General features: G+C 42.7%; 42 protein-coding genes, 1 tRNA gene and 2 pseudogenes. 17 read left to right on the top strand and 28 right to left on the bottom strand.

Annotated features, from left to right (window positions below; translation table 11 throughout):
- A pseudogene (locus LC605_RS08585) lies at positions 1-637 on the top strand (PBS lyase); the annotation flags it as partial.
- A gap of 467 nt (positions 638-1104) precedes the next feature.
- Here LC605_RS08585 and LC605_RS08580 read toward each other — a convergent pair.
- Together LC605_RS08580 and LC605_RS08575 are read right to left on the bottom strand one after the other, a co-directional pair.
- Positions 1105-2709, bottom strand: coding sequence for a 2-isopropylmalate synthase (locus LC605_RS08580; protein WP_229547143.1), 1605 nt, complete (start codon positions 2707-2709; stop codon positions 1105-1107).
- A 95-nt stretch (positions 2710-2804) separates the two neighbouring features.
- Positions 2805-3326, bottom strand: a complete 522-nt coding sequence (locus LC605_RS08575) for an NYN domain-containing protein (RefSeq protein ID WP_041565194.1) — start codon at positions 3324-3326, stop codon at positions 2805-2807.
- A 1484-nt stretch (positions 3327-4810) separates the two neighbouring features.
- Here LC605_RS08575 and LC605_RS08570 point away from each other — a divergent pair.
- Together LC605_RS08570 and LC605_RS08565 are read left to right on the top strand one after the other, a co-directional pair.
- Positions 4811-7144: a CHASE2 domain-containing serine/threonine-protein kinase gene (locus LC605_RS08570; RefSeq protein WP_229547142.1), complete on the top strand. Its 2334-nt coding sequence runs from the start codon at positions 4811-4813 to the stop codon at positions 7142-7144.
- A gap of 49 nt (positions 7145-7193) precedes the next feature.
- Positions 7194-7916, top strand: a pseudogene (locus LC605_RS08565) (IS630 family transposase); the annotation flags it as partial.
- A 266-nt stretch (positions 7917-8182) separates the two neighbouring features.
- Here the strand turns inward: LC605_RS08565 and LC605_RS08560 are convergent.
- Positions 8183-8518, bottom strand: a complete 336-nt coding sequence (locus tag LC605_RS08560) for a hypothetical protein (protein ID WP_229547141.1) — start codon at positions 8516-8518, stop codon at positions 8183-8185.
- A 71-nt stretch (positions 8519-8589) separates the two neighbouring features.
- Between LC605_RS08560 and LC605_RS08555 the strand changes: the two genes are divergently transcribed.
- Positions 8590-8787 (top strand): hypothetical protein, encoded by a 198-nt coding sequence (locus LC605_RS08555; RefSeq protein WP_229547140.1) that lies wholly within the window; start codon positions 8590-8592, stop codon positions 8785-8787.
- A 244-nt stretch (positions 8788-9031) separates the two neighbouring features.
- Here LC605_RS08555 and LC605_RS08550 read toward each other — a convergent pair whose 3' ends face one another.
- The gene (locus LC605_RS08550) at positions 9032-9277 is read right to left on the bottom strand and encodes a DUF2442 domain-containing protein (RefSeq protein WP_229547139.1); all 246 of its coding nucleotides are present in this window, start codon (positions 9275-9277) and stop codon (positions 9032-9034) included.
- Positions 9270-9527: a DUF4160 domain-containing protein gene (locus LC605_RS08545; RefSeq protein ID WP_229547138.1), complete on the bottom strand. Its 258-nt coding sequence runs from the start codon at positions 9525-9527 to the stop codon at positions 9270-9272. Before LC605_RS08545 ends, LC605_RS08550 begins: the two co-directional genes overlap by 8 nt.
- Before the next feature lie 133 nt (positions 9528-9660).
- Between LC605_RS08545 and LC605_RS08540 the strand changes: the two genes are divergently transcribed.
- Positions 9661-10014, top strand: a complete 354-nt coding sequence (locus LC605_RS08540; RefSeq protein WP_229547137.1) for a hypothetical protein — start codon at positions 9661-9663, stop codon at positions 10012-10014.
- 53 nt (positions 10015-10067) lie between these two features.
- On the opposite strand, the gene LC605_RS08535 is transcribed toward LC605_RS08540, so the two are convergent.
- The 7 genes from LC605_RS08535 to LC605_RS08505 all read right to left on the bottom strand — a co-directional run bounded on the left by LC605_RS08535 (position 10068) and on the right by LC605_RS08505 (position 20674).
- Positions 10068-10799 carry a hypothetical protein gene (locus tag LC605_RS08535; RefSeq protein WP_229547136.1) on the bottom strand — a complete coding sequence of 244 codons (732 nt, stop codon included), beginning with the start codon at positions 10797-10799 and terminating at the stop codon, positions 10068-10070.
- Between the two features lie 182 nt (positions 10800-10981).
- Complete coding sequence (locus LC605_RS08530; protein WP_229547135.1) at positions 10982-11758, bottom strand: hypothetical protein; 777 nt, start codon at positions 11756-11758, stop codon at positions 10982-10984.
- Positions 11759-11881: 123 nt separating this feature from the next.
- Entirely contained in the window at positions 11882-13507 is a 1626-nt protein-coding gene (locus LC605_RS08525) for a tetratricopeptide repeat protein (RefSeq protein ID WP_229547134.1), read from the bottom strand.
- A complete protein-coding gene (locus LC605_RS08520) occupies positions 13447-14289 on the bottom strand; it encodes an RNA polymerase sigma factor (protein ID WP_229547133.1) in 843 nt (280 codons plus the stop codon). Before LC605_RS08520 ends, LC605_RS08525 begins: the two co-directional genes overlap by 61 nt.
- Before the next feature lie 1095 nt (positions 14290-15384).
- A complete protein-coding gene (locus tag LC605_RS08515) occupies positions 15385-17664 on the bottom strand; it encodes a response regulator (protein ID WP_229547132.1) in 2280 nt (759 codons plus the stop codon).
- Positions 17665-17669: 5 nt separating this feature from the next.
- Complete coding sequence (locus tag LC605_RS08510; protein WP_229547144.1) at positions 17670-18116, bottom strand: response regulator; 447 nt, start codon at positions 18114-18116, stop codon at positions 17670-17672.
- A complete protein-coding gene (locus LC605_RS08505; protein ID WP_229547131.1) occupies positions 18113-20674 on the bottom strand; it encodes a GAF domain-containing protein in 2562 nt (853 codons plus the stop codon). The genes LC605_RS08510 and LC605_RS08505 overlap by 4 nt, the downstream gene beginning before the upstream one ends.
- A gap of 1717 nt (positions 20675-22391) precedes the next feature.
- Here LC605_RS08505 and LC605_RS08500 point away from each other — a divergent pair.
- The 7 genes from LC605_RS08500 to LC605_RS08470 all read left to right on the top strand — a co-directional run bounded on the left by LC605_RS08500 (position 22392) and on the right by LC605_RS08470 (position 35177).
- The gene (locus LC605_RS08500; protein ID WP_229547130.1) at positions 22392-25118 is read left to right on the top strand and encodes an ELWxxDGT repeat protein; all 2727 of its coding nucleotides are present in this window, start codon (positions 22392-22394) and stop codon (positions 25116-25118) included.
- A gap of 275 nt (positions 25119-25393) precedes the next feature.
- Positions 25394-25981, top strand: coding sequence for a hypothetical protein (locus LC605_RS08495; RefSeq protein WP_229547129.1), 588 nt, complete (start codon positions 25394-25396; stop codon positions 25979-25981).
- Positions 25982-25985: 4 nt separating this feature from the next.
- Positions 25986-26636 carry a hypothetical protein gene (locus tag LC605_RS08490; RefSeq protein WP_229547128.1) on the top strand — a complete coding sequence of 217 codons (651 nt, stop codon included), beginning with the start codon at positions 25986-25988 and terminating at the stop codon, positions 26634-26636.
- Between the two features lie 38 nt (positions 26637-26674).
- A complete protein-coding gene (locus LC605_RS08485) occupies positions 26675-27592 on the top strand; it encodes a molecular chaperone (protein WP_229547127.1) in 918 nt (305 codons plus the stop codon).
- An 818-nt stretch (positions 27593-28410) separates the two neighbouring features.
- Positions 28411-31419 (top strand): carboxypeptidase regulatory-like domain-containing protein, encoded by a 3009-nt coding sequence (locus tag LC605_RS08480; RefSeq protein ID WP_229547126.1) that lies wholly within the window; start codon positions 28411-28413, stop codon positions 31417-31419.
- A gap of 198 nt (positions 31420-31617) precedes the next feature.
- Positions 31618-33804, top strand: coding sequence for a polyphosphate kinase 1 (ppk1, locus tag LC605_RS08475; protein ID WP_229547125.1), 2187 nt, complete (start codon positions 31618-31620; stop codon positions 33802-33804).
- 956 nt (positions 33805-34760) lie between these two features.
- Positions 34761-35177, top strand: a complete 417-nt coding sequence (locus LC605_RS08470) for a response regulator transcription factor (RefSeq protein ID WP_229547124.1) — start codon at positions 34761-34763, stop codon at positions 35175-35177.
- Positions 35178-35305: 128 nt separating this feature from the next.
- On the opposite strand, the gene LC605_RS08465 is transcribed toward LC605_RS08470, so the two are convergent.
- Complete coding sequence (locus tag LC605_RS08465; RefSeq protein ID WP_229547123.1) at positions 35306-35479, bottom strand: hypothetical protein; 174 nt, start codon at positions 35477-35479, stop codon at positions 35306-35308.
- Between the two features lie 731 nt (positions 35480-36210).
- The gene (locus LC605_RS08460; RefSeq protein ID WP_229547122.1) at positions 36211-36504 is read right to left on the bottom strand and encodes a DUF3493 domain-containing protein; all 294 of its coding nucleotides are present in this window, start codon (positions 36502-36504) and stop codon (positions 36211-36213) included.
- Between the two features lie 33 nt (positions 36505-36537).
- On the opposite strand from LC605_RS08460, the gene LC605_RS08455 reads away from it, so the two are divergent.
- Positions 36538-36609 (top strand) — tRNA-Thr (locus LC605_RS08455).
- Positions 36610-36903: 294 nt separating this feature from the next.
- Here the strand turns inward: LC605_RS08455 and LC605_RS32860 are convergent.
- The 3 genes from LC605_RS32860 to LC605_RS08445 form a co-directional block, all read right to left on the bottom strand.
- Complete coding sequence (locus LC605_RS32860; protein ID WP_267868471.1) at positions 36904-37029, bottom strand: hypothetical protein; 126 nt, start codon at positions 37027-37029, stop codon at positions 36904-36906.
- A 129-nt stretch (positions 37030-37158) separates the two neighbouring features.
- On the bottom strand, positions 37159-38205 hold the full coding sequence (locus LC605_RS08450) for an SGNH/GDSL hydrolase family protein (protein WP_229547121.1): 1047 nt from the start codon (positions 38203-38205) through the stop codon (positions 37159-37161).
- Positions 38206-38716: 511 nt separating this feature from the next.
- The gene (locus tag LC605_RS08445; RefSeq protein ID WP_229547120.1) at positions 38717-40123 is read right to left on the bottom strand and encodes an S-layer homology domain-containing protein; all 1407 of its coding nucleotides are present in this window, start codon (positions 40121-40123) and stop codon (positions 38717-38719) included.
- 959 nt (positions 40124-41082) lie between these two features.
- On the opposite strand from LC605_RS08445, the gene LC605_RS08440 reads away from it, so the two are divergent.
- Positions 41083-41346, top strand: coding sequence for a hypothetical protein (locus LC605_RS08440; protein ID WP_229547119.1), 264 nt, complete (start codon positions 41083-41085; stop codon positions 41344-41346).
- A 360-nt stretch (positions 41347-41706) separates the two neighbouring features.
- A complete protein-coding gene (locus LC605_RS08435) occupies positions 41707-42912 on the top strand; it encodes a histidine kinase (RefSeq protein ID WP_229547118.1) in 1206 nt (401 codons plus the stop codon).
- A gap of 93 nt (positions 42913-43005) precedes the next feature.
- Here LC605_RS08435 and LC605_RS08430 read toward each other — a convergent pair whose 3' ends face one another.
- Together LC605_RS08430 and LC605_RS08425 are read right to left on the bottom strand one after the other, a co-directional pair.
- Positions 43006-44031, bottom strand: coding sequence for a PleD family two-component system response regulator (locus LC605_RS08430; RefSeq protein ID WP_229547117.1), 1026 nt, complete (start codon positions 44029-44031; stop codon positions 43006-43008).
- Positions 44019-44219, bottom strand: coding sequence for a hypothetical protein (locus LC605_RS08425; RefSeq protein WP_229547116.1), 201 nt, complete (start codon positions 44217-44219; stop codon positions 44019-44021). Before LC605_RS08425 ends, LC605_RS08430 begins: the two co-directional genes overlap by 13 nt.
- Before the next feature lie 359 nt (positions 44220-44578).
- Between LC605_RS08425 and LC605_RS08420 the strand changes: the two genes are divergently transcribed.
- Positions 44579-44839: a chlororespiratory reduction protein 7 gene (locus LC605_RS08420; protein WP_229547115.1), complete on the top strand. Its 261-nt coding sequence runs from the start codon at positions 44579-44581 to the stop codon at positions 44837-44839.
- A gap of 442 nt (positions 44840-45281) precedes the next feature.
- On the opposite strand, the gene LC605_RS08415 is transcribed toward LC605_RS08420, so the two are convergent.
- The 3 genes from LC605_RS08415 to LC605_RS08405 all read right to left on the bottom strand — a co-directional run bounded on the left by LC605_RS08415 (position 45282) and on the right by LC605_RS08405 (position 49076).
- Positions 45282-45902, bottom strand: coding sequence for a hypothetical protein (locus LC605_RS08415; RefSeq protein ID WP_229547114.1), 621 nt, complete (start codon positions 45900-45902; stop codon positions 45282-45284).
- Positions 45903-46355: 453 nt separating this feature from the next.
- Complete coding sequence (locus LC605_RS08410; protein ID WP_229547113.1) at positions 46356-46940, bottom strand: DUF2854 domain-containing protein; 585 nt, start codon at positions 46938-46940, stop codon at positions 46356-46358.
- A 441-nt stretch (positions 46941-47381) separates the two neighbouring features.
- Positions 47382-49076, bottom strand: coding sequence for a DUF1565 domain-containing protein (locus LC605_RS08405; protein ID WP_229547112.1), 1695 nt, complete (start codon positions 49074-49076; stop codon positions 47382-47384).
- Between the two features lie 287 nt (positions 49077-49363).
- On the opposite strand from LC605_RS08405, the gene LC605_RS08400 reads away from it, so the two are divergent.
- A complete protein-coding gene (locus tag LC605_RS08400) occupies positions 49364-49540 on the top strand; it encodes a hypothetical protein (RefSeq protein WP_229547111.1) in 177 nt (58 codons plus the stop codon).
- A 104-nt stretch (positions 49541-49644) separates the two neighbouring features.
- Here LC605_RS08400 and LC605_RS08395 read toward each other — a convergent pair whose 3' ends face one another.
- The 6 genes from LC605_RS08395 to rimP all read right to left on the bottom strand — a co-directional run bounded on the left by LC605_RS08395 (position 49645) and on the right by rimP (position 57131).
- Positions 49645-49842 (bottom strand): hypothetical protein, encoded by a 198-nt coding sequence (locus tag LC605_RS08395; RefSeq protein WP_229547110.1) that lies wholly within the window; start codon positions 49840-49842, stop codon positions 49645-49647.
- Between the two features lie 249 nt (positions 49843-50091).
- Positions 50092-50712, bottom strand: coding sequence for a low-complexity tail membrane protein (locus LC605_RS08390; protein WP_229547109.1), 621 nt, complete (start codon positions 50710-50712; stop codon positions 50092-50094).
- Between the two features lie 102 nt (positions 50713-50814).
- The gene (gene infB, locus LC605_RS08385; protein ID WP_229547108.1) at positions 50815-53967 is read right to left on the bottom strand and encodes a translation initiation factor IF-2; all 3153 of its coding nucleotides are present in this window, start codon (positions 53965-53967) and stop codon (positions 50815-50817) included.
- A 710-nt stretch (positions 53968-54677) separates the two neighbouring features.
- Positions 54678-54947 carry a YlxR family protein gene (locus tag LC605_RS08380; RefSeq protein ID WP_229547107.1) on the bottom strand — a complete coding sequence of 90 codons (270 nt, stop codon included), beginning with the start codon at positions 54945-54947 and terminating at the stop codon, positions 54678-54680.
- Positions 54948-55095: 148 nt separating this feature from the next.
- Positions 55096-56373, bottom strand: a complete 1278-nt coding sequence (nusA, locus tag LC605_RS08375; protein ID WP_229547106.1) for a transcription termination factor NusA — start codon at positions 56371-56373, stop codon at positions 55096-55098.
- A 296-nt stretch (positions 56374-56669) separates the two neighbouring features.
- The gene (rimP, locus tag LC605_RS08370) at positions 56670-57131 is read right to left on the bottom strand and encodes a ribosome maturation factor RimP (RefSeq protein WP_229547105.1); all 462 of its coding nucleotides are present in this window, start codon (positions 57129-57131) and stop codon (positions 56670-56672) included.
- Between the last annotated feature and the right edge of the window lie 502 nt (positions 57132-57633).

The following is a 57633-nucleotide window of genomic DNA, read 5'->3' as shown; positions in this document are numbered from 1 at the left end:
CTTGCTGGCTAAACTATATGCTGAACAGTTAATCGCCAGTAAAGACGTTGCATCTAATATTTCTGCCCTACCAGAGAATATTCCTAATTTGATGCTGGGTTATATCAATGAACTCAATCGTGATGTTACAGACAATCAATTTGATGACCGCACTGTTCATCAAATTGCCAAAACCATTGCTTGGGAATGCTTGCAGCAAAGTTATCAACCAGGAACCGCCAAGCGTGTCGATGCTATTGCTGCATTAGCAGCTTTGGGTATTGATGACCCCGAAGCACATCTCGATTATCTGGAAAAACGCCTGCACCTGATTCAAACTATTGGTTCTGCCAAAGACAGAATCCGTTTTTGTCTTGACCCTTTAGCTGAGTATCTTGCAGGTTGGTATTTAATCGAATTGTATGGCAATAACGATGGTAAATGGCGATCGCATTTTTTCAAAAAGGCAGACGATTTAGTTAAAACAGGCGCACCAGATGCCATCAAAGGTTTGTTGTTGGCAGTGCGAGATTGCTACTTATCTGAGGTTCAAGGTAGCAAAGAAACGGACTTTGTACCCCAGAAGTTGGGCAAACTGGCTGGGTTTACATCTTCAGTCAATACATCAGCTACTACTGTGCAGACAGTAATACCATGAACGGCATTTTTCAACCGGAACCCCACCCCGCAAAAGCTGCGCTTTAGCTCCCCTCCCGAAGAGCGGGGAGGGGTTGGGGGTGGGGTTCTTTTAGCTCAATTAAGAAGATTCGTAGGTTGGGTTGAACGTAGTGAAACCCAACAAAGAGAAATAGGACTTACGCAAAATAATGAAAAAACGAACCGCATAGACGCGGAGCGGCTTCCCGCAGGGTAGGGCGCAAACGCGAGTGCGTCTCGTAAGAGTTGGACACAAAGGAATAAGAGTTTCAGAGAGTTATTGCGTAAGTCCTAAGAAAGAAAATGTTGGGTTTTGTTCCTCAACCCAACCTACCCCTCGTGACAATTTCCATATGATTTCCAACAAATTTTCAGAACGAACGCTTAACTCCTCCCCAAAGTTGGGAAGGAGTTTTTTAGTATCAGCTAAAAACAGATACGGTGCTTTTACTATGGGTGAGTTGACTCTCAGACTTTCTGTGCAGTTACTTCCTCTGGCTTTTGTTGAGTTTGCAAAGATGCGTACAACCTATTTAACGCATTTACATAAGCTTGCGCGGATGCCACGATGATATCTGTGTTCGCTGCATGACCAGAAAACACTTTAGATTCATAACGTAAACGAATCGTCACTTCTCCAATAGCATCAATACCGGCTGTTACTGACTGCACAGAAAACTCAATCAACTGATTGGGCACATTCACCACCCGGTTGATGGCTTTATAAACTGCATCTACTGGCCCCGTACCGATCGCCGCATCGGTTAATTCTTCACCGTCTGGGGTACGCAAGGTAACTGTAGCAGTAGGACGGGCGTTACTACCACAGGAAACTTGCACCAATTCTACTCGGAACAAATCGGGTGCTTGTTGGATTTCATCGTTAACGATCGCTTCCAAATCCCAATCAGAAATTTCTTTCTTTTTATCTGCTACTTCTTTGAATCTGACGAATGCTTTATTTAATTCTGTATCCGACAGTTCAAAGCCCAATTCTTTCAACCGAGTCCGGAAAGCATTTCTACCGGAATGTTTGCCCAAAACTATTTGATTGTCTGTTAAGCCAATCAATTGGGCATCCATAATTTCATAAGTGAGTTTGTTTTTTAACACCCCATCTTGGTGAATCCCAGACTCATGGGCAAAGGCGTTGGCCCCCACGATCGCTTTATTTGGTTGGACTAACATTCCCGTCAAATTAGAAACTAAGCGTGAGGTTTTGTAAATTTGTCGGGTGTCGATATTTGTCAGAGATTCTTGAGATTCTTCTGGTCTTCCCAAATAAGGGTTAAAATACTGCCGCCGCACGTGCAACGCCATTACCAATTCTTCTAGGGATGCATTTCCAGCGCGTTCGCCAATGCCATTGATGGTACATTCTAGTTGCCGTGCGCCATTTTTGACGGCTTCTAAGAAGTTAGCAACTGCCAAGCCTAAATCATTATGACCGTGAACGGAAATAATCGCTTGGTCGATGTTGGGAACATTGTCGATAATGCCCTTAATTATCGCTCCAAACTCGCTAGGGGTTGTGTAACCCACAGTATCAGGAATGTTAACTGTTGTTGCACCAGCTGCGATCGCTCGCTCTAACACTTGGTACAGAAATTCTGGATCCGTACGGGCCGCATCCATCGGCGAAAATTCTACATCTGTCATGAAGGACTTGGCATAAGCTACCATTTCTTCGGCGATCGCTAACACTTCTGCCCGTGACTTCCGCAACTGATATTCTAAATGAATATCAGAAGTCGAAATAAATGTGTGAATTCTACCCTTAACTGCTGGTTTTAAGGCTTCAGCCGCCGCTTCAATATCTGCTTTAATGGCTCTTGCCAAACTACAAACTACCGGCCCATTTTCTGTGCCGACAATTTCAGCAATCTTCTTGACTGCTTCAAAATCTCCCGGACTAGCAAAGGCAAAGCCTGCCTCAATTACATCTACACCCAAACGGGCTAATTGCTTGGCGATAACTAGCTTTTCGTCTATATTTAAAGTCGCTCCCGGACATTGCTCTCCATCTCGCAATGTCGTATCAAAAATGATGATTCGATCTGTTTTGTTTGTCATCTGCCGTTTGTTGTTTAATGTTTACTTATGGCGTAATATATCTTCAACCTTAGTTTTTCTTTTACTCTTACCTTTGTAAATAATTGCTAAGGCTACTAACCTTCGGTTTTTTCTATTTGATCTCTGATATCATTTAAATCTATATATCTATCAGTAGCATTCCGTAGCTCTCTCGCGATCATTCCTTCTGTTGATACTACCGTAATATGTGTATTTTTGGATCGTAATAGCTCGATTGCTCTTTCAAAATCTCCATCGCCACTGAATAATACTACTCGGTCATACTGGTCTACTGTATTAAACATATCTACAACAATTTCAATATCTAAATTCGCTTTCTGCGAGTAACGACCGGAGGTATCATCATAATATTCTTTAAGAATTTTAGTTCTAACTGTATATCCTAGACTAATTAGAGCATCTCTAAAACCTCGCTGATCTTGTGGGTCTTTTAAGCCAGTGTACCAGAAGGCATTAATTAATGTTGTTTCTGATTGCTCATGTTTGAAATATTCTAAGACTCGTCGTGGGTCAAAAAACCAGCCATTTTTTTGTTGAGCATAGAACATATTGTTTCCATCTACAAAAATAGACAGACGATTCATTGGAGAACCCATACAAATTTACACCTAATAATATAAATGAATTTAGATGGAACAATAGATTATAGCAATTTTCAAATGCCTTGTTTGCTAATATCTATAAAGCAACTCTTCATCTATAGCTTTTATCCTACCTCTTTCAATGCATAAAAATGGCTGCAACATTGGAGTAGAGATACTGGGTGCTAAACCTTATTCACCTCCAGCACTGCAAGAGCCGCTCTGTGATCAAAATCTACCAATAAAATTGACTGAGTAACAGCATTCATAGCTGTATAACACTAAAGTTTACTCCTAAAGAGGTATAGCATAGGCTTAAGAGGATGTTTGAAAAGTCCTCTTCTTGGTAGCAAAACGTTCTAGATCCCCCTAAATCCCCCGGAAAATTGGGGGACTTTAATTCTTCCCCCTTTTTAAGGGGGGTTAGGGGGGATCTAAAAGTGCCTAAAATCAGAGCTAACCACTTTTCAAACATCCTCTAAGGCAGGATATGAGTTAATGCCTATCTATAAGTTTTGCTGTGAGTATAAGGATACCCTTTGTGGGAAGTACCAATATTGCACCAGAGACAGAAGACGGACTTGGGACAGCCTCCAGTAAAGCACCTCGTTAATAGCGTACTTATTGGTTAGGTTAAGGGACTTGCAAAAAATAAATTATCTCAAATTGCTTGTATATTTATAAGGTATCTAAGTCTTGCGCCCCTACGATAGGATGTTTTTTTAACTGGAAGTCCCTCAACTAAAATCTCGCCACAACCAAATGTACAGGTAGAATATAGCAGTCCTAAATCATTTTAGGACTTACGCAATAACTCTCTGAAACTCCTATTTCTTGGCGTACTTGGCGTACTTGGCGGTTCGTTTTTTCATGATTTTGCGTAAGTCCTATCATTTGTGAAAATTTCAAATTATTGCGACCCCCATCTAAACCTCCGGGGTACTCCCGCCACATTGGTACTCCAATTGTGAGAGTTGTCACGTACTCCCCCCGATGCCTTGGGGGGGCCAGGGTGGTTTCATACAAACAGAGAAAAACTGAAACTAGCTTTCAAAGCCTCTCGACCCTTGTCTGACGACAGGCTGACGCCAACGGGGAGAGGTTTGGAGAGGGGTCAAAATCTATGGTTCTACATGAAAAATCAAGACTTATGTATTTTTCTTTTTTCGTATGAAACCACCCTGCCCGATGCCTTGGGGGGGGGACAGCATTAGCCAGGGGGGTGAATTTTCTTACAACTACTGCAAAAATTGCTATATATCAGGCTCTGATTTGTGAGACAATTACTACTTATAACTCACTCAACACAAAAAAATAAGTTAGGTGGTGCTTTAGTATGAATCTCTTGGGGCTAGCTCTGCCAATAAAAGTTTGTTGAGGAATCAAAGATACTTTACAAATGTATAAGATCGTCATTTAAGTCTTATTTCAAGGTGCTTACACTAAAACGTGGTCTGAATAAATAAAAGTGTGGGAATTAAATAAATCAGTAAGACGACATGGCAGAAGAACCTACATCTACTTTAACTAAAAACTATCTCTCCACTGCCAATAGACTGTCAAGTAAACCGACAAAAGTAACTTCGACAGGATCAGCTCGTCAATCCAAGTGGATGCTTCGCTTAGGTCATCTGCTTGCTGGCGCTTCGGCAATCGGGGCAGCACTGCTGAGTGCTTCTGGTGGGGAATTAGTTCAATTGCTCGAAAATCAGGCACTTTCTAGCTTTTTTCAACTGCGTGGGCCGATTGTGCCTCCAGAAGAAATTGTCATTTTAGCAATAGATGATCAGTCAATATCAGTTCCCAAAGAGTACTATAAAACAGATCCGAAACAGTATGCCTACCTAAAAACACTGAAATCTTTTCCTTATCAACGTGCTGCATACGCACAAGTAATTACAAAATTAATCCAAGCAGGTGCCCGCTCGGTAGCTATTGGCGTTGTTTTTGATACTCCAAGTGCTTATGGAGTTACGGACGATCGCCAACTTCAAGCAGTCTTGCAAAAATATGGTAGCAAAGTTACCTTAGCAGCCACCTACGAAAATTCAGAGACGCATCAAGGGTCTTTTATGCAACTGGCAGACCCACAATCGATGTTTCGTAGCGGGTCAGTGTCCATTGGCTCAGTTAATTTCCCTGTGGAGGTGGATGGTAAAATTCATCGATTGGCAAGTGAGTTTTCTAACTTGTTAAGTGAAGATGGTTCCATCGAGAAGCCACCGTCTTTTGATGAAGCAACACTGAGGGCAGCACAAGTAAATTATCCCCCACCAAAGGGCGATCGCATTTATTTTTGGGGGCCTGCGGGTACATTTGAGCAAATACCCTTTTGGCACATACTCGAACCGGAAAATTGGAACACCTATTTGCACCAGGGAAAGGTCTTTAAAGACAAGATAGTGCTGATTGGTTCAACATATAAGTTACACAATGATTATCATCCAGTAGCTGCTAGCAAAACCACTGAACCGATGTCGGGCGTGGAAATTCACGCCAATGCGATCGCCACTTTGATGACAGGTAAAGCCATCGCCCCAGGAATTACCAATCCACCATTGCAGGGTTTGTTTGTGCTAATTCTAGTTGGCAATGCAGCCTTAATAATTAGCAGACGCAAGCGTAGTATCAATAGATTTCTCTATAGCCTCGCCTTATCTGGCACTTGGGTAGGAATTAGCTATGGGTTATTTATCTATGGTCAGTTGATTTTTCCCACTACTATACCAATGATTGCGATCGCTTTGACCGGACTTTGCTACCTGGGAACCTCATTAGTCAGAGAAAGCATCATCAAACGCCAATTATTAGACATTTTTCGCAAGTATAAAACTTCCCCCGTTGTTCAAGAGATTTTCAGCCAACAAGATGGCTTGGAAGACCTAATCCAGCAACGAGATTTAGCCTTATCAGGAAAAATCTTGGCTCAACGCTACAAAATTGTCAAAGTTCTCGGTTTTGGTGGATTTAGCGAAACCTACATAGCCGAAGATACTCAACGTCCTGGTAGTCCGCGATGTGTTGTCAAACAATTAAAACCAGCCAACACTAAACCAGAAGGATTGCAACTTGCCAGACGTTTATTTAACTCAGAGGCGCAAACGCTACAAAAATTGGGAACACACGACCAAATTCCTCAACTTTTAGCGTATTTTGAAGAAGATGAAGAATTTTATTTAGTGCAAGAACAGATAATTGGTCATCCTTTAAATCAGGAACTCCCAGTAGGCAGAGCAATTGAAGAAATTGCAGTGATCAAAATTGTCAAGGACTTATTGCAAACATTAACATTTGTCCATAAAAACAACGTGATTCACCGGGATATTAAACCCAGTAATATCATCCGGCGACATTCAGACGGGAAACTAGTATTGATTGACTTTGGAGCCGTCAAAGAAGTCAGCACAAAACAGCTTGATCATCAAGAGCAAATCCCCTTCACCATTGGCATTGGTACTCAGGGTTACGCACCAAGCGAGCAATGTTTTGGGCGTCCACACTACAGTAGCGATATCTATGCAGTCGGCATGGTTGGGATTAAAGCCTTGACTGGTGTACCACCCCGTGAGCTAGATAGAAATGCTGATGGGGAAGTAAAATGGAGCGATCGGGCGCAAGTGAGCCACTCCCTAGCTAAGATTCTCAGTAAAATGGTATTGGATGACTTCAAACAACGATATCAGTCTGCATCAGAGGCGCTTGAGGATCTTCAAGCCTTTGATCATATTGTAAATTTCCAAAGCAGATATCTCATGCCACAAGATGACTTATTAATGAATACTTTAGACGAATTAGGCGCTCCCACAAAATCTTGCTCACGAGAACAAGATTGATAATTCAAATTACGAATTACGAACTTGTACTGAACGACAACTGTAACAGTCGATTTAAATCAAAGCAGAGTTCTCAATTGAAGAGATTACAGGTATAAAACGCAGTCCAACTCAAGTGAGAATATTCTTAAAGTCAATAGGAATGCAGCGATTGAAAGTAGGCTTCATACCTGGTAAAGCAGACCTAGAGGTTCAAGATAACTTTAAAAAAGAACTTCTACCCAGGCTAGACGAGGCGAAACAAGGTAAGAGATCTGTTTTCTTTGTTGATGCTTCTCACTTTGTGATGGGAGCATTTCTGGGGTGGGTTTGGTGTTTTCAACGAATATTTATTAAATCACCTTCCGGTCGAAAAAGATTTAATGTTCTGGGAGCATTAAATGCTATCACTCACAAAATTATTACTGTGACAAATGACACTTATATTAATTCTGAAAGTATTTGCGAACTTCTATATAAACTAGCAGTGCTAAAATTGAGTATACCTATAACTATAGTTTGTGATAATGCCAAATACCAAAAATGTAAATTAGTGCAAAATTTGGCAAATACTTTAGGAATAGAATTATTATATCTACCTGATTATTCTCCGAATTTTAATCTGATAGAACGATTATGGAAATTAGTCAAAAAGCATTGCTTATACTCCAAGTATTATCCAGATTTCCCCTCATTTAAAACAAGCATTTATAATTTCCTAGAAACAGCTAATCAAACACATTCAAAAGAAATGAAATCCTTACTTAACGTGAGTTCGACAAGTCTTATTTGACCTCTCCCCCAACCCCTCTCCGACACGGAGAGGGGAGCAAAAAGCTGAATTTTTCGTTGCTCCTCCCTTTCCGTTTCCCAGAGGGAGGCTGGGAGGGAGAGGTTCATCGAACTCACGTTTACTTACTCTCCATTTTCAGACTTTTGATAAAACTCAGATTACTACCGTTTAAAGTAATGAAACCTAACCCCCAGCCCCTTCCCTTGTAGGGAAGGGGAGAAAATCAAAGCCTCTATCATAGTAGGGGAGAGGAATGGAAGTGAAGTCTATTTGTGGTTCAAATACATGAAAACTACTGTAAAAGCCCTCAATTCCTGACATCCCTCACAAGCCGCTTCCCACGATCGCTTACTAGCCCCAACATCCCCCAGTACTTGGTAACTCTCCCCCAGCCAAACCAACCCAGGTACTGATTGCAGATAACCCCCTGCTGGTGAAATATGCCATCCTTTCTCCAACGCCTCCACCGCTTCTTGATGTTTACCAGCTAAGGCTAAAACCCGTCTATGACGAAACCAAGCATTAGCTAACTGGGGCTGTAGTTTTGTCCCCTGTTCCGAAACCTGACACCCTCGTTCAAACTCTTTAAAGTGTTCTACCAAAACCCGTCCCGCGATCGCCCCTCTCCCAACAAGAAAGCGATCACTCTCCCCAATCTCCTATAAAAAAAGCGATGTCTACGACGGGCTATTCGGCGTCGCCCTTCTCCCTACACAAAAGCGATCACACTCCCGACAAAAAAGCGATCGCCATCTTCCGACAAAAAGGTGATCGCACTTCTCCCTACACAAAAGCGATCACACTCCCGACAAAAAAGCGATCGCCATCTTCCGACAAAAAAGCGATCGCTTCTAGAATTTGTTCGTGTTGACTGGTTGAATACATGATAATAAGTATATGTTTTTGTAGTTTAGCGAATAAGAGTGCGATCGCCTAGGATGAGCTACACCTATGCACTCCTCCAAATCAAAAGCGATGTCTACGACGGGCTATGACGCTCGTTGCGCGGCATCGTCTCCCTTTGGGAGAAGACTCGCTTTGCGCGTCGCTTACGGCGTCGCCCTTCTCTCTACAAAATGTGCGATCTGCTTGCAGCAGCGCTTTGCTATCGCACTTTAGGCTGTCTTGGCGATCTCTGCTAGTTTGATTAGTCCTTGAGTTGTCAAATCTTCGTCAATGGCGTACCAATGAATACCATAACCAGATGGAGAAATCCGATACATTTTCCGCTCGATATCTGTGGCTTGAGCAAGTCGCTTAGATGCTTGGACAATTGGGATTTGATAAGTTTTACCATCTACTGATAGAGTCATCAACTCTCCATTAAAGTCAATGTTTGATACACTGCATTGCTTATCCATTTTGTTGATTCCTAAATGTTTGCCATTCATCTACTATTTCATCAAAGTTTTGCAAGATGATCTTCTTGACTTCTCGCGTACCTCGTGATGACATTCCATAGGAATAAGCCTGACGAATTTCGTATAGATCGATGTCTAGCCAATATTTACATTCACTGTCTCCTTTCTGCACATGAATATGAATCGGCTCATTTCCTTCGTCTGAATAAAAGAAAAATCGCCATCCCCTTATATATAGAACTGTTGGCATTTGCTTTCATTGCACTGTATTTTAACATATTGTCTCAATACTAAAATTAGTGTAACTAAGCGATCGCACTAAAGCCAGCGTTTTTGCGATCACACTGTGTGGAAATTTTTCAATCACTGGTGTAGCGCATATTTTGTCAGCGATCGCCTATGATGAGCTACACCTATGCACTCCTCCAAATAAGAGTGTGATCGCACTTCTCCCTACACAAAAGCGATCGCCCTTCTCCCTACACAAAAGCGATCGCCTTTCTCCCTACAAAAAGGCGATCGCCCTTCTCCCTACACAAAAGCGATCGCCCTTCTCCCTACACAAAAGCGATCGCCTTTCTCCCTACAAAAAAGCGATCGCCTTTCTCCCTACACAAAAGCGATCGCCCATCTCCCCACAAAAAAGCGATCGCCCTTATAAATCCCCAAAACGATCACCTTTCCCACATTCCCCCAAACGATCGCCTACCCGCATTTGGGAGGCAATCGCCCTGTAGCCGGGTATCTGAATCTTAATTTCGGGAGATGTCTAATTGATATTATACGCTCCTCAGCTTTGAGGCTGGATAGGCGGAGTAGAAGCTTTCTTGATCCAATCCGTTACATTGACAAACCCTAATGGCAAAAATTGTGCCCCATTATCTTCAAAGTAATATGCTCCGCTGATCGTCACTGTGGCAATAGTAATATTTCCTGAAAGCTTATAAGTGGGATTGAGTCTATTGATAGTACTCGTATTTCGACGACAGAAATAGGAAATAATAAAATTAGATTGCGTAAATAACAATAACAAATTCCCTCCTGTAGCTTGTAAATTCTGGGTAATGATATGTAGTGTTTTGGGAGTATCTTCAAAGTCCCCATCCAACCATTCCTTAAGACCGTATTCATCGTTTTGTCTTGATGTGGGAACATTAGCAATTAAATAAACCCCAGACAATAAAGAGTGAACAGAATTATATTCTGTTTTACTATCAGATATACCGCTACTATATCCTCTGATGAAAGGAGCGCCATTGTACGAGTTCAAGTAATTTTGAAAATTATTTGGCGAAGTTATATCCCATTCTGCCGTTCTTTGGAGAAAGCTTGCAATGGTAGACATAACATTGGCTGGGCTGTGTACAAAGTTGTGAAGAAAAGTTTGATATTCAGGATTTCCTTGGGGAGGAACGGGGGGCTGAAGTTCTTTAGTTTGCTCCAACACAATTGATTTGTCAGTCCCGATGAGGCTAGTAATGACCAGAAACTTGCTGTCAGGATTTGAAAGTGTGTGTACCATGTTTTTTTGCTCCAGGTATATGCTAAAAAAGGTCTCAATACTGCTCGGTTAAGGAAAGAAAGTAGGCTCAAACCCTTGAAATATCGTTGTCTATAATGCCTAAAAGAGGCTTAACCGAGCAGTATTGAAAAAGGTCTGACATTTGAACATCAGACCATGATAATATAAGTCAACAACTCAGATTAAGAAAGACATAATGCCCTGGATCCATCGCTCTTTGTTGGGGTTTTCATATTGTTAAGCCAATCTTCCGTACTCGTTTTCTTTTGCTGATCAAAAATTGGTTTAATGTCATTCCAAGAAGCTTGAGATAGTTGATATACAGCTCTTAATAGATAGTAGGAAGACTCAAAAGTGATGACTCCTTTATTGTTCGTGGTATAGATTTCAAACACACTGCTGTACAAGTGGAATTCCACTCCGCTAGGGTTGGTCTGCAATAAGTTTTGTGCAAAATTGGAAAGTCTTTGCTGTTGATTAGACCAAGAAAGTGCTGCGTTCACCAAATTTGTTACCGAATCCTCAACTTGTTTTTTATCATTGTCTGCAATACCGACAAAAGCACCTACGAAAGAGTTAACTAATACACTGGCATCAGTGCTTCTTTGATGGACCTCTGTAGTGCTTGCATTGATTAGACTCAAAAAAGGTGCATCTGCGATATTTTGTGTAAATTGGAGAAAATGCTGCTTGTTGCCAGTGCCTTGTGGATCTAGAGGATTATAGTTGGCACGGGTTCTGGAGAGATCGGCAATAGTCTGCATTCCCTCAAAAATACTTCCTGGTGCCGGTCCTGGAGTAGCAGCATCGTCTGCTTTTTTAACATAATCCCCAACCCCCAATGCATTCGCGGGTGCCATAACCTGTGCAGCCCCGACAGACTGAACACTCATACCTGGAATAAATGGTTGCTTCATGAATTCCAACCATTCTTTTGGTGTGACTTTGCTTCCTTGCATAATTTTCCTTTAATTAATTTCTTTGTGTTCAGGGTTTTTCTCCCCACATTCTTTAGACGTTCCCCAACCCCAATTTCGGAATTTTTCGACTTACAGGCAAATTTCCTCTCCAAAAATCCGCCCTCAACTCTCAGAGCCCTTCCGCTTCTTACCTTTTAGCCGTTGCAAAGTCTTCTCAACTTCCCCACGAGCCGGATACAACAACTCCTGACTCAAAGCACTTTCATAAGCCTTTATCGCCCCCAACCTATCCCCCAACCCCACCAAGGCTCTCCCTAACCAGTAATCAGCCGCAGCCGGGTTAAAAGCCCTCAATTCCTGACTTCCCTCGCAAGCGGCTTCCCACGATCGCTTACTAGCCCCAACATCCCCCAGTACTTGGTAACTCTCCCCCAGCCAAACCAACCCAGGTACTGATTGCAGATAACCCCCTGCTGGTGAAATATGCCATCCTTTTTCCAACGCCTCCACCGCTTCTTGATGTTTACCAGCTAAGGCTAAAACCCGTCTATGACGAAACCAAGCATTAGCTAACTGGGGCTGTAGTTTTGTCCCCTGTTCCGAAACCTGACACCCTCGTTCAATCTCCTGAAAGCATTCCACTAAGACTCGTCCCGCAGTAGCCCAAACACTCCAACGTTCAGGAAACCGCTTCAACATCTCTTCCACTATGGAAGCAAGACCTCTTACTCCCCTCTCCTGCGAGGAGAGGGGTAGGGGGAGAGGTTCAAGCGGTAAAACCTCACACAACCCCCGACAAATTTCACAATCATCGGGATACAGATGATAAGCTTTCTCCATCATCTCAGCCGCCTTCTGATATTCCCCCGTGTCAAACAAGCACCGTCCATAGTAATACCAACCATAAGGATGATGTGGGTGTTCTGCGGTAAACTCTGCTAACACCTCCACACCTTGCGCCCAATCCCCACGGAGAATGTGATAATATGCCAGCGATTTGTGAGCCTCAGCCCCATGAGGAGCCTGTCGCAATGCAAAGGTAATCAAACTTTTAGTCAGCTTCCCCTCTTTACCAGATACCAATCTCATCTGACAACGCTGATCAATTTGTCGTTGCAGTACCCGCAAATCATGTCCAGCTAAGGCTATAACCCTGTTCAACCGCTCTCTACCTGCTTGAATATCCCCCACCGCCATCAATGCGTCATAGCTGTGAATCAACGCCACAACATCATCTGGGTTGATTGACAAAACCTGCTCCAAGGCACTAAGAGTACCAAAAGGATTTTCTGCCTTCTGATGCACCTGTGCCAAAGCCAGCCAGTGAACTACTTTGTCAGGTTCTAAAGCAGCTGCTAAATTAAAAGCGATAATTGCCTTCTGACTCTTACCTCTGCAAACTGCAATCAATCCATTTATATGATTCTGAGTCCCTTCATTGTGAGACAACAATAAGGCTTTTTCATATATTTCTATAGCCTCTTGTTCTAGTCCCATCAGCTGCAAAATTTTCCCCAGTTGCAGCCGCACATCAATTAATTGAGGTTGTCGTGAAATCACTTGACGATATTCTGCAACTGCTTGTTGCCAGTTTCCCATCTCGTAAAGCAAATCAGCCAGTTCTAATCTTTTTTTCCATCCTTGGGGATATTTCTGAATATACTTACTTAACGTGACGAGTTTCTGTTGTTGTCTAGCTGGTTTTTCTTCTACAACCAAGTGAGCATTCATCTCCAGCCCAGAGAATTGGGTGAACTGTACCAAGAAAGTGGCAAGGTTTCCAGACATATTACGGTTACTTTATAGTTAATTTGTTCGTGCTTGTTTTTTGTTGGTATTGGTGATTCCCAATGACAAATCACTGCACCACACTGGGCTTTCGATGCCCTGAGATCGTCGAAGGGTCGAAGTGTTTCATCAGATTGAAACTCTTCCACTATCGGAATTACCTTTTTTAAGGATGATGAGAGGGAATTTAGAGAAGTATTATCTTCCCCTGCAAGATACTTCTTTAACTGCTTTTGCAGAATCCTTCGCGCCTCTTGAATTCGTTTGCGAACGTTATTTTCAGAGAGGGCGAGTTGTTTGGCGACATCTTGATAGGATTTATCTTGGCAGCAGTGTAAAATAAAAGGATGGCGCAGTCTGTCAGCTAATGATTCAATTTGGTGGCAGAGATATGCTTGCATCTCCAAATTCAAAATATTGGATTCAGGAAAATCTCCCCTAGAAGCAAATGCTGGATAATCTGCAAATTTAATATCATCAATGTTTTCAATTCTTCTGGCTTCTCGTTTGCGTTTTCGATGCACATCCATGCAGAAGTTATAAATAAGTCGAGTTAACCACGCTTTAGGATATGTAATTTTATCTGCATATTTTGTCCATTCATTCCAGGCTTTGAGCATTGCCTGATTTAGTGCATCTTCGGCATCATGAGAATTACCTAGCATCCAGTTTAGGCAACATTTGTAAAAATCATCTTGTTCTGATTCCCATAATTGCCAAAAATCTCGACAATTATTTGGAGATGGAGCTTTGAATTGGCTTGTTGTTAGCAATGCATTCATGATTCTTGTCCTTGATTAGTAGAACAAAATTTCTTGTTATGGGTTGGCTTGTATCTCTGACTTACTATTAGATATCTGGTGAAATTAAGTATGCGTTACCCAGAACCCTTGTAGAGACGTAGCAGTGCTACGTCTCTACATTTTTTTTTCACCAGATGTCTATTGATTATTTAAAACCCATACCAACAGTTTCCCCAGTAACGCACCATATCTCCAGGTGCGTTACGCGCTGCTTTAACGCACCCTACAATTTATAGCGGTTCTCAATTGCATGGAATACAGACCTAACCCCCAGCCCCTTCCCTTCTAGCGTTGGGGAGTAAGATTCAAAGCCTCTCTCCTCTTAGGAGAGAGGTTTGGAGAGAGGTCAAAACTGTACTCCACCCAAGCGAGAACCGCTATAAGGTTTACTTTCTAAATGGTCTCTTACGCAAGTGTCACAAAAAATAAAAGCTTTTAGTTTGTAGTAAGGGCTACCCTACGGGAACGCTCCGCGAACAGCCCTGATTTTAAGGACTAAAGTCCTCTCTTCTCTTCTTAGGCTGCACTTCGACTACGCTCAGTGACCACGCCAACGAGACGCACTCGCGAACACTACAAACTCCAAATAATATGCCAGTTGCGTAAGTCCTGTGATCTACTGATATTGTGTATCCCACATTCCGCACCCAAGGGTGTCACACACCATAATCACTGAAATTTTTCTTGTTTTTTAGCTAGAAATTATGCTTTCAAAGCATTCTTTATTAGCTATATTTCCTTCTAAAAAACAGTAAGAACGGATTGTGACAATTGAGAGTGCGGAATGTCGGTTTACCTTTTCCCAAAACCCGATTCTGAGTTAAAAGTGCTTAACTGAGAAGTATTGCATCCCAAACACCTTTCTCTTGGCGAATAAAGTTATCTCTACCGTCACTGCTAAAATCAAAAGGCATTAATTTTCCCCTTTTTGACGAGAAGATTCAATTTCGTTTTTTCTCAGCAATTATTGCAATTATTCTTTGCAAGGATGAAATCAACCCTCAAAGAATATACCTTTGGGCGTGTATCTGCTGCTTAATAAGCTTATGATTAAAAATGGAAAATGACAATATTTTACGATAATACCTTTTGTAAAGAAAGCAATAATTCGTTGACAGTATAGGGCTTCGACAAAAATGTATTGACACCAATAGCAGCTACTGCACTGAGCTTGTTGTCAGACATAAGTCCACTGCTGGCAATAATTCTGACTTGGGGGTTGATTTTTCGCAAAGTACGGATGGCAGTTAAACCATCCAGCGAGGGCAGCATCATATCCATTAGTACAGCACTAATTTTGTCCCTATTTTTAGCGTATAGCGCGATCGCCTCAATGCCATCACTAGCAATTAGGGTTTTATAGTTGTGAGTTTCTAGCGATGTTCTCGCAATCTCTTGAATGGCAGTTTCATCGTCCACAACCAAAATCAATTCTCCATGTCCTGTCTGTGATGGCAAATCTTCTGGGCTGAATGTTTCCATTCCCTCCACTGCTGGTAAGTAAACCTTAAAGCTAGTGCCACTTCCCGGTTCGCTATACACGTTGACAAAACCTCTGTGGCTTTTAATTATTCCCAGTACGGTAGAAAGTCCTAAACCAGTGCCTTGTCCCACGTCTTTTGTGGTAAAGAATGGCTCGAAAATTCTATCTAAAATTTCTCTAGGAATCCCAATTCCACTATCGCTGACAGTAATCACTGTGTAAGGCCCCTCTTTGGCTTCCAGGTTCATACGGGCATAATTTTCGTCAATCAATAGATTTTCCGCAGACATACTCAAAGTACCGCCATTGGGCATAGCATCACGGGCGTTAACGCAGAGATTCATCAGCACTTGATGTAGTTGGGTGCTATCTCCAGAAACCATCCACAAATCCTTCGGTACATCAGTGCTGATTTCTATAGATTTGGGAAATGTCTCTTTCAGAATCTTGGCAACTTCCACAATCAAATGCTTGGGTTGCAAAGTGATGCGCTTTCCTTCCACACCCCGCGCAAAGGACAGCACTTGTTTGACTAAATCAGCGCCCCGTCTAGCGTTGATTTCTAGAATCTCTAGTAGATGACGAGTTCGCTCATCTGCATCGGGAAATTTGAGCGGTAGCAGTTGCGCTCCTGCCAAAATCGGTGTCAGGATATTGTTGAGGTCGTGAGCAATGCCACTAGCTAAAGTGCCAATACTTTCCAGCCGTTGAGCGCGAAACAATTGGGCTTCTAGAAGTTTTTTCTCAGTAATATCTGTGTCAACGGTGAGAATCGATTTGGGTTTCCCTTGTTCGTCGTACACCAGACTCCAGCGACTAGCAACGAGGATTTCCTTGCCCTGCTTGGTAAGTTTAGTTAATTCACCCTGCCACTTACCTTTACTAATAGCTTGCAATAGAGCCGCTTCGATTTCTGGTGAAGGTTCGTCAAACAAAAGCTCAGTAGCATTTTTGCCCCAAGCTTCTGTGGCTCGCCAGCCGTAAAGTGTTTCTGCTCCTTTGTTCCAGAAGATAATTTGATTCTTTAAATCTCGCACACAAATGGCATCTGTGGTGACATCTAGTAATGCTGCTTGTTCACGGATTTTTTCTTCTGCCAATTTGCGATCGCGCAGCGCTGCTTGCTGTTCGCTAATATCTATACTGGCGCAAGTCACGCCGATAACTTCTTGTGACTCATTTCGCAATGGTTCGACAGTTAAATCGTAATATCGAGTCGTATGTTTTATTGTAATTGATACTTGCTTTCGCGTTCCTATGCCGGTGGTTAGCACCCCATGTTTAATAGTGATTAGACGTTGAGCATCTTCAACTGGGATAATATTCAAGTCTTGTTTCCCCAACATTTCCTCAACTGTCAATCCATAGGGGGGATTGTAAACCCAGGTGTAACGTAACTCCCTATCTTGGTTGTAGACGAAGATGGGAGAGTTTTTCAGAGCAACCCGAAATCGTTCTTCACTCTGGCGCAGTGCGTTGTCTGCTCGTTGACGTTCGATGGCATAACGCATTGAACGCACCAGCAAGTCACCAGTTACTTGCCCTTTCACTAAATAATCCTGCGCTCCTTGCTGCATTGCCCTAATTGCCAGGGTTTCATCGTCTATACCTGTCAGCACAATTATCGGAGTTGCTTTTGACTGTTGGTGAGCGATGACAAAGGTTTCTAGTCCCTGGCTATCTGGTAGCGAGAGGTCTAACAGAACTACATCAAAAACTTCCTTTGCTAGGTAGTTGAGTGCTTCATCAAGCCGCTCAACGGGAATCAAATCAACTACAATTGTAGTAACTTCCTTTAAAAACTCATGTAATAAAAAGACATCACCAGGGTTATCTTCTACTAGCAAGACTTTAATATTTTTACCTGCCATTTCCACTACTCCGGTGGCAGTTTTACGATCGCAAACCAAAAACTTTCTATTGATTGTACAATTTTAACGAACTGATCGAAATCTACTGGCTTAGTTATATAACAGTTGGCAGCAAGGTTATAAGCTTTGAGAATGTCTTCTTCAGCTTGGGAAGTCGTCAAAACTACTACAGGAATTCGTTTGAGGTTTTCATCTCCTTTAATTTCTGCTAATACCTCTCGTCCATCTTTTCTCGGCAGGTTCAAATCCAGCAAGACAATATCTGGATGGGCTGCATTGACATATTTTTCCTGTTTTCGCAAGAATGCCATTGCCTCTACACCATCTTCGACTACACTCAAGTGAATCGAGATTCTGCTATCTTCTAGGGCGATGCGTGTGAGTTGGGCATCACCAGGATTGTCCTCTACCAACAAAACCTGAATAGACATAATTGCTGTGATGGTTTTCACCATTGCTTGAGAGCTCTATCTGGAATTGTGAAGTAGAAAGTCGAGCCTTGACCCAGTTTTGACTCAACCCAGATCCTGCCGCCGTGGCGTTCTATAATTTTCTTACAAATTGCCAGACCAATTCCAGTACCTGGATACTTGCCTCTACCGTGCAAGCGCTGAAAAATTATAAATATGCGTTCAGCGTATTGGGATTCCAAACCAATACCATTATCGCGCACCCAGAACAACCATTCATCTGCCGACGGGATAAAATTTAAACTTTCTCCATCTAGATTTGTATCTCCCTTTACTACCCCAATGTGAATTCGTGGCTGCTGATCACGGCAAAATTTGATCGCGTTGGCAATCAGGTTTTGAAATACTTGTGTTAATTGGGTAGCATCAGCCATCACTTCAGGTAGAGAATCATGAGTGACAACTGCTTGACTATCTGCGATCGCAATTTGCAGATTAGCGATCGCCTGTTCTAAGACAATACTACAATTAACTTGCATAAAGGGCTGTCCCCTGCTGCTGACGCGAGAATAGTTCAACAAATCGTTAATTAAGGTCTGCATCCGGGAGGCCCCATCTACTGCATAGGTGATAAACTGATCGGCATTGGCATCCAGTTGATTTTTGTATCTTTGCTCTAATAGTTGTAAATAACTAGTTACCATCCGCAACGGCTCTTGCAAGTCATGGGAAGCAACATAGGCAAACTGTTCCAATTCTGCATTGGAACGGGCAAGTTCCTGACTTTGCTGAGTTTGTTTTTCTAATAGTTGCGCTTGAGATAAAGCAATTCCAATTTGATTACCTAGTTGCTGTAACAACTCCGTCTCAAAGTTATTCCACCTTCGAGGTGCAGCACACTGATGAGCCAGCAACAAGCCCCAAATGCCATCTCTGACAAGAATCGGCACTACGAGATTAGCCCTGACAGCAAATTGTCCAAGAAATTCTCGATGACAAGGTTGGATATGAGCAACTTCAATGTCTTCAATGGCACTAACTCTTCCCTGACGATATCTTTCTATGTATTCTTCTTTAAAGCAGGGGTCAAAAATATTTCTTCCCAGAATTACGGCCCAACCAGGTAGCACCGCCTCTTGCACCACTGTTCCCGAACCATCAGGACGCAGTTGAAAAATCAAAACTCGGTCAGCTTGTAGTAGTTTTTGTACCTCTGTGACTGTGGTTTGAAGGATTTCGTCTATTTGTAAAGATTCTCGAATTTTCAGGGTAATTTCGGCAAATAGTTGCGATCGCATATTTTGCCGCTTTAATTCTTCTTCTGCTCCTTTGCGATCTGTGATATCAGTATAAGAACCCACCATCCGCGCCATATCACCCAATGCGTCCCAAAGTGCCTGTCCTCGATCTAGAATCCATTTATACCTACCATCTTGACACTGGACTCGATATTCACAAACGTAAAACGGTGTTTTCCTGGCAAAGTGGTCTTGGAAAGCTTCAAGTACGCAATCTCGATCATCGGGATGGATTAGTTTTCTCCATTCATCCCAATGCTTGCAAACTTCGTGGTCTTTATAGCCGAGCATTTCCTTCCATCGAGTTGAGAAGAACACTTCATTAGTTTTAAGGTTCCAGTCCCAAATACCATCATTATTACCATGTAATGCTAATTGCCAACGTTGTTCACTTTCTCGTAGTGCTTCTGCTATTCGCCGCCGTTCAGTAACATCTTGGAAATAAATAGACAAGCCGTCTTTTGCAGGATAAGCATAGATATGAAGCCAGCAGTTTAGTTGCGGATAAAACTCCTCAAATTCCACACACACCTGTTCTAAGATTGCTCTGTGATACTCACGATGGAATGTTGTGCCGATAATTTCTGGAAACACTTCCCAGATGTTTTTACCCAAAAGCTCATTCTGAGTTTTTTGCAACAGCCGTTCTGCTTGACCATTAATATAAGTAAATTGCCACTTTTTATCTAAGGCAAAAAACCCATTAGTGATGCTTTCCAGAAGATTAGTAATGCGGATTTTGGCAGCTTCAGATTGGGCGCGGGCTGCTTCCTCATATGCCATTATTTTATCGGTAATTTGAGATACCTCAGTCACATGATATCTGAGTTCTAATTGGTCGATTACCAGACGACTCAGAGCCACAAGCGCCTCCACTTGTTTTTGGCTCAATTCCCGTGGAACTTGGTCAATTACACACAGAGTTCCTAACATATCTCCCCTGGGAGTAATTAAGGGTACACCTGCATAAAACCGGATGTACGGATAGCCAGTCACTACCGGATTATTTGCCAACTTTTCATCAGCTAAAGTATCAGGAACTACCACAACGCTACGCTGCTCTTGACATAGATAAAATAACCCAACACTCCGGGGCATTTCTGATATATCTAAACCTACTTTTGCCTTAAACCATTGACGATTTTCATCAATGAAATTTACCAAAGATATGGGAGTACCGCAAATAAAAGCCGCTAACTGAGCAAGATTGTCGTAGGCTTCTTCGGGTTCCGTGTCAAGAATTTGATACTGGCGTAGAGCTTTTAACCTCATCGCTTCTATATCAATATGTGTAGCTTTCATTAACTTTTATTAATAGCTCTAAATATGATATTCAGTCAACAGCGTGGCTATTTCAATATAGCTTAACGTTTTTTAATAATTGTTAGTCCTTTCGCTTCCTCTGACTGTTTAGCAAAGCCTGTTAAAGTATTATTCTCTGCGAACCTACCCTACGGGAAGGCGAAGCGCCTATGCGCTTCCCTTTGCGCCCCTACCCTGCGGGAAGGCGAAGCGCCTATGCGTTTAAATTTCAACCCTCAATTCACCACGATTTTATGCTGCATCTGTACTTAGGCCGCAAAGTTATTGCGATCGCACTGATGAAAGAGGACTAAACTCCTCTCTTCTCTTCTTAACATGAGTTCGACTACGCTCAGTGACCACGCCAACGAGACGCACTCACCAACACTACAAACTCAAAATAATATGCCAGTTGCGTAAGTCCTATAAAAATCTCTTAAGCTAAACCACACCCAATACTGCTCGGTTAAACTTAAAAATCATTCTGGCGTAGGTTGGGTTGAGGAACGAAACCCAACATTTTCTTTCTTTTTGTTGGGTAACACTAAAGTTCAACCCAACCTACAAATCTTCTACAAATCTTTTTAACCGAGCAGTATTGAAACCACACCTAGTTTGCATATTCAAAATTAATATAACTCTTGTGGCAATACTGCGTAGGTTTTTAATATTTGTAGGTTGGGTTGAGCAATGCGTTACCCAACAAACCCCGCTCTTCGGTTGGGTTTCGTTCCTCAACCCAACCTACACGTTTTTTATTTTTTTGCCAAAACCTACGCAGTATTAACTCTTGTGGGGTGGGCAACATCAGCACCCTAATTATGCAACTTAAATGTGGAACAGCTTATCTGTTGGCTGACACGCCCGCCCTGAAATAAATTTCTTTGGCTTTTAGCTAAAGTCCACTTCAGTAGACTAAAAACTTTTCCGATTATTTAGTCATCTTTTAGATGACTTGAGCTATGAGCAAGGAACTTCAGTTCCTTGCGGGACATAACTTTCAGGTTAACTTGACACCAATGCGCCCCGCTACGCTAACGCAATTATTACCCCATAACTAAAATTGGTTGCCCTATTTACTGAAAAAAAATGATCAATCTACATGACGAAATGTACATTCAGCGAATGAACACAATATCGAAATCGCAGAATTAGGCAATACTTTAAAATTCAAATTTCCATCTGAAAATTTTACGTAAATTTACTGTAGCACTATATTTTATGTAAAAGTTAGAGTTTACCTGAAATAAATTCTAACGGAGGTATTTGAGAGAACAATAAAAAGCTACTACAAATAAATAGCCTGTAATTACTTAATGCAATTTTTTCTAAAGCTGTCATCCAATTATCACCTTGCTCCAATGATTAGAGTCTTAGTACAACATTTCATTAATTCGTAGCGAATTCTCTGCGAACCTTTGCGCTTCCCTTTGCGCCCCTTTGCGTTTAAATTTCAACCCTCAATTGGCCACGATTTTAAGCAAAGCTGTACTTAGAGCAATTTACGATTAAAAAACAATACGCTTGAGTGAAGCATTTCTTCCTTCTCTTTGCGTCCAACTCTTACGAGACGCACTCGCGTTGGCGTCAGCCTAAGAAGAGAAGGCGATTCGTTAAAAAAATTAACTTTGACAAAGAGTTTTAGGCTTAACCCAAGGGTATTGCACTACAAGTAATTTGCAGCCATTATAAGCATCGGAGTTTTAGAAAAAATACTATGGCAACAACATATACAGGATTTCCAGATCCAGGAGGTAGCAGAAGTACAGCTTTAGATACTACATCTGCACTCTATATAGGTGGTTCACTCAGCAACAACTCCAGTATTTTTCAGGACTCTGTTACTAGTAGTGATCCTACCGACTTTTACAAAATCCGCATTGGTGCTAGCAGCAGCGACCCCGCTAGCGCCGTGACGCTGAGATTGAATAACTTAACTGGTAACGCAAGTCTAATACTGTATGACGAAAGCGGTACTACTCTCCAAACTGCCAATTCTAGCGGTACAACACCAGAATTACTCACTCGCAGCCTGAATCCAGGTTTATACTATGTCCGTGTCGGTTCAGTGAGTGGTGCAAGCACTAATTACAACCTCAGCCTCTCAGCTAATCCAATTAACATTAATAAAGCCGGTGACGACTCCCAGGCGCAAGCATTCAACATTGGTTCTCTAACTAGTAACTATATTACCACTGATTATGTTGGCAATAGAGGTGTCATCCTTGATAACGATGATTACTACAAATTTGACGTAGTAAATAGTGGGGCGTTCAGCTTGAACCTCAATGGTTTAGGAGGTGATGCCAATGTGGAATTACAGAATAACTCTGGAACAATTATCCAAACTTCCACTCAAACTGATACTAATTCAGAATCAATTAGTCGCAGCCTTGCTAGCGGTACATACTACATTCGAGTCTATCCTGGTTCCACAAGTGCGACAAACTACACTTTGAATCTTAACTTTGCTGCCGACCCAGTAGACAATGCAGGGAACACCCTGGCGACGGCTCGCAATATTAATACCTTAAGCTCTACGGCTTCAACCTTCACAGACTATATAAATAGCATTGATAGTAACGACTATTACCGTTTTGATTTAACGTCGATCGCTCTAGTTGGTCTGACATTAACACCTCAAACAGCAGATGCCAACGTCCAACTGCTCCACAGCAACGGCACAGCGATCGCGACTTCTAGCCAGACTGGTATTACTCCAGACATTATTCGCCACAGCTTGAATGCAGGCTCATACTATATCCGAGTATACCCGGCTTCTGGTGCAGCAACTAACTACGATCTGAGTGTTTCCTCTACTCCTATTGCCCCTGATATAGCGCCAAACACGAGAGGTACAGCTAAAAATATTGGCACTCTAGATGGTTCCCAGAACTTTAGCGATTTTATTGGCAATATCGACACAGACGATTATTACCGTTTCAATCTGCTTTATAAGAGTCAGTTAACCGTCTCTCTTCTTGGCCTATCTGATAATCCTCGTGTGGATTTACTCAACAGCACCGGAACTACCCTCCAAAGCTTTAATCTCTCAGAAAATACACCAGAATTTACCTTTGTCACTAATAACCTTGTAGCGGGTACTTATTACGTTCGGATTAACTCTCTTGGTGCTAACACTTTTTACAACCTAAGTCTGTTAAGCGATCGTCAAATTGAGAAGTTTGAAATCTTCCCAGGCTCAAGTAGTTCTAACCCGAATAATCTCACGGCGCTAGGTAGCACCTTGTACTTTACTGCCAACGATGGCAACGGCGTCCAACTGTGGAAGAGTGACGGCAGCCTAGCAAGTACAACCAAGCTCACCAACATTAACCCCGGCAGTTTTAACCCAGACAAACTCACGATTTTTGGCAGCAAGTTACTCTTGAGCGCTGATGATGGTACTAACGGTAGAGAACTTTGGGTTTACGATGGTACGACAGCCAATAGAGTGAGCAATATCAATCCTGGACTTGGTAGTTCAGACCCCAACAATCTCACTGTAGTTGGTAATAAAACATTCTTCACTGCAAATGACGGTACTAACGGCAATGAACTTTGGGCTTACGATGGCACGACAGTTAGTTTGGTCAAAGATATCTACTCAGGTTCCAAAAGTTCCAGTCCCAGCAATCTCATCGCATTTAACAACAAACTGTATTTCACCGCCAGTGACTCAGTTAACGGTGTTGAACTATGGTCAAGCGACGGTACCGCAGTTGGAACCACCCTTGTCAAGGACATCAGACCTGGTGCATTGGGTTCAGATCCTGCCACACTTACTGCAATTGGTAGCACTCTCTACTTCACTACCAATGATGGTACTAAGGGTCTTGAACTATGGAAGAGTGATGGCAGCAATGCAGGAACAACTATTGTCAAAGATATTACCTCTGGTACAGGTGGTTTTGGGCCAACCGAACTTAGAGGTTTAGGTAATACTTTATATTTCGTCACAGATAGCAATGGTGACTTCAAGCAAGAACTGTGGAAGAGCAATGGCACTGATGCAGGAACTGTGAGGGTCAAAAATGACCTGACAAAAGCCCCGAATATTAGTTTTGGCCCACTGTATCTAACTGCTGTCGGTAGCACTCTCTACTTCACAACCTATGACAGCACAACAGGACTAGAACTGTGGAAGAGTAACGGCACCGATGCAGGTACAGTTCTAGTCAACGATATCTGGGAAGGCCCAGATCCAAACAACAGTTTTCCTAGTAGTCTCGTTAATTTTGGTAATACCCTCTATTTTGTAGCTTCTGAGTCTGCAAACGATAGAGAAGTGTGGAGTAGTGACGGCACAGATGTAGGTACAAGAAGGGTGAGCGATATTAACTCAACAGGCAATGCCAACCCTACCCATCTGACTGTCGTTGGTACACAACTATTCTTCACAGCCACCAACGGGACGGATGGAACAGAATTGTGGGTTTTATGAAAAGGAGGTGATGTTTATAACCAAGTCATAAAGTAAGAATTTCCCTTTGCTCAATTCCATATCAATGTCTCAAACAACTTTCCGAAGCCTGGAAAATCACTTAGGACTTACGCAATAACTCTCTGAAACTCTTATTCCTTTGTGTCCTCTGCGCCCTTTGCGGTTCGTTTTTTCATTATTTTGCGTAAGTCCTATCACTCCTAAATAGTGAAGCCAATTGGGAAGTTCAAAACTAACTAAATTCACATAAATATACTGAGGAGCGAATTTGAATCATGAAAAATAACATCCTAGCCATTATCGTTGCTGCTGGTACCGCCGTTGTCGGTAGTTCTTTGTTCTCAGCACCAGCCCACGCCCAGCTCACTACTAACCAAAACGTGGCTGTTCAAATTACTGTGCCAGAAGTACTTTATTTGCGGACTTTCCAAACAGTTGATTTAGCTATTACTGAAGCTGACTTAGCAGGAGGTACGGCAGTAACTACAGCTGGAATTGGAACAAACTTCAACGCGCCTCCTACCACGACCGGTGCTACTTCTATCAATCGAACTAGTCCATTTACTGGTTTAACAGGCGGTAGTATCACAAAAACCGTAGATGAATTATATGCTGTTTGGTCTAACAACCCCGATAACGGTATTGTTGTCACCTTGACTGCTCCTGGTGCTACCAATCTTCTTACAGGTGCAAATGGTGGTAGTGCAACCATTGCCGCCATCAATGGTGATTACACAGGTGCAGCACCTGGTTTAAGTACACCTTACGTTGGTGGTGCAGATCTAGACTTGAACTTGAGTGGTGCTACGAAGGCTGGTGCGTACACCGGAGGTGTCGTAAATGTTAGCGTAACAGCTCCATAGTTCCATGATTACTGGTGTAGGCATCTTGTTTGCTGCCATTACTAGGCAAGCAGGATGCCAACCAGATAATGCCATTTTCGTGGTTAAAGACAGTTACAGCCAAATGGTTAGCAATCAGACAATTTATTTTCAGTCTTGCTTAGGTATGTTACTGGCACTTCTGACTTGGCCACAGTCACAAGTTGTAGCCCAATCTCTAAATTTGCCAGAGCCAACACAAATCTATCAGATATCAACCCCTCAACAACTGACCATTCCTCCCCAACAGTTAGGGGAAATTTTACCTGCTCCCGTTAGTCAGACAGTGAGGAATGAGCAAGACCTACTAGCTCCTCCCCAGTTTCATACGGTAATTACCCGCGAGTTACCAGAGCTTTGGCAGATGCGCGTTCCTATAGACAAAGTGGGTTCTCTCTATGCCACTTATGAACTGAGAGCAGAAAATGGACAAAATAATGGGTTTAGTAGCAATTACCGTTCTGACCAAACAATGCCGGTTGTTGTGGAACCGTTACCCATTATCGAGATATCTCGTGATGAGAATACCAACACAGCTTTAGTTCAGGGGGGTGTGCGGTTGCAATTCGATCTCGCTAATGTCGGAATTGCAGGTGGCTATGGGGGTGTAATAACGGTCACGGTAAACCAACATTAGTAGTAAATAATACTTACCTAAAAATGGTATGTAAAGATATGTTTCGCAGAGCCACACATTTAGCCTTAAGTTTAATAGGGGCATTTTCCCTGGGGATATCAAGCGCCACAGCTTTGAATATTGGTGTCAGCCCAAACCGAATTGAACTAGAAATTAGCCGCAAAACTCGCACTCAAGCGATTCGCGTACTCAACCCATCTTCTGAGCCGATTGAACTCAAAGCTTATGTGCGGACTTGGAAGATGAATGAAAACAATAAATTGGTAGAAATGCCTTCCACTGAAGAATCATTAGATCAGTGGACTGTTTTCACTCCCTCTCAATTTACCGTTCCCCCTCGCAGCGCCCAGACTATACGTTTTGCTATTCGTCCCAAAGTTCAACCTAAACCAGGTGAATACCGTGCTGTACTATATTTTGAAGAAATTCCTTCTGCCAGCCAGAAATCCCAGGGTGTGCGTTCTGTAGGACGCTTAGGGGTTGTTATCTATGGCTATGTAGGAGACATCAAGCGAGTTGGTGTACTCAATTCAGTTACTGTAGCTCCTCAATCCAATGGTGTAACAGCCCTATTTGATATTTCTAGCCAAGGTAATGGTTATGTCCGCCTAAAAGGTCAATATGCCATTTGGCCTGCTGCTAAATACCCAGGAGCTGCGGCTACAAAACCTATAGGTGACTTGGAAAAACCAGGAAAAAAGCTCCCAGATAATTTATTAGCAGCGGGAAGTTTACCACTAGCGCCCGTACTACCTAATACTCGTCATCAACTCGAATTACCTATTACCCAAACATTAGAACCGGGTAAATACGTATTAGATATTAACGGCGAATTGAACGGAGTAAAAATCGATCAAGGTATTCCCTTTACTGTTCCAAAAGCTACTACTAGTGCCTCAAATCAAACTAGGTCTTCTGGTTCTCGAAATTTGAGAAATCGTCTTCGTAGTAAATAGTTTTTGCTTAATTAAAAGCCGAAATAATCAGGCAGAGTTGATTTTATACTGCGCCTGAATTTATTAGAGGATGTTTGAAAAGTAGTTAGCTGTATCTTTGCACTTATCGATCCCCCCTAACCCAATACGGTTCAGTTAAGGATAATTGTAGGTTGGGTTGAACTTTAGTGTTACCCAACAAACCCCGCTCTTCGGTTGGGTTTCGTTCCTCAACCCAACCTACGCAATACAAGGTTTTTGACGCTAACTAAACCGTATTGCCCCCTAACCCCCCTTAAAAAGGGGGGAACCGGAATTAAAGCCCCCCTTTTTAAGGGGGGATCAATAACGTTTTGCTACCGACGAAAGGACTTTTCAAACATCCTATTAGAGGTGGACTCAATAAGGTTTTGTTAAGAATATTTGTAGGTTGGGTTGAAGGTTGTGAAACCCAAGAAACCTTGCAATATATTGGGTTTTTTTCTTCAACACAACCTACATATTTTCATTTTTTGGGCTTAACCGAACCCTATTGGAGGCAATACTGCACGCTTTGTGAATATTCGTAGGTTGGGTTGACGCAATGGGAAACCCAACAAACCCATGAAAATGTTGGGTTTCGTTCCTCAACCCAACCTACACATTTCTATTTTTTATGCAAAACCTACGCAGTATTGCTATTGGAGGTGGACTTCCCTAGGGAACGCTACGCGAATGCTTGTGTAGTAGGGAATTATATTCGCCCAATACTTTCAAAACATCCTCATTGCTTTTTTGATTATCAATCTTTGCTGAATTATCTTCCCACTTTCAATATAGTTTTTGTGATTAGCTAAGATATGTTGCATCTAGTTTTACCACCTACGCCACCTGTAGCTTCTATTACTTTAACACAGCAAAAAAATGTTTTTGATAAACGTTTAAATAAGAAAAAAATGAGTTTATCAAGACAAGATAAACACATGATACCCGCCTCTACAAAAGATTTTATTTCTACAACGCTAAAAGTAAAAATTTTAGATTATACAGTTGATAAGATCCAGTCTCACCATTCAACAGCAACCATTACTATTGCTACCAAAGCTCAAGAATATGTAACTAAATTTTCGACTAATCAAACTATTAAAATAGCTTTACCAGTTTCATCAAAAATTCCTCATTCGGCAATTAAGCTGATTGCAAATACTCCCACAGAAGCAAAAAATGGCAACGAAAATCCTACCAATACTACAGATAGCACTCCCAAAGTGACAAATACAAAGTCTACTAATGATATTAACCCAGTAGATAAACTGAGGAATACTTCCACACCTGTAGAGACAGGAACAAGTACTATTACTCAAAATATCAAGGCAACAAATGGAAAATTTTTGGTCGGGGTGATTATCAACAATAGAGAAGTTGGTAGTTTAGATATTCGTATGGATGCTAATACTATTTTAGTTCCCCTCCAAGAATTTGCAGAAATCGCTAGTTTCAGTGTTGAAAATATTGAAGGTAAAACACAAATAAAAACTCCTCTGGGAGTTGTTAATTTAGAAACAAGTAACCTGAAGCAAATTGAGGGAATAACATATATTAGTCAGACATTGCTGAAAGAAAAATTATCTACTTTGATAGAGTTTGATGCTGCTAATTTAACTTTGAGTATTAATTTGCCCTGGCGACGTGATAGTGGGAACTCTCCACAGCCAGTATCTGAATTACAACCTGAAGTTATACCTCCTAGCAGCGCCTTTTCCAATTTAAGGCAAGAATTACAAATTACCAACGATTCTAGAGACACACGGGTACGTAGTTCTACTCTTTTAGGGGGACGACTAGCAGGAGGCAGTTGGCGGGTACGTTTGAATAATACTTTTGTCAATCAACCTGATGTTTCTGAATACTTTTTTTATAAACGTACCAATCAATTTCGCTATCAAATCGGTAGGCAACAAGTTGGTTTGCATCCTTTACTGAACGGGATGAATTTGACGGGAGTACAACTTGGTTATAGTAATTTAGCTGCCGATAGGTTTTCACAACAGTACGGTGCATCTGAACTTTTACCCAGACGAGGTAGACCTTTACAAACATTTCAAGGTCAAGTACCACCAGCAAGTTTTGTGCAGCTAAGAGTAGGGGGAATTGTATTTGCACAACAACAGGTTGGACTCAATGGTAGATATGAGCTTATTGATGTAAATTTACCTACTGGTAACACCAATGAAATTGAACTGTTGGTCTACGATCGCAATAATCTTAGTATACCTATTGAAATTCGCTCTTTAAATATCAATGTTTCTGATTTGTTGCTTCCAGCAGGTGGCAATGTGCAGCTAAGTGGGTTGGGATTAAGTGGCAATTTAGCACAGGATTCCTTATTTGGAGATTACGGTTCCGAATCAGGTAAGCTGGTTGGATTTTATCAATTGCGCCAAGGATTTTCAGATAATCTAACTTTTGAAGGTTCTGTGCAAGCTGTTCCGGGTACTGTACAAACACAAGCAGGCTTCATTTGGCGACTGGCAAATCCACTTGTTCTCGCTAGTAGTATCGGTACATCACGTGGTCAACTTGGTTATACAACCGATTTCAGCCTAAATTTGGGTCGGTTAGAAGTTATCGGGAATTCGCAATTGTTTCCTAATGGATATAACTCAACTAGTCAATTGCGCGATCGCTTCAACCATAGCCTGGAAGCAAAATATCGTTTCAGTAATAATTTTTCCTTGGGATTTATTGCCCGTAATCGCCAAGACGAATATACAGGCACTAGTTATATTTCACCTACTTTTTCTCTAATTCCTTTTAAGAGCTTATCTTTATGGGGTAGACCCGATTTGGATGGGCGATATTTATTTACTGCTTTCTATTACCCAAATAGCTCAACTAGACTTAGTTTAAATACTTTTGGTAATGTATACACTTCAGATTTGACCTATAATTTGAACCGACAATATCAGTTATCTTTCGGTAGCGAATTTGGTGGCGATTTAGCAGATCGTTACTCTACGACCCTAAATTATAATTCTCCGAACCCCAACGGCTTGAATTGGAGAGTAGGACTTGCTTACAGTGATGGCGATGTCGGGCCAGTTGTTGGTGCTAGTATGCAGGTGCTACCAGGCTTATTTGCCAGGGTGGAATATCAAAGCATTCCTTCCAGAAGTAGAAACCTTTTGGGTGGATTTGGAGACGATCGCCTGACTGTTTTACTAGTGTCAGATTTATCTTTTGCCGGAGGTAGTGTTATTCCAGCTAGGTCTTCTGGTTTGGGACAAGAAAAAGGTGCGATCGGTGGGCAAATTGTAGTCGAAGGAGGAAAGAAAGACTTTGACTTAGGTGGGGCAAATATCCGCGTCTTAAATAGTCGCAACAACAGAGTTAGCACAGCTAAAACTGACTCCTCTGGCAAATTCTTTGTTGGCAACCTCCCAGAAGGTATCTACGTTGTTGAACTTGATCCAGATCGGTTGCCTATAGAACTTGCTACCGTCAAAACTAGTATAGTAGCAGAAGTAGCCGCGTCGGCTGTGACTCGTTTAGATTTCACCACAAGATTAGAATACGGTTTAGCAGGACGCATCACTGATGTGGCAGGTAAGCCAATGCCACAAGTGCAAGTGGAACTAGTCAATGCTGCCGGCACACGCGTCTTATCAGCAGTGACTGACGAATTTGGTCTTTATCGTCTGGATGGAATTCCTATTGGTAGGTACACATTGCGAGTTCCTAATCAAGATGGCATGACCAGTACCGAAACTTTTCCCACACGAGAAGTAGCAATTAACAAAGAGTTTATCTACGACCAAAATCTGCAATTGCCGTTTGCCACGGCAACGAAGGAAACTAAGGACAAATAGACATCTCCAAAAATGTAGAGACGTAGCACTGCTACGTCTCTACAAGGGTTCTGGGTAACGCATATTTAATTTATGGAGATGTCTAATGAAGTTCCCTTTTTCCTCCCCGAAAAGCTGCTTCGCCTCCATGCACCATTTAACTTATTATGTTTATTATCCCCCAGTTAAATGGGCTACTCCTGCCTGCCTTTAGTCATTATGGCAAAATCTAAGAAAAGCGCTACTCCTATTAATCTCAGCGATCCACAATATTATCTTAACCGAGAGTTAAGCTGGCTAGAATTTAATGGCAGGGTGTTACATGAAGCCTGTGACGATCGCACGCCTCTTCTCGAACGGCTGAAGTTTTTGGGAATATTCAACTCTAACTTGGATGAGTTTTTCATGGTACGGGTTGCTGGTTTAAAGCAACAAGTAGAGGCGAAAGTTAGTCTGTTAACTCCCGATGGTCGGACACCACAACAACAATTGGACGATATTCGGTCTACTCTCACTCCTCACGTCAAGAAACAGCACCAACATTTTGAGCAAGTACTGCGTCCCCTACTAGTAAATCACGGTATCCATATCCTGGATTACATAGATTTAAATCCAAAACAGCGAACTCATCTTAACAGTTATTTTGAGGAACAAGTCTTTCCAGTTTTAACTCCCCTGGCTGTTGATCCTAGTCATCCCTTTCCGTTTATTTCTAATCTCAGTCTGAATCTGGCTGTTGTGGTCAAAAATCCAGACACGGAAGAAGAATTCTTTGCCAGAGTTAAAGTCCCTAGTGTTCTACCACGATTTTTACCGATACCGCCTGAGTTGAGAGATCAAAACAGCGACAAACCTGCCCACTGGATCGGTGTACCTTTAGAACAGGCGATCGCTCATAATTTGGAATCTTTATTTCCAGGGATGAATATTCAAGAATATCATCCCTTCCGCATTACCCGTGATGCCGATTTGGTTTTAGAAGAAGATGAAGCAGATGATCTGTTGTTAGCGATCGAACAGGAATTGCGAAAACGCCGGCTAGGTGGAAGTCCAGTCCGGCTAGAAATTCAATCCCAAACTCCTGAAATAGTGCGATCGCGATTATTGCAAGATTTGGAATTAACAGATGGCGATGTTTACGAGGTAGATGGTCTTTTAGGACTGCGGGATTTAATGTACTTTATGTCCTTACCATTGCCAGAACTCAAAGATCCACCACGCCAATCTGTTGTCCCATTACGCCTGCAAAGGCTGAGAGAACCGAGTTTAGACCCAGAAGCACTGGAAACGGACGAAGGAAAAGATTTTTTTGCTGTGATTCGGGAAAAGGATTTGCTAGTACACCATCCTTATCAATCCTTTTCGGCAACAGTGGTGCGCTTTATTACCCATGCTGCCTACGATCCGAATGTATTAGCCATCAAGATGACCCTTTACCGGACTTCTGGCGACTCGCCCATAGTTAACGCTTTAATTGCTGCTGCTGAAAATGGCAAGCAGATATCTGTGCTGGTGGAATTAAAGGCGCGATTTGATGAGGAGAACAACATTTACTGGGCAAAGCGACTTGAAAGAGTTGGAGTTCATGTTGTCTATGGTTTAGTGGGGCTGAAAACCCACAGTAAAACCGTCATGGTAGTACGGCGCGAAAAAGACCGGATACGTCGCTACGTGCATATTGGCACTGGTAATTATAACCCCAAAACGGCGCGACTGTATACAGATTTGGGATTGTTTAGTTGCCGTGAAGAATTGGGTGCTGACATCACAGATTTATTTAATTTCTTGACAGGATACTCCCTGCAAAAGTCTTATCGAGAGTTGCTGGTTGCGCCTGTGAATATGCGCGATCGCTTTCTAGCACTAATTCACCGCGAAATCGAAAATGTTCAAAATGGATTTTCTGGGCGGATTGTTGCCAAAATGAATGCCCTAGTCGATCCACAAATCATCGCCACTTTATATGAAGCTTCCCGCGCCGGAGTGCAAATCGACTTAATTATCAGGGGCGTTTGTTGTTTGCGTCCAGGACTCAAAGACATCAGTGAAAACATTCGCATCATCAGCATTGTTGGTCGCTTTTTAGAACACTCTCGGGTTTTTTATTTTCATAACAATACCCAGGAGGAAATCTATATTGGTAGTGCCGACTGGATGCGCCGCAACTTAGATCGCCGAGTCGAAGTAATTACCCCAGTGAAAGACCCGGATATTGCTAAAGATTTGCAAGAAATTATGGGAATTATGCTGGCCGATAATCGCCAAGCTTGGGAATTACAAGCCGATGGCACTTACATTCAACGGCGTCCCTATGATGATTCTCCAGAAGCTAATTCACAAAAAATTCTTATGAACATGGCATTACGCTCAAGTGGTGTAGCCTCAAACTTGATTGATAAAAAATAAGTTATTTAGACCTTGACAACTAACTCAACTTGGTTATTTTTAGCAATACCTTTGCCAAAATAAGAGCCTAGAAAAATTTTGGCAAAAACTGGCAAAATCTCCATACATAAACCTTTAGCTTCTGAGGTAGATGGGACTCTCAGAACCTTTATACTGCAAGCAATACGTTAAAAAAAACCTTGTGGTAAACCTTAAAGGAATTTTTAGGACTTATTGTTTTTGCCAAACCTCAGAGAACAGCGAGTTAATGGTGCAAGCGTCATCAACCCACTCTCGTAAATTGGCGAAGGTATTGTTTTAGAGAATAGGACTTACGCAAGTGTCACAAAAAATAAAAGCTTTTAGTTTGTAGTCAGGGCTACCCTACGGGAACGCTCCGCGAACAGCCCTGATGAAAGAAGACTTTAGTCCTCTCTTCTCTTCTTAGGCTGCGCCAACGAGACGCACTCGCGTTCACTACAAACTCCAAATAATATGCCAGTTGCGTAAGTCCTAGAGAACTTGAATTTTTTGAGCAATTGTCTAAGCTCGACTTTATCTAAAATTCACAACTTGGTTGTCTTGATACAGCAAAAACTTTTTTCATAGCATAAGTAAGTCGGCAAGAATAAACCAAACTATATTACGAAACGTAAACACACCTTAAACCCTTATAAATGACGAAGGACAAATGACAAATGACAGCCTTAGCTAGTTAGCTTTATTTGCGTCGCTCTACTTAATTAGTTATGATTCCCACAGTCACTGCACTGCAAAGAGCCAAAGCTGCGCTTCGTCTCCCCTCCCGAAGAGCGGGGAGGGGATTAAGGGGTGGAGTTCTTTGGGTTTAATAAGTAATGAAGCGGACATGATGTCATCCTTTCATATAAGTTATTCAACCGTAGGATAGAGTTAGTGCTGGCACATCTTCCCATAAACTAGAGAGGCTATTCTAAATAATTTCGTTTTTCCTCTCAATGTTAATGTTATCCTGTGAGCTTTCTACCTTGCGCCTTCTAGTAGTTGATGACCACGAACTGACCCGTTTAACCTTACAATTAGTTTTTTCTTGTCAGGAAAATATTCAAGTAGTAGGTTTAGCTAGTAATGGTGAAGAAGCTATAGAAATGGTTAAACGTTGCCATCCTGACGTAATTGTTTTAGATTTACAAATGCCAGTTATGGATGGCTGGAGTGCGTCTAGTCACATTAAAGCTATATCCCCAAACACTCAAATCCTTGCTTACTCTTCAGTGGAAGACGTAAATTTTCATGGGACAAAGGTAATGTCTAGCTTTGATGACATTTGCAAGAAAGATGTACCTACAAGCGAACTTATTGCCTTAGTTAGACAGTTAGGTCAGCGTGCGGGAGATAGTTCGGTTGGAGGATAAATGATACAGATATGCTGCTTCGCCAACTCAGGCTTAATTAAATTCTGGGCATTTGAGGGCATGATAGTAGTAAAAAGCGCCGATATAGCTGAAGTTCAGGGTTAGACCGACGCAGTTTTTGATAATTTCTACTCTACCGGAATAGTGCGTCTAAATTCATCAATTAATTCATCCAGTTCTTCCAAAGCCTGATTTACATCAATTCTCAAAGTTCCCAGGTTTGGTTGCTCCAGTAGGCTTAACAGGTACTCGCGTTTACTTTGAACTGAGGCAATTCGTTCTTTTATAGTCTGTAAATCCATTATTTTTTCCCATCTTTAACTACCTTTAAATTTAAAGTTAACTTAAAATCACACCTTCTGGGGGCACATAGCGCTTCTGTGTAGTTCAACCCTTTTCAAATGGATTTGCCCTCATCCCCTAACCCCTTCTCCAAGATCTGGGAGAACAGGAGCCAGAATTTCAAAGTCCCTCGGACAGATCTCAATACGGTTCGGTTAAGAGTAAAAATAAAAATCTGTAGGTTGGGTTGAGCAATGCGTTACCCAACAAAGAGAAAGAAAATGTTGGGTTTCGTTCCTCAAACGCCACGTGCTTCTCCCTTGGCGCTAGCCTCTCACGAGTGGGAGAAGGGGAGACGCACTCGCGTTCAAGTCTCTTAACCGCAAGGGCGCAGTGGCTCCCCAACCTACGAATATTCTTAATCGAACAATATTGAGACAGATCTGGGGGAGGGACTTAGGGTGAGGGCAAAAACTACGGTTCTCAACTCAGATGAGGTTTCATGTGAGTTTTATTAATTTTCGGTTTTTTTAAAATAAAATTTGGGGTCTTTAAATACAGCTGACCCCATTTGAATGTGATTGGTTTTATGGTCAGGGTCTTTATATTGGCTGACCCCGTTTCAACGATTTCTAGTCTCTCAGAAATTTTTGCTTTTTGGAATTTCCTAATAATTTTTTTATTTTTTATCTCTGGATATTTTAATCTTCATAAAAGCATTAGTAAAAATTAACAGATAAAATTTATCTCTTCAGGAATCAGGATTTTTACCCGATTGGGAGGGTCGTTGCCCACGCTGTTCCCAGCGCCACAGGAAGACCATTAGGGCAACGATTCCTATTTGGAGAGCTAAACTAGGCAAAGCACTCTCAACATCCCGTCCAGCAAGCACTTGAAAAAAAAAGACGAATGCGCCGAGCAAGCCAGAAGCACCAAAAGCGATGTAGATAAATTGTCGTAAGCCGCGATAAGGAGCAGCTATTTCTGCTTTGAGGCTGGCATATTGTTCAGGGTTAAAGCGATTTTTGGGATTTTGATCTGCCATGATTAAATCATGTTATACTCTTAGATTGTGTACGCCGATGTGGCTCAGTGGTAGAGCAGCTGATTCGTAATCAGCAGGCCGTGGGTTCAAATCCCATCATCGGCTTTGATAAAAGTATTGCTCAATAGTCAAGTTTGACATAAATCAAGCATTTAGCCAAATAGGTGTAAAAACCATCGCCTTGGTGGATAGAAAGAGAACTAAAAACTATATTAGACATAGGAGTGAAAAAAATGTAGAGACGTAGCAGTGCTACGTCTCTACAAGGTTTCCGGGTAACGCATATTTAATTTCACCAGATGTCTATTGAACGCATAACGCAAACAATATTTGCAAGACCTTTTTCTGGCTATTTTAGGTTGATATACGATCGCTCTTTCGAGTCAAAGCCTCGACATATCACTCAAACTCAGTTTCGCCAAAAGTTTTTAACAAATCAATACAGTTTGCGATCGCTCCTAAGTGAGCAATAATTTCAAATAAGCGATCGTAATCCCACATCAATACAGTTAGTTTATTTTTCAACTGTTGTAACTAAGTCGGCAAGAATAAACCAAACTATATTACGAAACGTAAATACACCTTAAACCCTTTTGAAGAATTCTGTTCGACAAATGACGACAGCCTTAGCCAGTTAGCTTTATTTGCGTCGCTCTACTTATGAGACAATTGTCGGTCAACAACTCGACCTACTGATATAAGTGCTGACTTTTTTTGTTGACGCCTCAGCACTCCTACCGCACCAAAAGCACCAAGAGCTAAAATCCCCAAGTTTATTGAAGGTTCAGGAACAGACTGAGCCTCAATCGCCGCCCATGCAGTTTCTGCTATCACCTGATGAGCAGTGGTCGTTGGGTGCAAATCGTCCCAGAAGAGAAACTTGTTGTTACCTGCGTTACATATATCTAACCTAGATAGACAAGACTCGGTTACATTAGTAAAACCGAATGGTCTTGCCTGATAAAATAAAGAATTAGTATCAATAGAGATGATGTTGAGATTCGGGTTTTGATTCAAAGATCTCACAGTTTGTGCTAAACCCAAGTTAAACTCACTAGTTGATTTGCTAAGAGTTGTAGGGTTGCGGCCTTCAATTTTAGCTCCTGGTGCTTGTCCTAAATCTGGCAAGTTAAACACCAAAATATTTTTCGCGCCGGCTCCTACGAGAGTATTCAACGCCAGAGATATATTATTGATTGGCGTGGCTGAATCTTCAGGATTAAGAAAAAAGAAATCATTCGCCCCTCCCCACAATGTATAAAGTGCATCTGGATTAGCAGTTTGATTGTTTGCTTGCAGAGTTCCAGCAAAACTAAGGACTTGTTTCAGCACTCCCGGTAAATTTTGATTGGGAGAGACAGCGTTATCTAAACCAGAGCTGGCACCACCGAAAGCGAAGTTTATCCCTTGGGTAGGAATTGGTGTGGGAGGAATAGTTGTCAAATCTACATCAGTCAATAAAGTGGGCTTTAATCCTAGTTGATCTCCGAGATAATCCACCCAGATCGGCCCATTGGAAAAACGTCCTTCAAAGTAAGGTGGGCTTTGAGGGAATGTTTGACCACTAGCATTGTATATATTGCCTGTGTCGGAAAGACTATCGCCAAATACATAAAGCTGATTAAAACTCGCAGCCGAGGCTTTGGTCGGCAACATGAAAGAAAATAGAACAAATCCGACTGCGATCGCTTGTTTTTTCATATTTGTTTTACCTGTGGTATTTCTTAGTCTGTTTAAAAGTCAGGGATTTCCAGTTAAAAAAATATCCCTTCCCTGCGGGAGGCTTTGCGAACTGGGGGCGCAAAACCTTGCGCCCCGAAAAATTTACAAATAATTTTGGATAATTTCTTTTTTCAAAATCCCTAATCAAGAGGCGATAATCTGACAACTTGTCTTTTGAGTTACTTCAAAACGAAGTACCTCTATTGAGTTAATTTGCGTTGTTTTACTTAACTATGCCTTAAAAATTCATCAAACACAGGTAAAAACGCTGTAAGTACTTAGATTTATCTTTCCTTAACAAAAAATAGCTAAATTACAAAGCAATGGCAAAATTTAGATGCTAAAGGGTGGAAATCGCCCACTTTTATGCTCTCAGTACAAGTTATACTTTGCGCGGGCATAACTTGAGCTAAAGGTGATTCATTTTGGAGCGCAGCCCAAGTAGCGCGGTCGAACGCGAGTGCGTCCCGCTCTTAAGGGAGTCGAGGTATTACGAATTATTTGAACTTTGCTTTAACTTCAAAGCCTCAGCAGCTGACACACCCTCACCTTGAGCGCCGAAATACCACAAAGCTGTAGCAGCTTCAGCACGAGTTACTGGTTTTTTGGGTTGAAACAGAGTCGTATAACCAAACACCCGCCGAATATTTGATTGTTCGCCATTCTGGTAATCAGCCAACACTGCTCTTAGAGCCTTGGGGTCAATTCGCGCTGCATCTTGGAAACCCCAGGTTTGTTTGACCGCATCTAAGTTAGCAGAAGGTAAAGCTTGGCGAGTATCTAGGGGTAATTTCCACAGCAGTAACTGTTCCCGCGTTAGGGGTGCATCAGGACGAAACAAAACTACTGTAGAGTCTCCAGACAAAGGACTGGGAATTAACCCAGCTTCAGCTAATCCCTGAATTGCTGCAAAATCAGGGTCTTTTGCCGACACATCACTAAAAACTGGTTGAGTACTTTCTGATGCCAAACGAATTTGTTTCGCTGGATTACTAGCATACATGGCATTGTTAGCAGCAATTAGCCAACGGGCATATTCCCGATGTGTGACGATTTTACTGGGTTCAAACTGGTTAGTTGTAGTATTAGAGTTGCTTTTAGTTGTCTTTGGCTCTAAAGACAAAACACCTAATGCAGCCAAGTCTTGGATATGTTGCCGCCATTCTTGCGGTATCTTATTGAGATCGTTGAATACCTGAGATTCTGCTGTTGCTGTAGCAGTTATTTGGTTATTGGCGGTGTTTGGTGCCTGGGGTGCCAAGTTTGCAGGTGGTACCGGGCCAATAAACTGGGAATCTCCTGGTTGAGGAACAGCGTTAGTAGTTTCGTTAAGATTTGTAGTTGGGGTATTTTGTGCCGTTGCAGTACTATTGGGTACGTAATCAATCAGTAATTCAGTGGCAGTTTGGGGTTGATTGGGTGTGGCGTTAGTGACTGATTTAGGCTGAATGAAAACCTTCAATAGCAAATCGTTACGACGTGCTTCAAAAGCACTTCCTGCATCATCTGTTGGCTGTTGCAAAACCTGCCAGTTATTTGTTTGAAACTGGCTGCTATAAAAGCTAGCAATAAAGTTGCTGGGGTCAGAACTCAACCAACGAGTTGAGACTCTGTTTTCTGAGCCGCTAGCAGGTGTAACTTCCTGTAGTTTGGCATTGGGATATAGGGGGATATCTTTGGGAAAATCGGCTGGTAATTGAACTGTTGATTCCTTTTGCTGTGCTTGCAGATCGTTACCCTGAGATTCTCCAAAGACAACTGGATTGCTTTGCAGTTTCGGATCTGCGGCCAAAGATTCTTCAAGGTTTTTGGCAACTGGACTGTTAGCACAGGCTGTTAAGGAAGTCAGTAGAACAGCCCAAATTAGAAATACAGCTGAACGTTTACAGGCAAGCACAGGAGGAAATCACAAATTGAGTTTCAATTCCTACCCTAGCGCAGACTGTTCATTAAATGGGAATGGCATGGGACATTGCTTATTTCCATCTCCCCTGCTTCTCTTCCTGTTGATAAGATGATGATATCTCCAAAAATGAGTAAACGGTAGCAAAAGCTACCGTGTTGTCTTTGTTTTACAGCCATTAGGTTTTGATAATTCCCATGCTTCTTTATAGAGTTCCCTAAAATTCTGGCAAACTAACATTTTCGGGAAAAAATAGAAAAAATCTGGAATGCTTGCTATATAAGAGTTTTAGGGTTTTCGTGATCTAAGCTACTGACTTATCCCGTTAGTTACGAGGGGTGAACAAGTTCGTAGTCAGGACTTTACTTAATTACGAATTACGAATTAATGCCATGTGCAACTTATTCTTAAAACCCCTCTCCCAACCTCTCCCCGAAACGGGGAGAGGCTTTGATTCTTGCTCCCCAACGCTACAAGGGTTGGGGTTGGGGGTTAGGTTTGAGAGTAAAGTTGCACATGGCGTGAATTACGAATTACGAATTATTTTAAGCACGCTTTGTGCTGACTACGAACTGATCAAAATTAATCAGGCAGACTAGTACCGCATGGCAAAAGTCAATCAATTTTGAGATAGCTGAATGCGATCGCCAAGCAACTGAAGTGATAGACTAATAGTAAAGCCCCCCTTAGCCTCACCCAAAGAGGGGAATGGATAAAGTCGGCTAACGCTGGCTTACAATCGATTCTAGAAATTATTCACCTGACGATGGTAAGCTGAGTAAGGCAATAGCTGGAAAATGCCAGTGTTAAGCAATTCCAGGAACTGAGCGTAAGTTCGTTATTCTTGGCGACTGAGGTCATCGGTAAAGCAGTCAAGTGTCGCAGCAGTTTCCCTAGTATCTCTAAATTGATTTTCTGGTGAAAGTGCTACTTGTACTGTAGTCAAGATTTTCTTGGTAGCCTCGAAAGCAGTGAGTGCTGACTCTAAAAGTGCGATCGCTTCTATGTTATTTAAAGCTTTCTCTCAGGTAACCCATCCCCTGTTCTTCTGGCATAGGGTAGCGGTTATTTTAGGAAAGCTGCCACAGGCTGCGCTTCGCAAGTTATGGAGGCAGTACGTAGTTAGCTATGGCTGTTTTCCCAATCCCACTAATGATTGGGTAGAGGCAAACAAGACACTTCATCATATCCACTGGCGGTTGAGAAAAGCTTGCTGATAGATTAGATACAATTAGCATCTGCGTTTGGTAGAGTGATCACTTGTTCAAACCGAATACTCGAATAGACATGGTGCTGCACTAGCCGAATTGATATAGTATTAAACCTTTGACCTCGTGGGAATGGCAAAAATTTTTGATTCAAGGCAAATTAAGGCTTATATTCAAGGCCTTGGGTGTTTCTTGAAGATGAATTTAGCCAAAAAGGGCCAAAAGGCTGAAAAAGATATATTGTCAAAAATGCAGTTCTGATAGGAGTATGGAAATCTAAAATAGATATTAAATTCCAGAAAAAACAACGATCATTCGACAACCGTCAGTCCATTTTACTTTCTGTAAAGCGTCACCGGGTTGTTACCAGTGCTGAAACACGATTACATGCAAGTTTCCCAGGATCAGCCGATTTATTCAGAGGCTCCACTCCAGTTGTTACTGTTTATCGATGGACGTCCAAAGTCCCGACAACAGGTGCAGCGAATACGTGCTTACTTAAAAGAATTGCAGGCTGAGTATAGTTTTGAACTTCAAACTATTGATGTTGGACAACAACCTTATTTAGCAGAACACTTTAAGTTAGTAGCAACACCAGCTTTAATCAAAATTCACCCGGAACCACGACAGGTTTTGGCTGGGAGTAATATCATAGCGCAATTGAAAAACTGGTGGCCTCGCTGGCAAGCTGCTGTAGACACCTACTTGAAATTACAGGAAGACTTACAAGAACGTATAGAGGACAATACTAGGGCGATATCACCCAAATCCACTATTCGTTCAGTTGCAGTTTCTGCTGAACTAATCCGACTCTCAGACGAAATTTTTCGCTTGAAACAGGAGAAAGATAACCTCCAAGAGCAGCTACAGTTTAAAGACCGGGTGATTGCGATGCTGGCACACGATCTCCGCAATCCTCTAACTGCTGCCGCGATCGCCATAGAAACTCTCCAATCTAACTACAATTTAGAGACAGGTCAATTCCAGCGTCTCAAACCGTCCATGACGGCGCACCTATTAAAACAAGCTCGTAATCAAACTAAGATCATTGATCGGATGATTGCCGACCTTTTGCAGGTAGGTCGCGGCAAAGATACAGAGTTTCCTATTCTACCACAAAAAGTACAGCTAGGTAAACTGTGCTTAGATGTGCTGGAAGAATTGTGCGATCGCTACACCGCCAAATCCCAAGAAGTAGATACAGATATTCCTAATGACTTGCCATACGTATATGCTGATCCAGAACGCATCCGTCAAGTGCTAGTGAATCTGTTGGATAATGCCATCAAATACACCCCAGAAGGTGGCAAAATTAGCGTTGCCGGATTGCACCGCACTACCCAAAAAATTCAGTTTAGTATTGGGGATACAGGGCCTGGTATTCCTGTAGAGAATCGCGATCGCATCTTTGAAAACCACTTCCGTCTGCAACGGGATGAAAGTACAGAAGGTTACGGCATTGGTCTTTGTTTATGCCAACGCATCATCCTGGCGCATTATGGTCAAATTTGGGTGGACTCTGCTCCCAACAATGGAGCATGGTTCCACTTCACATTACCAGTTTATCCTTCTTAGGATTGGGCATTGGGCATTGGTTATTCACAAATAACAAATGACAAATAACAAATGACAAATAACAAATGACAAATGACAAATGACAAATAACAATTAAGAACTTGAGATAAAGCGATCGCGACCCCCGGTCTTTGCTTGGTAGAGTGCTTTATCTGCCTGCACAATCAAATCGGAAGGTGAGGATTCCCAACTGGGGACAACAGTTGCTATGCCCATACTGAGGGTGACATACTGACTCACCGTAGACCCGTCATGAACAATTTGCAAATCTTTGACTCCCGCTTGTATGGCTGCGGCAATGTGAACTGCTCCAGACGCATGGGTATATGGCATAATCACCGCAAATTCTTCGCCACCATAACGCGCTACTAAATCCTGATGTTTTTGTGCCATTCGGCTTAAGACATAACCCACCTTTTGTAAACAGACATCCCCAGCCGGATGGCCATATTTATCGTTATAAAATTTAAAAAAGTCGATATCACACAAAATCATTGATAAGGGAGATTCTTCTTGTGCCAGATTAATCCACTGAGTATTGAAATAATCGTCAAAGCGGCGACGATTAGCCAACTCAGTTAAGCCATCTACATTGGCAAGGTGATGCAAAGCTTGGTTTGCCGCCTCTAATTGTTTGTATACTTGCGCTTGCTGCAGCAGTCGGCGCAATCGCTGGCGCAATACAGACCAGTGAATTGGCTTAGTGACGTAATCAGTCGCCCCTGCTTCAAAAGCACGGTTTACGGATTCCTCATCGTCCAAGCATGTGATCATCAATATGGGAGTGCGCTCCCATATCTTGGAGATCACCGTATTGTTGGTCGAGTCAGTATCAAAGGTGGCAAGAGCTGATAGTAAATTATTCCTGGCAATCTGGAGCAAGTGCTTACAGCAGGTAAAGCCATCCATCACAGGCATTACAGCATCTAGCAAAACTATATCCGGTTTGATAGTCTCGTAAGCATCTAAACATTGCTGACCATCATTGACCTCGACCACTCGATAACCTTCTAGTTCCATAGCTTTACGCAACAACATTCGGATGGTCTTGTCATCATCAGCTATCAGAATCAGTGGTGGTTGCTGCTTAGAAACAGAGAATGGGCTTATGGGTGACATGAGTTGCCTTCCAATTGTGAGACTATCCTGAAAAAGGCTGTGCAGCTCAATCGCATGGGAGCGATCGCTCTTTTCATCAATGCCAGGATTTGCGCCAAAGGTGTGTCTGGCTTCACAATCACCTGTTTTTTGACAATAAACCGCTCAATGTTCTTGAGCCAAGCAAGTGGTAGATAACTAAGTTGCATAGACAATCTATAATTGGAACACGAAGGCAATTGTTACCTTTTTGTTCGGCTATGGTTATGGCAGGAAATGTTACTTTTATATTTCCCCATTGTTAAAGTCAAATTGCAATTTTCAAAAAAATTGCAAGTACATACCTTAATAGGACTTACGCATTATACATATGTACTATACGAGATTTGGGCTTTTGAGCCACGTCTAACACCCAAAACAGTAAATATGCGATTAAATTAGGGTTGCACTCAACGCCTGAAATTTGGGCATTATGGACAACGATATTTCAAGGGTTTCAGCCTAATTTATTTCCTGAACCGAGCAGTATTGACTCAAAACCTATTTATAATTCACTAAAATCTTCAAAATGCCAGACTCTTTAATGTATCAGCAAGATCACTTTGTTGTTCTAGAAACAAATCAACCAGAACAATTTCTGACACCATCAGAGTTATTAGAAAAGCTCAAAACAACTCTTCAAAAACTCAGAATTCAAGATTTGTCGCCTGACTTACAAAAGTTTGATACTCTGGAAGCTCAAGCACAATACTTGCTTGACACTAGTTGCGAATTAGATATTGCTCCTGGGCAATATTTGCAATGGTATGCAGTCCGTTTAGAAAAGTAATTTTTTGATTAGTGGTTGATAGTAAAATATGTTATGTTGCCGATTCTTTAAAAGTCTGTTAGAGGATGTTTGAAAAGTCCTATTGTCGGTATCAAAACATTCCAGATCCCCCTAAGTCCCCCTTTCTAAGGGGGACTTTGATTCTTCCCCCTTTCTAAGGCAATACGGTTCACAAAAGGGCTGAAACTCTTTTTTTACGTAGACGCATTCGCGCAGCGTCTCCAAGAGTTGCGGCTTGCCGCAGGCTACCACAGAGGCGCAGAGAACACAGAGAGAAGAGAGAAGAGAGAAGGAGGAAATGCTTAACCCAAGTGTATTGCTTTATTAGGGGGGATTAAGGGGGGTAAAAATGCAATTAAAATCACAGCAAACTACTTTTCAAACAACCTCTTAAACAACTCAAACCATTGCCTACTTTAGCGTCGTCGTAGGCACATCGGTTCTAACTCTCAGATGAAAGGATGCCTACAAGCACTCGTAGCAAATCTTCTAAACCTTCAGGAACACGGTAAAGTTTAATATCTTCTACAACCCGCTTATCTTCTCTATAAAGAGTACCAAATTTCCAGTCATCTCCATTAGTAACTGCTCCATATAAAATAGCTTTTTCATGATCTAGCGATTGATCAAGAGCTATCAATTCTACTGCTAGCTGTGTAAACCCTCTTCTGATATCTGATTGTTTGGCTTCAATCACCAATAGAGAGTTAGATTTGTGTAAGTAATAATCCAAAGTACCTTTGAGCTTTTCACTGACATTAATCGGATACTCACTATATAGTTTAGCCTTTGTTTGATCGCATATTTCAGCAAGGATAGGTGCAATTAAAAATTCCCGTATTGATATTTCAGCAATTGGGTTAAAAAGCTTTATATTGCGCTGCAAATAATTTTGTAAAAATTCTAAATAGCTCAGATCAGCAAGGTATCTTGGTAATTCTAGCTCTGTGCGATCGTAGCTGTACTCAAACTCAGCCAGGATGTCTATTGTTGGGTTTGGCAACAAAAAGTATTGACTAAAAGTGTAACTTTGCTCAGGTTTTAAAATTCTATATTTGCTCATAATTTTTTTCGCCTACGAAGCACGCTGGAGATATTATGACTGGGATATCACTGAGCAATGCGCTACCAAAACTCCGACGGCATTATTGAATTGAACTGAGAGGTTGTTTGAAAAGCCTCGGCGATCAGAAATCGCGGCTACACAGGCAAAACCTGCCGACCCAGGTTAAAAACCCTTGATTTTGTATTAGTCCACAGAGGTTGACGAGAGTTTGTAAGTAGAGCGACGCAAATAAAGCTAACTGGCTAAGGCTGTCATTTGTCATTTGTCCTTCGTCATTTGTAAGGGTTTAAGATGTATTTACGTTTCGTAATATAGTTTGATTTATTCTTGCCGACTTACTTATAGTAGCGATTTCCAATCGCCCAATACTTTTCAAACATCCTCTCAGACCAGAAAAAACTTTTCCCCACTCCCTAGTACAGACGCGATTAATCGCGTCTCTCCTCACCCTCATCCAGCAATTTTAGGTTGGTCGAGTACTAGTGAATCTTTTGGAGTATTGATCAGCGCTAGCTCAATTGTATTTTCCGATGGCTGGATTATTTGAATTTCCAATCCGGGGCCAAAATAGTTAGTCATTTTTTCCTGCTTTTTTTGCCAGACATCAATTGGTATTAGAGGTGAATCAAATTCTAAAATTAGAGCGTAGTTCCCATTGACTTCTATTTCTCGCAACCCTTTGACTATGGGTCGTTCCTGGTCTGTAGGACTTAAACCTAGAAAAGAAAGTGTTGAATCTAGATGAGCATCTTGACCGTAGCAATATCGGGTGATGTCTTTGCGAATTTTATTCTGAGTATCAGTTGCTTGCTGCTGGCGGAGTCTCAATGCTGATGGTGACGTAGTTTGGGTAAATGGTACTGGCTTAAGTTCATTAGCTTTCAGCGCCAGCCCTCCCAACAATAGAGGAATCCCGTAAAAAAATCCGACAAGATTGAGTGTGGCATTATTATCAGCATAGGCGACGAAGCCAATGATGGTTAATATGCCGCCGATGGTTAAACCGAGTGTTCCCAAAGAGATTTTGCGTAGCATGAGCTTAAATTAGTATAAAGTCTGAATACCTTAGTTTTATTATCATCGGCTATGAGTGATAAATTAGGGAAGAACATCGTTGCCAGGCGGTAGTATTTAACCAAGGGACTGACAAAAATTTTTCCCTAACCCTCTTCTGTTAGGAGTGAGTTAGGGAGCATAGGTGTCAACTTAACGTGAAAGTTATGTACCGCAAGGAACTGAAGTTCCAAGAAGAATAGCGAAAGTCATCTTTTAGATGACTAAATAATCGGAAAAATCTTTAGTCTACTGAAGTAGACTTTAGCTATTAGCCAAAGAACTTTAGTTCAAGGCGGGTGACGAAGCCAACAGATAGGCATTTCCAGGCTTTTGTTGACACCAATGGTTAGAGAGAGCCAGGGAAGGGGTGTTCTTTTGTTAGGTCTGTATTGGACTCAACGCTAGAAGCGCTATAGACATTTACTGAACTATTACCAAATAAGATGAGGGAATTGGTTGGGCACGTCCAGCATTGACAAGTGCCTGGTAAACAAAGGCAGCAACTTCGGCTCTAGTTGCTTCACGATTAGGATTGAGTTGCTTTGCTGTGGGATAGTTGATTACTAGTTGCCGTGCAGTTGCCGCAGCAACAGGAGCGATCGCATAATTAGGAATCTGGGCAGCATCGGTGTAGAAGGAAAGCACGTTCTGATTATTCGCAGTTAAGCCCAAACCATTAGCTAAAGCTACTAACGCCTGCACTCTGGGAATTTGCTGCTGTGGTTTAAAAGTTCCATCAGGATAACCAGAAACAAATTGACTCTGGTAAGCAGATTGAATTGCAGCGTAAGCCCAGAAATTGCTTGGTACATCCTTAAATTGAATGGTTGGACGTTTGGCTGGTGGTGTTAGGGCTTTAGTGATAATAGTGGCGAATTGAGCGCGAGTTACAGGTTCATTGGGTTTAAAGGTACCATCAGGAAAACCCGCAATAATATTTTGGGAGGCTAAAGCCTCGATGTAAGTTTTTGCCCAGTAATTTGCTGGCACATCTTTAAAGGCGACAGGCCCTCCAGGCGGTACGTCAACAGTTGCAGCAACGAAATTTACTGAGCCGAAAATCTTTTTCTGATCAATATCGTTGCCAACAGCGATAATTTGACCGGTTTTAGTGGCGTTGTTTACATCATAACGAGTGTTATTGCGAATAAGATTACCACCAGGATTTTCGTTGGTGCCAAGGTCGGGTAAAGCACTAACAGTCGCGACTAAGCCGTCCCGTTTATTGTTCTGAATGACATTCTTACGCAATACGGGCTTCGCTGACTCTGAGATAAAAAGACCGTCTTGGTTTTCGACAATTTGGTTTTCCACAACTAGAGGTGTGGAAGTGCCACCGATCGCTAGACCAAAACCAGTATCCTGAAATAAGTTATTCCGAATTTCTCCTTTGGCAGATCTAGCAATTGAAATCCCATTGCCTTTATTTTGCACAAAGAGATTACCTTCGATTTTGGGATTCCCTGTACCCGTGACAAAAACACCCTCTCTGACACTGTTAGTAAAAGTACTGTTTTTGATAATGGGATTAGTTGATTCCACCCACACAGCCGTACCCCGGCTATTTGGATTGGTGACGGTGACACCAGCGATCGTGGTATCTTGTTCGGCCAGGATGGTAATATCCTGTCTGGCAAAGGTGCGACTAGTGTAGAAACCTCCACCTGTGATCAATATCCCCTGACCTTTAGTAGCTTCATCACCCCGCAGTGTCACCCCTGGTTTAAACAAGAGGGGGAAGGTTTCACCACTTTCCTGGCTATAGTTCCCAGGGGCTAATTGAATAACTGCACCTGGTTGGGCTTGACTGAGAGCGAAACTAATGCTTTTGTAGGGTGCAGCTGACGTTGTACCAGCACCAGCACTATCTGCACCAGTTGCTGGATTAACGTAAATCACTGCGGCTGTTGCGGGAGCTTGTGCTGTGAGAGTTGGGGCGATATTTTCTGGATGAGTAGCACCAGCATTAGCCTTACTCAGTACTAGTATTGAACCACTAGAAACAATAAGCATTGCCGATAGTCCGGCTCCCAGACGTAAAGTATAGCTGAGATAACTGCTAGAAAGAAGGCGAACATTTTTCGCTGGAGAAATGTGAAAACCCCGATATTTCATTTTTTAAGTCTGTGATGTGCTGAATTACGGTATGTTGAATCAGGTTGAAGATAGCAGCGTTGTAGCTGCTGTAAAACCCATGCAAAACTATACTGGATGATTAGCACTGATTCACCTAAATTCCTTAGATAGATCACAGAACTTATACATTAGTTAGGGAGATCCAAAAAATAAAATGCCCAGCCGTTTCTTTTGATTTGTTGGCATTGCCCAAGTATTTTGGCGCAAAGGAGAAAAAGGGCGAAAGCGAGGGCTGGGCATTTTATTACTTGTAAGTGCCTTATGTCGTGTACTCTAAAGTTAGATGCCGCAACTCATTCCACTGGAATATCATCACAAAAAATCCCACAAAGGATGTAGAAGTTAATGGCGATCGCTTAGATAGTGCGTACCGTCAACTCCGTCCCTTGCAAACAAGCCGACAAGATTTAAGTAAGTCGGTGAAAATAAATCAAACTATGTGATGAAACGTAAACAGGCTTGAAACCCTTACCAAGGACGAATGACTAAGGACAAATGACAGCCATCGCCAGTTATCTTTAATTGCGCCGACCTACTTATTTGGTGTTTAGTAAGCTAAAGTTTCTAAAGTTTCTCTTAAATACCTCTGTACCTGCTGTTCCAGGCGAATTCCCTGTAATTGAGTATCGCGTTCTAGTTGCCAGCGCTGAAAACCGGAACTAGTGGAGATCGCCCATTTTAGACTATACCAAATTTCAGTATCAGCAGAAAATTGGCGATCGCTAGAAGCTGGAATTTGAGCCATAGTTCCTCATTCCTTGATTTTAACTTCAACCGTAATTGGGCATTGGGCATCCCTTCTCTGGGAGATGCACTCGCGTTCGACAACTCTTGGAGACGCACTCGCGTTCGCTCAGGGCAAGTGGGGATGGGACATTGGTTATTAATTCATCTCCCTCATCTCCCTCATCTCCCTGATCTCCCCCTGCTCCCCTTGATCCTCTGCTACTTATTTGTAGCCCTTTTAAAGTGAAATAATATACTTTACGGGCTGCTATGAATCTGTATTAATCCTAAACAAGGATTGCAACAATCGGGGCAGAATTTGATTAACCCTGACCCCCAAAATGGTAAAATCTTGCTTAATCTTTTCTAAAGATAATGGCTCTATGCCAGCGAATTCTGTGTCATTGGTTACTAAAACTCGCATTACACTTACAGGTATTTGTAAAAATAGATTGCTGCCCAAAAAGGCTAATCCCGCAAGGAATAGTGCAAGGCTGCGCCATTGTGGCAGAAATTTAGCTGAATTTGCTACTAATGGGGCAATTTGGTAAAGATGCCACAGCACTAAAATCGACAATACTGCTGCCACTAATGCCAGGATCCGATTTAACTTTGTATTAATTAAACAGAGAATTTTTCGCTGCCGCTCAGTCAGATTTTCTGGCTTTAGGGCTATTCCTAAAAGAGCAAATATATAAAAAGGGCGGCGCAACTGCATCCATAGCAGGGGGAGAACACCAATGGCAGCAACTAAGAATAGCTCCATCCACACTGGTAAAAATGGCTCGCCTACAGACAGGAATAATAAGCAGAGGACTAAAAAAACAGGTAATGTCGCCAATCCAGCGACATGAATCCACAAAATAGGTTCAGAGCGAAATGAATGCATATTATGAGTTAGGAGTTAGGAGTTAGGAGTTAGGAATTAGCAGCTTTTAACTCCTAACTACTAATTTATCACTCCTAACTTCTAACCATTTTACCCTCAACACTACCTTGTTAAGGTGAGAGTGCGGCGTTTTGTAACCATCTGATAGGCTTCGATGATGTCACCTTCAACCCAATCATTGAATTTATCCATGCCGACACCGCATTCATAACCGGCGTTGACCTCACGAGTATCTTCTTTCATCCGTTTTAGGGAGTCAAGGACGCCTTCATAGATCATCTTACCGCCGCGTCGCACTCTGACTTTGCAGTTGCGAACTAGCTTGCCAGATTGAACGTAGCAACCGGCAACCGCACCACGGCCGACTGGGAAGACGGCGCGGACTTCGGTTTGACCCAAGGGTTCTTCCACCAACTCTGGTTCCAAAAGACCTTCCAAGGCATCTTGGATATCTTCTAGGAGTTTGTAGATCACGTTGTATTCTCGAACATCTACACCCGCTTCATCGGCGGCTTGTCTAGCCCCACTGGCGAAGGTGGTGTTGAAGCCAATAATCACAGCGTTACTGGCAGCTGCTAAGTCGATATCTGTCTCGGTGATTTCTCCAGCAGTAGCCAACAGCATCCGAATTTGGACTTCGTTTTGGGGAATTTGCTTGAGCGCTCCCACAATGGCTTCTACCGAACCTTGTACGTCTCCTTTCAAGATCAAGTTGAGTTCTTTCAACTCGCCTTCTTGTGCTTGAGCGGACAGGGTTGTCAGGGTAACACGACCCTGCAACAGACGGGATAGGCGTTGTCTATCGGCGCGATCGCTAGCGAGGGATCTGGCTTCTTTTTCGTTCTGGAAGACCTCGAACTCGTCACCTGCTGCTGGCACATCACTTAAACCTAGTACCTCCACAGCAAAGGAAGGTGAAGCAATATCTACTCTCTTACCTCTGTCATCCACCATCGCCCGGACTTTACCAAAAGCCGAGCCAGCTACCAAGATATCTCCCACATGGAGGGTACCATTCTGAATTAGCAGGGTAGCAACTGCTCCCTTAGCTTTATCCAGATGTGCTTCAATCACAGTTCCTTTGGCGGTACGATCTGGGTTGGCAGCCAGTTCTCCAACCTCTGCTACTAAGAGAATCATCTCTAAGAGCGTATCTAGATTTTCACCTCTGATGGCGCTCACTGGAACCATGATTGTCTCACCACCCCAGTCTTCTGCCGTCAGACCATACTGGGTCAGTTCTTGTTTAACGCGTTCTGGCTGTGCCCCTTCTTTGTCAATTTTGTTAATTGCAACAACAATTGGCACTCCGGCTGCTTGGGCGTGGCTAATGGCTTCAATGGTTTGGGGACGGACACCATCATCCGCAGCCACTACCAACACGGCAATGTCTGTTACCCGCGCTCCTCGTGCCCGCATAGCTGTAAAGGCTTCGTGACCAGGAGTATCTAGGAAGACTATTTGTTGCGGTTTGCCCTCATGTTCCACATCCACATGGTATGCACCGATGTGTTGAGTAATACCACCAGCTTCGCCAGCAGCCACTTTGGTTTTGCGGATTGAGTCGAGGAGGGTTGTTTTACCGTGGTCTACGTGACCCATAATTGTCACGACTGGCGGACGGCGGTGGAGATATTCTAGGTCTTCTGCGCCGACCATTTCGGTAACTTTCCGGGCTTCTGCTTCTCGCTCGGCGGTTTCGACTTCTATTTCTAGTTCTTTTCCTACCAGGGTAATTGTGGGAATATCCAGATTTTGGGTGATACTCACCGCCATGCCTTTGAGGAACAGGATTTTAACAATCTCTGTATCGGCGACGGCTAAAACGTCAGCCAGTTCTTGTACAGTCAATGGCCCTGTGATCACCACTTTTTCTGGACGCTCACCCTTTGTCTCAGCTTCTTGGCGACGGTTTTGGTGATGGTCTCGCCCAGAACCAGACTTGGAACCAGACTTTCTCGCTCTTGCGGTTGGGGCGCTAGCAAGGGTTGCACCTGGCATCTGTACAGGTCGAGTCGCTTTGGGTTTGGGAGGACGAGCGATGGAAAGGCTGACTTGGACGGTGGCTGGTGAGTCAAGATCGTCATCATCGAGCAAATCTTCTTCAAACTCATCATCAAGTATCGGCTTGATCCGCTTGCCTTTGACGCCAGCTTTCGCCTTCTCTTTAACTTCATCAATTATTTCCTCTTCTATCCACTTTTTGCCGCCTTTGGTCGGGCGAGGTGGACTTGGGCGCTTCAAGTCGAGGAGATCAGGTGTGATTGGTTCATCACCGAGTCCTTGAGATTTGCTGCCTATTCCGGACAACTGTCTGGGTGGAGTAGCGATGGGCATTGCGGCTGCTACAGCTTCACCTGGACGTGCTGGTCTGGGTCGTTGCCCCTCTCCCAATTGTGATGGTGCAGATGGTCTATTGCCCCTCGGCTCTGGTCTGCTGGGTGCAGGGGTAGGACGGCTTGTCCTTTGTGGTACACCTGGTGGAGACTGGTCAGTTGGTAGTTTAGCGACTCTCGGCTTAATTTGCTCGCGATCGCCTTCGGGGGGTCGTTGCCGTTGGTCGCGTTTGAGGATCGGTTTATCTGCTTGAGATCCTGGCAACTCATCTACCACATGGGCTTCTTCTGCCGCAGGTCTAGCTGGAGGAGCAACTAATTGCGGTTTGATCGGTTTTTCCGATTTCGGTCTGGGTGGAACTATTTTTTCCGGTTTTTGGGATGCTATTCTTTCCGGTGCCGGATTTGGATTAGGTGTTTGTTCCAAGTCAGCGATCGGGGGTTGCTCTTGAGTCTCAGATTGAGTCCGGGGCACAGGTCGAGTTGGTGCTGCCGGTTTCAGGGGTGAGACTGGTGTAGCGAAAGGCCGTGGAGGAGAGGGAGGATTAGCTTCAGACAAGGCAGCTTGGGTATTGTTAGCAAGTGACGCTTCTGGAGCGTTGGAGGTAGTATTTCTCAATATTTTGGGTTTGCGTATTTCCAAAATTTGCTGTTTGTGGGGTGCAGCAGGTCGGTTACGTCCGCCGTTGGGTGGTGAATTTGGCTGATGGCTGGTTGTACCTAGTTCCTTTTTGGCTGACACATTGGTAGCTGCAAGCTTTTCTGCTGCCGCCCGGATGTTTTCTGCCTCGGATTCTGAAATCGTGCTGCTATGGCTTTTGACCGCAATGTCGAGCTGGTCGCAAATTGCTAGTAGCTCTTTGTTATCCAAATTCAATTCCTTTGATAATTCATAAATTCTAACTTTGCCGTTGGTCATCCACTCTTCCCCTTTAATTTACAGTTTTAGCGGATGGTTGCCTGGTTTGCGACATCTCCATCCTTGGATTACTGTTTTTAGACTGCCGTTCAGTTTTTGCCGGTGCCTCCAATTAGGAAAGAGAGATGTTTCGGTTTAATAATGGCATCCCCACCAGGAATGATGGTTGAGGGATACCCATAAAAATTTCTTAAATAAAAGATTTTTATAGGAACCCTGGACGCCGAACTGCGCCTGAGCGCTACCAGGTTGCCATTTTGTCGTTTCTTGTTTTGTTGATTCTGAGTCTTCCACAACACAATCGATTACATCTTGTTCTGGGAATGTTCCTTCGCCTCTCTTAATTATTCGAGAGCCGAATGCCTTTTACGCCAATTTCCTATTTTGGCATTGACATACTTCTACCCTGACCTACGGTACAGTGTAGGCTTCTGTGCGACTCTTGGTATCCCGTGGGGCATTAACCAGAGGCAAAGCGTCTTTGGCTCTGCTGAACTTTGTTTTAATTCCACGGGTTGCCACCGCAGAACTTGAGCAATACAAAAATGTTCAGCAATGGCAGTTGCTCTATTTTGGTGAGCCCCAGACGCTGGCGGACTCGCTAACGCTGCGCTGTCGCCCTTGGGGTCTCCCCTTTTCCCAAAGGGAGAGAAAACCCCACTGCCTGACCTTTGTACCGCCAGAGTTTTACTTGCCCACAGAAAACTACTCTAAATTTTATTTTGGGTATTGCTGGGGGCTAGACGTTGCAACAAGCTTTGGTACAGTGTTTCTGGCACTGATGCATGTAGCGATCGCCCTAGTCGATTTTTTTTTTGAGCCGCTTGTAAGCAGCTCGTTTCCGGACAAATATAGGCAGAACGCCCCATGCCCTGATCTAATTGTACCTTTCCCGATGGAAAGACGCGGACAATCCGCCAAAACTCATCTTTTGAGCCTACTTTCCGGCAACTAATACAGCGCCGATAATTTGGTTTCATCGGTTCTTTGTGATCTCAGTCCAGGATTTGGGATGTAAAAAGAAGTTTATTATTACTATTTTTTACTTATACCAAGTAGCTTTTGAGAAAATAATCCCTGAGACCGAGACTACAATCTCCAGTATCAAAACTTTACAAAATTAATTAATTATTCATCATCGTGATTGTCAAAAGTGTCTTCCTCTTCTAATTCGTCCTGATTTTCCTCCTCGAATTCTTCGTCAAAGTCCTGATCGTCTTCCTCCGATTGATATTTTGTTCTAACGGCTGCAAATTTGGCATCTTCTCCTGCATAGTCATACTTCGCTTTGTCTTTGATGTCAATTTTCCAACCAGTCAAGCGGGCTGCCAAACGGACGTTTTGCCCTTCTTTGCCTATGGCCAAACTCAATTGATCTTCAGCTACGAGTACGTGAGTTTGCCGCGATTCTGGATCCATGAGGCGCACTTCATCAACCCGTGCTGGACTTAAGGCATTAGCGATGTATGTTGCGGGGTCTGGCGACCAGCGAATTACATCTATTTTTTCACCGCGTAATTCGTTGACCACCACTTGAATTCGCGATCCCCTGGCTCCGATACAAGCGCCAACTGGGTCTACATCGCGATCAAGAGTATCTACTGCTATTTTAGTCCGGGGGCCGACATAACGGGAGGGGGGGTTTGCCTCCCTAGCTACGGCAACAATCCGTACCACTTCATCTTCAATTTCTGGGACTTCGTTGGCGAAAAGATAAACCACTAAACCAGCATCAGCACGAGACACAAGCAACTGTGGCCCTCGTTGCTGACCTTGGGAGACTTTTTTCAGATATACCTTGAAGGTGGCATTTGCCCGATAATTATCGTTGGGTAGCTGTTCCCGCTTCGGTAATTCGGCTTCTACTTCTGGCTGACCAAAGCTACTGCTAACTGCCAACACTACAGATTGACGCTCAAACCGCAGGACTCTTGCTTGCAGGACAGTTCCTTCTAAATCTTGGAACTCTTCTTGCACCATCTGGCGCTGTTGATCTCGTAATTTTTGCGCCAATACCTGCTTAGTTTGCATGGCCGCCATCCGACCAAATTCTCCTTGGTCGGGGGTAACATCCAGTACTACAGAGTCACCTAACTGCGCTTCAGGAGCTACTTGTTGAACTTCGTCTAGAGAAATCTGGTGGTCTGTATTATCGACTTCTTCGACAATAGTTTTGGTGGAAAGAACGCGGAAGCCTTCTCCTTCAATATCGAGTTCTACTTCAAAATTCTCAAAATAATCTTCATCAAACTGTCTGCGCTCTAAATTTTGGGCGCGGCGATAACGTTCATAGCCTTTGAGTAGGGCTTCTCTAATAGCTGATTGAACTGCAAGCCGGGGTAAATTGCGATCGCGACTTATACTTTCAATTAATTCTTTTAATCCAGGTAAAGTAACCATTGACATAAGCAATCTCCTTTAAAAATTAGGGAGTGAGGACTGGGCATTGGGCACTTGTACTGCCCTTCGACTACGTTCAGGAACCGCGAAGTCGTTGGCGCAGCCTCTGGTAGAGTTTTATTGGGCACTTGTACTGCCCTTAAGAGCGGGACGCACTCGCGTTCGACTACGCTCACCAAGCGCGAAGTCAAGTATTGGGCATTGGGTGCAAAGGGGAAAGATTTGCAGTAACTTCCCCCTCTGCTCCTCCAATCCCTAGTCTCTAGTCCCTAGTCCCTAGCCTCTAGTCTTTAATCACTCGTTTATCGGCGATCGTCTAGCTGCACCTTAGTAATTAGGGAACGGGGAATTTCGACTACACGACCTTTTTGGTTTAAGTAAAGTGCTGTCTCATCCCGGCGAATCAACTGACCAATCCACTCTTGTTGTCCGTCGTAGGGGGGCGTTGTCCAGATGATGACAGGAAATCCCTTAAAGGAAATAAACTCCCTGTCTGTTACCAGTTGTCGCGAAATACCAGGACTAGACACTTCCAAGACATAGGCATCTGGAACGATTTCCGCAGCGTCTAAGAAGGCTTCTAAAGCACGACTCATCCTTTCACAATCGCTCAATCCAGTGTCTTGCTCGGGATTGCGAATGTCTACGCGCAACACTGGTGGACTTTGGTTAGTGTGAAAAACCACGCCAACCACTTCCAATCCCAGTTCTTCTGCTACTGGTGTCGCCAAATCAATAATTTGTGAAACTAAAGGATGAGCCATGAGAGAATTCAATAAAAAAAGTGGGCGGCGACCCACTTCCTGCGATAGGTATATCTTCCAAGAAGTCTTGTGACGAACCAATGATGATTCGCCTAGTTCGAGTTTAGCGCATTTCTTTTATAGTCGTGCATTGGGCATTGTTAAGTTAGGAGTTGGGAGTTGGGAGTTGGGAGTTGGGAGTTACGTCTGATGTGAATTGTGAAAATCAAAGCAATAATAAGGATTCCGCGCTTTGTAGATGCGCGAAATTTCGCGTCTCTACAGCAAAAATACAGGGTTTCAGCCTCTAATTCAGATTAAGCGTAAATTGGTGTTGTTTATCAAAAACTATGATCACACGCTTATCCCAGCCTCTAGCTCTTTATGCTATTGGGGTGAACAATAGTAATTCCTTCAACTTCTACAAAGTCTTTTGGGTTTAAAGTCAAAATATGGCTGATGTTATGGGCAAGCACTACTGCTTGTATGCGTAAATCGTGGGTGCGTTTACCTGAAATCTTAT

This window comes from Nostoc sp. CHAB 5836 (assembly GCF_020829445.1).
In the GTDB taxonomy this organism is placed as follows: domain Bacteria; phylum Cyanobacteriota; class Cyanobacteriia; order Cyanobacteriales; family Nostocaceae; genus Nostoc.
The sequence above is the reverse complement of the archived record's forward strand: the minus strand, read 5'-3'. Positions and strand labels throughout refer to the sequence as shown.

Excerpts from the sequence above, each read along its gene's own strand:
- LC605_RS08460 (WP_229547122.1), bottom strand. The coding sequence starts at position 36,504 with ATGGCAGATCAAAATCCCAAAAATCGCTTTAACCCTGAACAATATGCC.
- LC605_RS08410 (WP_229547113.1), bottom strand. The coding sequence starts at position 46,940 with ATGCTACGCAAAATCTCTTTGGGAACACTCGGTTTAACCATCGGCGGC.
- LC605_RS08490 (WP_229547128.1), top strand. The coding sequence starts at position 25,986 with ATGATTACTGGTGTAGGCATCTTGTTTGCTGCCATTACTAGGCAAGCA.
- LC605_RS08380 (WP_229547107.1), bottom strand. The coding sequence starts at position 54,947 with ATGAAACCAAATTATCGGCGCTGTATTAGTTGCCGGAAAGTAGGCTCA.
- LC605_RS08420 (WP_229547115.1), top strand. The coding sequence starts at position 44,579 with ATGCCAGACTCTTTAATGTATCAGCAAGATCACTTTGTTGTTCTAGAA.
- LC605_RS08480 (WP_229547126.1), top strand. The coding sequence starts at position 28,411 with ATGTTGCATCTAGTTTTACCACCTACGCCACCTGTAGCTTCTATTACT.
- rimP (WP_229547105.1), bottom strand. The coding sequence starts at position 57,131 with ATGGCTCATCCTTTAGTTTCACAAATTATTGATTTGGCGACACCAGTA.
- LC605_RS08425 (WP_229547116.1), bottom strand. The coding sequence starts at position 44,219 with ATGCAACTTAGTTATCTACCACTTGCTTGGCTCAAGAACATTGAGCGG.
- LC605_RS08550 (WP_229547139.1), bottom strand. The coding sequence starts at position 9,277 with ATGGATAAGCAATGCAGTGTATCAAACATTGACTTTAATGGAGAGTTG.
- LC605_RS08500 (WP_229547130.1), top strand. The coding sequence starts at position 22,392 with ATGGCAACAACATATACAGGATTTCCAGATCCAGGAGGTAGCAGAAGT.
- LC605_RS08485 (WP_229547127.1), top strand. The coding sequence starts at position 26,675 with ATGTTTCGCAGAGCCACACATTTAGCCTTAAGTTTAATAGGGGCATTT.
- LC605_RS08575 (WP_041565194.1), bottom strand. The coding sequence starts at position 3,326 with ATGGGTTCTCCAATGAATCGTCTGTCTATTTTTGTAGATGGAAACAAT.
- LC605_RS08415 (WP_229547114.1), bottom strand. The coding sequence starts at position 45,902 with ATGAGCAAATATAGAATTTTAAAACCTGAGCAAAGTTACACTTTTAGT.
- LC605_RS08465 (WP_229547123.1), bottom strand. The coding sequence starts at position 35,479 with ATGGATTTACAGACTATAAAAGAACGAATTGCCTCAGTTCAAAGTAAA.
- nusA (WP_229547106.1), bottom strand. The coding sequence starts at position 56,373 with ATGTCAATGGTTACTTTACCTGGATTAAAAGAATTAATTGAAAGTATA.
- LC605_RS08570 (WP_229547142.1), top strand. The coding sequence starts at position 4,811 with ATGGCAGAAGAACCTACATCTACTTTAACTAAAAACTATCTCTCCACT.
- LC605_RS08525 (WP_229547134.1), bottom strand. The coding sequence starts at position 13,507 with ATGTCTGGAAACCTTGCCACTTTCTTGGTACAGTTCACCCAATTCTCT.
- LC605_RS08405 (WP_229547112.1), bottom strand. The coding sequence starts at position 49,076 with ATGAAATATCGGGGTTTTCACATTTCTCCAGCGAAAAATGTTCGCCTT.
- LC605_RS08515 (WP_229547132.1), bottom strand. The coding sequence starts at position 17,664 with ATGGCAGGTAAAAATATTAAAGTCTTGCTAGTAGAAGATAACCCTGGT.
- LC605_RS08505 (WP_229547131.1), bottom strand. The coding sequence starts at position 20,674 with ATGAAAGCTACACATATTGATATAGAAGCGATGAGGTTAAAAGCTCTA.
- LC605_RS08430 (WP_229547117.1), bottom strand. The coding sequence starts at position 44,031 with ATGTCACCCATAAGCCCATTCTCTGTTTCTAAGCAGCAACCACCACTG.
- LC605_RS08545 (WP_229547138.1), bottom strand. The coding sequence starts at position 9,527 with ATGCCAACAGTTCTATATATAAGGGGATGGCGATTTTTCTTTTATTCA.
- LC605_RS08495 (WP_229547129.1), top strand. The coding sequence starts at position 25,394 with ATGAAAAATAACATCCTAGCCATTATCGTTGCTGCTGGTACCGCCGTT.
- LC605_RS08535 (WP_229547136.1), bottom strand. The coding sequence starts at position 10,799 with ATGGTACACACACTTTCAAATCCTGACAGCAAGTTTCTGGTCATTACT.
- ppk1 (WP_229547125.1), top strand. The coding sequence starts at position 31,618 with ATGGCAAAATCTAAGAAAAGCGCTACTCCTATTAATCTCAGCGATCCA.
- LC605_RS08555 (WP_229547140.1), top strand. The coding sequence starts at position 8,590 with ATGTCTACGACGGGCTATTCGGCGTCGCCCTTCTCCCTACACAAAAGC.
- LC605_RS08395 (WP_229547110.1), bottom strand. The coding sequence starts at position 49,842 with ATGGCTCAAATTCCAGCTTCTAGCGATCGCCAATTTTCTGCTGATACT.
- LC605_RS08390 (WP_229547109.1), bottom strand. The coding sequence starts at position 50,712 with ATGCATTCATTTCGCTCTGAACCTATTTTGTGGATTCATGTCGCTGGA.
- LC605_RS08470 (WP_229547124.1), top strand. The coding sequence starts at position 34,761 with ATGTTAATGTTATCCTGTGAGCTTTCTACCTTGCGCCTTCTAGTAGTT.
- LC605_RS08530 (WP_229547135.1), bottom strand. The coding sequence starts at position 11,758 with ATGCAAGGAAGCAAAGTCACACCAAAAGAATGGTTGGAATTCATGAAG.
- LC605_RS08450 (WP_229547121.1), bottom strand. The coding sequence starts at position 38,205 with ATGAAAAAACAAGCGATCGCAGTCGGATTTGTTCTATTTTCTTTCATG.
- infB (WP_229547108.1), bottom strand. The coding sequence starts at position 53,967 with ATGACCAACGGCAAAGTTAGAATTTATGAATTATCAAAGGAATTGAAT.
- LC605_RS08580 (WP_229547143.1), bottom strand. The coding sequence starts at position 2,709 with ATGACAAACAAAACAGATCGAATCATCATTTTTGATACGACATTGCGA.
- LC605_RS08520 (WP_229547133.1), bottom strand. The coding sequence starts at position 14,289 with ATGAATGCATTGCTAACAACAAGCCAATTCAAAGCTCCATCTCCAAAT.